At 68.0% G+C, this 56,412-nt stretch carries 52 protein-coding genes, 1 tRNA gene, 1 other RNA gene and 2 pseudogenes (2 of these 56 cut by a window edge); 35 read left to right on the top strand and 21 right to left on the bottom strand.

Annotated elements, in window-relative coordinates; genetic code table 11:
- The 3 genes from D3273_RS01320 to D3273_RS01310 form a co-directional block, all read left to right on the top strand.
- Positions 1-820, top strand: partial view of an outer membrane beta-barrel protein gene (locus D3273_RS01320; protein WP_129222779.1) — the final stretch only. The gene continues 932 nt to the left of window position 1, outside the view; only the last 820 of its 1,752 coding nucleotides appear in the window; the start codon falls outside the window, past its left edge; it ends in the stop codon at positions 818-820.
- A 244-nt stretch (positions 821-1,064) separates the two neighbouring features.
- On the top strand, positions 1,065-2,114 hold the full coding sequence (locus tag D3273_RS01315; RefSeq protein WP_129222778.1) for a ribose-phosphate pyrophosphokinase: 1,050 nt from the start codon (positions 1,065-1,067) through the stop codon (positions 2,112-2,114).
- Between the two features lie 93 nt (positions 2,115-2,207).
- Positions 2,208-3,488, top strand: a complete 1,281-nt coding sequence (locus D3273_RS01310; protein ID WP_129222777.1) for a flavin monoamine oxidase family protein — start codon at positions 2,208-2,210, stop codon at positions 3,486-3,488.
- Here D3273_RS01310 and D3273_RS01305 read toward each other — a convergent pair.
- Positions 3,458-4,105 carry a nicotinamidase gene (locus D3273_RS01305; protein ID WP_129222776.1) on the bottom strand — a complete coding sequence of 216 codons (648 nt, stop codon included), beginning with the start codon at positions 4,103-4,105 and terminating at the stop codon, positions 3,458-3,460. The genes D3273_RS01310 and D3273_RS01305 overlap by 31 nt on opposite strands.
- Before the next feature lie 242 nt (positions 4,106-4,347).
- On the opposite strand from D3273_RS01305, the gene D3273_RS01300 reads away from it, so the two are divergent.
- The 4 genes from D3273_RS01300 to D3273_RS01285 all read left to right on the top strand — a co-directional run bounded on the left by D3273_RS01300 (position 4,348) and on the right by D3273_RS01285 (position 7,341).
- Positions 4,348-5,319 carry a sulfotransferase family protein gene (locus tag D3273_RS01300; protein ID WP_129222775.1) on the top strand — a complete coding sequence of 324 codons (972 nt, stop codon included), beginning with the start codon at positions 4,348-4,350 and terminating at the stop codon, positions 5,317-5,319.
- Between the two features lie 63 nt (positions 5,320-5,382).
- On the top strand, positions 5,383-5,781 hold the full coding sequence (locus D3273_RS01295; protein WP_245500924.1) for a PRC-barrel domain-containing protein: 399 nt from the start codon (positions 5,383-5,385) through the stop codon (positions 5,779-5,781).
- 10 nt (positions 5,782-5,791) lie between these two features.
- The gene (locus tag D3273_RS01290) at positions 5,792-6,061 is read left to right on the top strand and encodes a hypothetical protein (protein ID WP_129222773.1); all 270 of its coding nucleotides are present in this window, start codon (positions 5,792-5,794) and stop codon (positions 6,059-6,061) included.
- A 116-nt stretch (positions 6,062-6,177) separates the two neighbouring features.
- Positions 6,178-7,341 carry a mandelate racemase/muconate lactonizing enzyme family protein gene (locus D3273_RS01285; protein WP_129222772.1) on the top strand — a complete coding sequence of 388 codons (1,164 nt, stop codon included), beginning with the start codon at positions 6,178-6,180 and terminating at the stop codon, positions 7,339-7,341.
- A gap of 15 nt (positions 7,342-7,356) precedes the next feature.
- Here D3273_RS01285 and D3273_RS01280 read toward each other — a convergent pair whose 3' ends face one another.
- Entirely contained in the window at positions 7,357-8,103 is a 747-nt protein-coding gene (locus tag D3273_RS01280; RefSeq protein WP_129222771.1) for a Crp/Fnr family transcriptional regulator, read from the bottom strand.
- Between the two features lie 103 nt (positions 8,104-8,206).
- Positions 8,207-9,475, bottom strand: a complete 1,269-nt coding sequence (locus tag D3273_RS01275) for a glycerate kinase type-2 family protein (RefSeq protein WP_129222770.1) — start codon at positions 9,473-9,475, stop codon at positions 8,207-8,209.
- A 70-nt stretch (positions 9,476-9,545) separates the two neighbouring features.
- Between D3273_RS01275 and D3273_RS01270 the strand changes: the two genes are divergently transcribed.
- The gene (locus D3273_RS01270; protein ID WP_129222769.1) at positions 9,546-9,728 is read left to right on the top strand and encodes a hypothetical protein; all 183 of its coding nucleotides are present in this window, start codon (positions 9,546-9,548) and stop codon (positions 9,726-9,728) included.
- A gap of 91 nt (positions 9,729-9,819) precedes the next feature.
- Here the strand turns inward: D3273_RS01270 and D3273_RS01265 are convergent, their stop codons facing one another.
- Complete coding sequence (locus tag D3273_RS01265; RefSeq protein WP_129222768.1) at positions 9,820-10,734, bottom strand: pseudouridine-5'-phosphate glycosidase; 915 nt, start codon at positions 10,732-10,734, stop codon at positions 9,820-9,822.
- Positions 10,735-10,857: 123 nt separating this feature from the next.
- Between D3273_RS01265 and D3273_RS01260 the strand changes: the two genes are divergently transcribed.
- The 10 genes from D3273_RS01260 (at position 10,858) to D3273_RS01215 (ending at position 25,067) form a co-directional block, all read left to right on the top strand.
- Positions 10,858-12,660, top strand: a complete 1,803-nt coding sequence (locus tag D3273_RS01260; RefSeq protein ID WP_245500923.1) for a long-chain-acyl-CoA synthetase — start codon at positions 10,858-10,860, stop codon at positions 12,658-12,660.
- Between the two features lie 234 nt (positions 12,661-12,894).
- Positions 12,895-14,058, top strand: a complete 1,164-nt coding sequence (locus tag D3273_RS01255; protein WP_129222766.1) for a GNAT family N-acetyltransferase — start codon at positions 12,895-12,897, stop codon at positions 14,056-14,058.
- A 289-nt stretch (positions 14,059-14,347) separates the two neighbouring features.
- Positions 14,348-14,911, top strand: a complete 564-nt coding sequence (locus tag D3273_RS01250) for a F0F1 ATP synthase subunit delta (protein ID WP_129222765.1) — start codon at positions 14,348-14,350, stop codon at positions 14,909-14,911.
- Positions 14,911-16,440 carry a F0F1 ATP synthase subunit alpha gene (gene atpA / locus D3273_RS01245; protein ID WP_129222764.1) on the top strand — a complete coding sequence of 510 codons (1,530 nt, stop codon included), beginning with the start codon at positions 14,911-14,913 and terminating at the stop codon, positions 16,438-16,440. The genes D3273_RS01250 and atpA overlap by 1 nt, the downstream gene beginning before the upstream one ends.
- A 106-nt stretch (positions 16,441-16,546) precedes the next feature.
- Positions 16,547-17,425 carry a F0F1 ATP synthase subunit gamma gene (locus D3273_RS01240; RefSeq protein WP_129222763.1) on the top strand — a complete coding sequence of 293 codons (879 nt, stop codon included), beginning with the start codon at positions 16,547-16,549 and terminating at the stop codon, positions 17,423-17,425.
- A gap of 61 nt (positions 17,426-17,486) precedes the next feature.
- Complete coding sequence (atpD, locus tag D3273_RS01235; RefSeq protein ID WP_245500921.1) at positions 17,487-18,971, top strand: F0F1 ATP synthase subunit beta; 1,485 nt, start codon at positions 17,487-17,489, stop codon at positions 18,969-18,971.
- 253 nt (positions 18,972-19,224) lie between these two features.
- Positions 19,225-19,626, top strand: coding sequence for a F0F1 ATP synthase subunit epsilon (locus D3273_RS01230; RefSeq protein ID WP_129222762.1), 402 nt, complete (start codon positions 19,225-19,227; stop codon positions 19,624-19,626).
- 129 nt (positions 19,627-19,755) lie between these two features.
- On the top strand, positions 19,756-20,730 hold the full coding sequence (locus tag D3273_RS01225; protein ID WP_129222761.1) for an L-threonylcarbamoyladenylate synthase: 975 nt from the start codon (positions 19,756-19,758) through the stop codon (positions 20,728-20,730).
- A gap of 511 nt (positions 20,731-21,241) precedes the next feature.
- Positions 21,242-22,417: a tyrosine-type recombinase/integrase gene (locus D3273_RS01220; protein WP_129222760.1), complete on the top strand. Its 1,176-nt coding sequence runs from the start codon at positions 21,242-21,244 to the stop codon at positions 22,415-22,417.
- Positions 22,418-24,191: 1,774 nt separating this feature from the next.
- Positions 24,192-25,067, top strand: coding sequence for a restriction endonuclease (locus D3273_RS01215; RefSeq protein WP_129222759.1), 876 nt, complete (start codon positions 24,192-24,194; stop codon positions 25,065-25,067).
- A gap of 152 nt (positions 25,068-25,219) precedes the next feature.
- On the opposite strand, the gene D3273_RS28985 is transcribed toward D3273_RS01215, so the two are convergent.
- Entirely contained in the window at positions 25,220-25,585 is a 366-nt protein-coding gene (locus D3273_RS28985) for a DUF2958 domain-containing protein (protein ID WP_245500920.1), read from the bottom strand.
- A gap of 66 nt (positions 25,586-25,651) precedes the next feature.
- Positions 25,652-26,263: a hypothetical protein gene (locus tag D3273_RS01205; protein WP_129222758.1), complete on the bottom strand. Its 612-nt coding sequence runs from the start codon at positions 26,261-26,263 to the stop codon at positions 25,652-25,654.
- An 871-nt stretch (positions 26,264-27,134) separates the two neighbouring features.
- On the opposite strand from D3273_RS01205, the pseudogene D3273_RS29895 reads away from it, so the two are divergent.
- A pseudogene (locus D3273_RS29895) lies at positions 27,135-28,181 on the top strand (N-6 DNA methylase); the annotation flags it as partial.
- Between the two features lie 1,142 nt (positions 28,182-29,323).
- Here D3273_RS29895 and D3273_RS29890 read toward each other — a convergent pair.
- From D3273_RS29890 to D3273_RS01190, 3 genes are all read right to left on the bottom strand, one after another.
- Positions 29,324-29,587 carry a DUF6894 family protein gene (locus tag D3273_RS29890; protein ID WP_428977746.1) on the bottom strand — a complete coding sequence of 88 codons (264 nt, stop codon included), beginning with the start codon at positions 29,585-29,587 and terminating at the stop codon, positions 29,324-29,326.
- A gap of 147 nt (positions 29,588-29,734) precedes the next feature.
- Complete coding sequence (locus D3273_RS01195; protein WP_129222756.1) at positions 29,735-30,466, bottom strand: hypothetical protein; 732 nt, start codon at positions 30,464-30,466, stop codon at positions 29,735-29,737.
- Between the two features lie 397 nt (positions 30,467-30,863).
- A complete protein-coding gene (locus D3273_RS01190) occupies positions 30,864-31,130 on the bottom strand; it encodes a helix-turn-helix domain-containing protein (protein WP_129222755.1) in 267 nt (88 codons plus the stop codon).
- Positions 31,131-31,202: 72 nt separating this feature from the next.
- On the opposite strand from D3273_RS01190, the gene D3273_RS01185 reads away from it, so the two are divergent.
- On the top strand, positions 31,203-32,198 hold the full coding sequence (locus D3273_RS01185; protein ID WP_129222754.1) for an IS1595 family transposase: 996 nt from the start codon (positions 31,203-31,205) through the stop codon (positions 32,196-32,198).
- Positions 32,199-32,394: 196 nt separating this feature from the next.
- The gene (locus tag D3273_RS01180) at positions 32,395-32,988 is read left to right on the top strand and encodes a Panacea domain-containing protein (protein ID WP_129222753.1); all 594 of its coding nucleotides are present in this window, start codon (positions 32,395-32,397) and stop codon (positions 32,986-32,988) included.
- A 427-nt stretch (positions 32,989-33,415) separates the two neighbouring features.
- Here the strand turns inward: D3273_RS01180 and D3273_RS01175 are convergent, their stop codons facing one another.
- On the bottom strand, positions 33,416-33,880 hold the full coding sequence (locus D3273_RS01175; protein WP_129222752.1) for a hypothetical protein: 465 nt from the start codon (positions 33,878-33,880) through the stop codon (positions 33,416-33,418).
- Positions 33,881-33,982: 102 nt separating this feature from the next.
- Between D3273_RS01175 and D3273_RS01170 the strand changes: the two genes are divergently transcribed.
- Together D3273_RS01170 and D3273_RS01165 are read left to right on the top strand one after the other, a co-directional pair.
- Positions 33,983-34,507, top strand: a complete 525-nt coding sequence (locus D3273_RS01170; protein WP_129222751.1) for a hypothetical protein — start codon at positions 33,983-33,985, stop codon at positions 34,505-34,507.
- Positions 34,504-35,160, top strand: a complete 657-nt coding sequence (locus D3273_RS01165) for a hypothetical protein (RefSeq protein WP_129222750.1) — start codon at positions 34,504-34,506, stop codon at positions 35,158-35,160. Before D3273_RS01170 ends, D3273_RS01165 begins: the two co-directional genes overlap by 4 nt.
- A 903-nt stretch (positions 35,161-36,063) precedes the next feature.
- Here the strand turns inward: D3273_RS01165 and D3273_RS01160 are convergent.
- Both D3273_RS01160 and D3273_RS01155 read right to left on the bottom strand, forming a co-directional pair.
- Entirely contained in the window at positions 36,064-36,612 is a 549-nt protein-coding gene (locus tag D3273_RS01160) for a recombinase family protein (RefSeq protein ID WP_129222749.1), read from the bottom strand.
- Between the two features lie 247 nt (positions 36,613-36,859).
- A complete protein-coding gene (locus D3273_RS01155) occupies positions 36,860-37,618 on the bottom strand; it encodes a hypothetical protein (RefSeq protein ID WP_129222748.1) in 759 nt (252 codons plus the stop codon).
- 429 nt (positions 37,619-38,047) lie between these two features.
- Between D3273_RS01155 and D3273_RS01150 the strand changes: the two genes are divergently transcribed.
- A complete protein-coding gene (locus tag D3273_RS01150) occupies positions 38,048-39,244 on the top strand; it encodes an HNH endonuclease (RefSeq protein ID WP_129222747.1) in 1,197 nt (398 codons plus the stop codon).
- 43 nt (positions 39,245-39,287) lie between these two features.
- On the opposite strand, the gene D3273_RS01145 is transcribed toward D3273_RS01150, so the two are convergent.
- Entirely contained in the window at positions 39,288-40,358 is a 1,071-nt protein-coding gene (locus D3273_RS01145) for an ADP-ribosylglycohydrolase family protein (RefSeq protein WP_245500919.1), read from the bottom strand.
- Positions 40,359-40,557: 199 nt separating this feature from the next.
- Between D3273_RS01145 and D3273_RS28980 the strand changes: the two are divergent.
- The 3 genes and pseudogenes from D3273_RS28980 to D3273_RS01135 form a co-directional block, all read left to right on the top strand.
- Positions 40,558-40,761: pseudogene (locus D3273_RS28980) on the top strand (IS21 family transposase); the annotation flags it as partial.
- A gap of 125 nt (positions 40,762-40,886) precedes the next feature.
- The gene (locus D3273_RS01140) at positions 40,887-42,323 is read left to right on the top strand and encodes a DUF1800 domain-containing protein (protein WP_129222746.1); all 1,437 of its coding nucleotides are present in this window, start codon (positions 40,887-40,889) and stop codon (positions 42,321-42,323) included.
- Between the two features lie 81 nt (positions 42,324-42,404).
- The gene (locus tag D3273_RS01135) at positions 42,405-43,562 is read left to right on the top strand and encodes a DUF1501 domain-containing protein (RefSeq protein WP_129223021.1); all 1,158 of its coding nucleotides are present in this window, start codon (positions 42,405-42,407) and stop codon (positions 43,560-43,562) included.
- Positions 43,563-43,897: 335 nt separating this feature from the next.
- On the opposite strand, the gene D3273_RS01130 is transcribed toward D3273_RS01135, so the two are convergent.
- The 4 genes from D3273_RS01130 to D3273_RS28035 all read right to left on the bottom strand — a co-directional run bounded on the left by D3273_RS01130 (position 43,898) and on the right by D3273_RS28035 (position 46,685).
- On the bottom strand, positions 43,898-44,122 hold the full coding sequence (locus D3273_RS01130; RefSeq protein WP_129222745.1) for a hypothetical protein: 225 nt from the start codon (positions 44,120-44,122) through the stop codon (positions 43,898-43,900).
- A gap of 309 nt (positions 44,123-44,431) precedes the next feature.
- On the bottom strand, positions 44,432-44,857 hold the full coding sequence (locus D3273_RS01125; protein WP_129222744.1) for a DUF4279 domain-containing protein: 426 nt from the start codon (positions 44,855-44,857) through the stop codon (positions 44,432-44,434).
- 490 nt (positions 44,858-45,347) lie between these two features.
- A complete protein-coding gene (locus tag D3273_RS01120; RefSeq protein ID WP_428977747.1) occupies positions 45,348-45,653 on the bottom strand; it encodes a DUF2958 domain-containing protein in 306 nt (101 codons plus the stop codon).
- 894 nt (positions 45,654-46,547) lie between these two features.
- Positions 46,548-46,685: a hypothetical protein gene (locus D3273_RS28035; protein WP_165359330.1), complete on the bottom strand. Its 138-nt coding sequence runs from the start codon at positions 46,683-46,685 to the stop codon at positions 46,548-46,550.
- Between the two features lie 200 nt (positions 46,686-46,885).
- On the opposite strand from D3273_RS28035, the gene D3273_RS01115 reads away from it, so the two are divergent.
- Both D3273_RS01115 and D3273_RS01110 read left to right on the top strand, forming a co-directional pair.
- Complete coding sequence (locus D3273_RS01115; RefSeq protein WP_129222742.1) at positions 46,886-47,152, top strand: hypothetical protein; 267 nt, start codon at positions 46,886-46,888, stop codon at positions 47,150-47,152.
- Positions 47,153-47,337: 185 nt separating this feature from the next.
- Complete coding sequence (locus D3273_RS01110) at positions 47,338-48,534, top strand: rolling circle replication-associated protein (RefSeq protein WP_129222741.1); 1,197 nt, start codon at positions 47,338-47,340, stop codon at positions 48,532-48,534.
- Between the two features lie 411 nt (positions 48,535-48,945).
- Here D3273_RS01110 and D3273_RS01105 read toward each other — a convergent pair whose 3' ends face one another.
- From D3273_RS01105 to D3273_RS01095, 3 genes are all read right to left on the bottom strand, one after another.
- A complete protein-coding gene (locus tag D3273_RS01105; RefSeq protein ID WP_129222740.1) occupies positions 48,946-50,982 on the bottom strand; it encodes a hypothetical protein in 2,037 nt (678 codons plus the stop codon).
- A gap of 196 nt (positions 50,983-51,178) precedes the next feature.
- Positions 51,179-51,394, bottom strand: a complete 216-nt coding sequence (locus D3273_RS01100) for a helix-turn-helix domain-containing protein (RefSeq protein ID WP_129222739.1) — start codon at positions 51,392-51,394, stop codon at positions 51,179-51,181.
- Positions 51,395-52,007: 613 nt separating this feature from the next.
- Positions 52,008-52,097, bottom strand: a tRNA-Ser gene (locus D3273_RS01095).
- 205 nt (positions 52,098-52,302) lie between these two features.
- Between D3273_RS01095 and D3273_RS01090 the strand changes: the two genes are divergently transcribed.
- Together D3273_RS01090 and msrA are read left to right on the top strand one after the other, a co-directional pair.
- Positions 52,303-52,617, top strand: coding sequence for a hypothetical protein (locus tag D3273_RS01090; RefSeq protein WP_129222738.1), 315 nt, complete (start codon positions 52,303-52,305; stop codon positions 52,615-52,617).
- 59 nt (positions 52,618-52,676) lie between these two features.
- Positions 52,677-53,333, top strand: coding sequence for a peptide-methionine (S)-S-oxide reductase MsrA (gene msrA, locus D3273_RS01085; protein WP_129222737.1), 657 nt, complete (start codon positions 52,677-52,679; stop codon positions 53,331-53,333).
- Positions 53,334-53,412: 79 nt separating this feature from the next.
- Here the strand turns inward: msrA and D3273_RS01080 are convergent, their stop codons facing one another.
- Positions 53,413-53,928: an RNA pyrophosphohydrolase gene (locus D3273_RS01080; protein WP_129222736.1), complete on the bottom strand. Its 516-nt coding sequence runs from the start codon at positions 53,926-53,928 to the stop codon at positions 53,413-53,415.
- Between the two features lie 199 nt (positions 53,929-54,127).
- Here D3273_RS01080 and ssrS point away from each other — a divergent pair.
- From ssrS to pstS, 4 genes are all read left to right on the top strand, one after another.
- Positions 54,128-54,280: non-coding RNA, 6S RNA (gene ssrS / locus D3273_RS01075), on the top strand.
- A gap of 27 nt (positions 54,281-54,307) precedes the next feature.
- Positions 54,308-54,889: a 5-formyltetrahydrofolate cyclo-ligase gene (locus tag D3273_RS01070; RefSeq protein ID WP_245500917.1), complete on the top strand. Its 582-nt coding sequence runs from the start codon at positions 54,308-54,310 to the stop codon at positions 54,887-54,889.
- Positions 54,890-54,892: 3 nt separating this feature from the next.
- Positions 54,893-55,738 carry a TIGR00282 family metallophosphoesterase gene (locus D3273_RS01065; RefSeq protein ID WP_129222735.1) on the top strand — a complete coding sequence of 282 codons (846 nt, stop codon included), beginning with the start codon at positions 54,893-54,895 and terminating at the stop codon, positions 55,736-55,738.
- A gap of 27 nt (positions 55,739-55,765) precedes the next feature.
- Positions 55,766-56,412, top strand: the 5' portion of a protein-coding gene (pstS, locus tag D3273_RS01060) for a phosphate ABC transporter substrate-binding protein PstS (protein ID WP_129222734.1). It continues 424 nt past the right edge of the window; 647 of the gene's 1,071 nt are visible here — the first part of the coding sequence; the start codon lies at positions 55,766-55,768; its stop codon lies off the right edge, out of view.

Below are 56,412 nucleotides of genomic sequence, written 5' to 3'. Positions count from 1 at the left end.
CGAGGTCGGCGTGCTGAGCGCCGCCGCGGCCAACAGCACGACGCGGCCGCTGATCACCACCTTCGGGGGCTCGGTCGGCGGCGCCGAAACCTTCGGCCGCCTGAACCTCGCGCTGCACGGCTCGCTGGACCGCACCGCCTACGACAACGCCGACGGCGTCGCCAACACCTACTTGCAGAACCTGGCGAGCCTGAACTTCAACGACGCCGGCCTGCGCCTGCGCGCCACCTACGAGGCGACGCCGGTGCTGCAGCCCTTCGTCGACCTGTTCGGCGACGAGCGCATCCACGACCACACGGTCGACTACACGGGCTACGCCCGCGATTCGGTGGGGTTCGTGGGGCAGGTCGGGTCGAGCTTCGAGCTCACCCGGCTGCTGACGGGCGAAGTGTCCGCCGGCTACGGGACCCGCGCCTACCAGGACCCGCGGTTGAAGGACATCGCCAGCCCGGTGTTCAACGGCGCCGTCACCTACGCGATGACGCCGCTGACGACGATCAGCTTCCGGGCCGCCACGACCTTCGAGGAAACCAACGTGGCCGGCTCGTCCGGCTCCGAATCCCGCTCGGTGACGCTGGAAGCCTCGCACGCCCTGCTGCGCAACCTGACGATCACGGGCGCGCTGTCCTACCTCAACACCGATTACGTCGGCGTGGCCATCGCCGAGAACACGCTCGCCGAAACGCTGAAGGCCGAATACCACCTGACGCGCGACCTCGTGGCCACGGCGACCTACAGCCACGAGCGGCTGAACAGCACGCTCGCGGGGTCGAGCTTCGGCCAGAACGTCGGGCTCGTGGGGTTGCGCCTGCAGCGCTGACCGTCGGGCCGCGCCGGACGGTCCGGCGTCGGAGCCGGGACGCCGCCCGCGCGGCGGCGAGCGAAGGATTCATGACGTTGCGGAGCTGCGCGTTGTTCCGGCCCGGCAACGCTGTTATGACGCAGCCGCCCCGGCGCCCCCACGGCCGCCGCGGCGGAGCGCCGCCGCCGCGGCCTCCCGTCACGAACCGCGCCCGCCGCCCCCGGGCCGGCGCGCCGTCATCCGTCGACCTCGAGGTGAACCCATGGCCGGAACCATCAAGATCCTGTCGGGGAATTCGAACGCGCCCCTGACGGAAGCGATTGCCGCCTACCTCGGCGTGCCGCTGACCCGCTGCGTGGTGAAGCGCTTCGCCGACATGGAGATCTTCGTCGAGATCCAGGAGAACGTGCGGGGCGAGGACACGTTCATCGTGCAGTCGACCGCTTACCCGACGAACGACCACCTGATGGAGCTGCTGATCATGACCGACGCGCTGCGGCGCGCCTCGGCCCGGCGCATCACCGCGGTGGTGCCCTATTTCGGCTACGCTCGCCAGGACCGGAAGGCGGGGCCGCGCACGCCCATCTCGGCCAAGCTCGTCGCCAACCTCATCACCCATGCGGGCGTCGACCGCGTGCTGACGGTCGACCTCCACGCCGACCAGATCCAGGGCTTCTTCGACATCCCGACCGACAACCTTTTCGCCGCCCCCGTGATGGTGCGCGACGTGAAGGAGCGCTTCAACTGCGCGAACGTGATGGTGGTGTCGCCTGACGTCGGGGGCGTGATCCGCGCCCGCGCCCTGGCGAAGCGCATCGACGCGCCCCTCGCCATCGTGGACAAGCGCCGCGAGCGCGCCGGCGAATCCGAGGTGATGAACATCATCGGCGACGTCCGGGGCAAGAGCTGCATCCTGCTCGACGACATCGTGGATTCGGGCGGCACGCTGTGCAACGCCGCCGACGCGCTGCTGGCGCAGGGCGCGTCCGACGTGTCGGCCTACGTCACCCACGGCGTGCTGTCCGGCGGGGCCGTGTCGCGCATCGCGTCCTCCAACCTCAAGGAACTGGTGCTGACCGACACGATCCGCGCCACCGAAGCGGTGCGGGTCGCCAAGAACATCCGCGTGATGTCGGTGGCGCCGCTGATCGGCGAAGCGATCGGCCGCATCTCGCAGGAGCAGTCGGTGTCGAGCCTGTTCGAGAACGCCACCGTGGCGGGCGTCTACGCCGTCCCGGCTCCGCCCGCCATGCAGCACCAGAAGCCGGCGATGGTGCAGGTCCTGCCGCGGGCGGCGGCGGCCGGGGCCTGAGGTTTCTCGCGGAACCCGCAGCACCGTCTCACACTTGCCGGGGTCCGGAGCCGCGACCAGATAGCCGGCACGGGGCGGAGCACGGGTGAGGGCATGCGGGACGAGGTCGATGTGGCGGTGATCGGGGGCGGGGCTGCGGGAATCGCGGCGGCCCGGCGGCTCGCGCGCCAGCCGGGGCTCTCGGTGATCTTGATCGAAGCCAAGGACCGCCTGGGCGGTCGGGCCCACACGGTGCCGCTGCGGGACGGCGGCGGCGACGTCCCCATGGACCTCGGCTGCGCCTGGCTCCACAGCGCCCTCACCAACGTGTGGACCGGCATCGCGGACGACACGCCGGGCTTCACCGTCGACCGGCGCCCGGCGCCCTGGGACGACGAGGGCCGCGACCTCGGCCTCGCCCACGACGAGCGGGAAGACTACGAGCGCGCGCTCGTCGACTTCCACGGCCGCGTCGAGCGCGCGGCCGCGGCCCGCGCCGACGGGCCCCTGTCGGACCTCGTGCCGGCTGGCAGCCGCTGGCGCGGGCTCCTCGACGCCGTGTCGACCTACGTCAGCGGTGCCGAACTCGACCGCGTGTCCGTCCAGGACTCCGCCGACTACCAGCCCGGCGAGGGGGACGACTGGCGCGTCGTCGAGGGATATGGCGCCCTCGTGGCCCACCACGGCCGCGACCTGCCGGCGGTGCTGAACACCGCCGTGCGCCGGATCGACCATTCCGGCGCGGACCGGATCCGGGTCGAGACCGACCGCGGCACGGTGAAGGCCCGCGCCGTGGTGGTGACGGCCTCGACCGACGTGCTCGCCCGCGAGGGCATCCGCTTCCATCCCGCGCTGCCCCGCAAGGCGGAAGCGGCGGCGGCCCTGCCGCTCGGCCTCGCCGACAAGCTGTTCCTGCGCGTCACGAAGCCCGAACTGTTCCCCGTCGAGGGCTACGGCCTCGGCGCGTCCGACACCGGCCGCACCGCCGCCTACCACATGCGCCCCTTCGGGCGCCCCTTCATCGAATGCTTCTACGGCGGCGAGCTGGCCCGCGACCTGGAGCGCGACGGCACCGCGGCCGCCCTCGACTTCGCCCGGGGCGAGCTGCGCGGCCTTCTCGGCGCCGAGGCCGCCGCCGCCGTGGAGCCCATCCACATGACGGCCTGGGGCCGCGAGCCCCACGTCCTCGGCTCCTACGCCTACGCGGTGCCGGGCGGGGCCGGCATGCGGGCGCGGCTGGCCGAGCCGGTCGACGGGCGCCTCTTCTTCGCCGGAGAGGCGACGCACCCCGAGCGCTTCACCACGGCCCACGGCGCCCACGACACCGGGAAAGCCGCCGCCGAAGCGGCGCTCGCCGCGGTGGCTCAGGCGAGGTCGGCGATGCCGACGAGCTGAACGCCGCCGTCCGTCATGGCGCGGCAGGCCGCGTCGAGCGTGCTGCCGCCGGGACCCGCGGGCGCCGCGATGGCGCGGCACGCGTCGGTGACGACGACGACGTCGAGGCCCAGCGCCCGCGCGTCCTGCGCCGACCAGAAGACGCAGAAGTCGAGCGCCAGCCCGCACAGGAACACGCGGCGGAAACCGCGCTCCCTGATCCAGCCGCCGAGCCCCGTCGTGCTGACCCGGTCGTTGTCGCGGAACGCCGAATAGCTGTCGATCCCGGGCCGGAACCCCTTGCGGAAGATCGCGTCGACGCGGTCGAGCGGCAGGCCCGGGTGCAGCGCCGCCCCCGGCGTGCCGATGATGGCGTGGTCGGGCCACAGCACCTGGTCGCCGTAGGGGAGCCGCACCGTCGAGAAGGGCGCGGCGCCGTGGGTCGACGCGAAGGACACGTGGCCCGGCGGATGCCAGTCCTGCGTCGCGAAGGCATGGGCGAAGACGTCGGCGGTCAGCCTCCGGGCGATCGGCACCACCTCGTCGCCGCCGGCCACCGGCAGCTCGCCGCCGGGCATGAAGGTGGGCTGCACGTCGATGAGGCCGAGCACGTCGGTCGTGGGATCGATGCGGATCATGCCGTCCTCCTGCGGGCCCAAGAAGCCGGCCCCGGCGCCAGGGTCCCGGCATAGCGCGCCAGGCCGGGGCGGAACAGCGCCGCCGGCCCGTCCTCGCACCCGTCGCGGCGGCGGGTCCGCGCCTTTGGGCCGCAGGCGAACGAGGCCTCCACGGCGCCCCGGCGCGAACACGGATGCGGTCCCGGGCCGTTGACGCGCCGCGGGGCCGGACGGACCACGCCGGGGACGGAAGGCGGCACGACATGGCGGCGATCGGGGCGCGCAGGCTGATCGCGGGCGATTTCGACGGGACCCGCGGCGGCCCGCTCGGCGTCCGCCTCGCCATCGACGGCGCCCGCACGGTGGATTGGACGCTGGCCCGCCTCCACGCCGCGCGGCCGGTCGCGCTCGTCAGCGGCTTCTGGCGCAGCGGCACCACCTGGGTGCAGGAATGCCTCGCCGAAGCGCTGTCCGCCAAGACGGTGTTCGAGCCCCTGTCGCCGCTCGACCCCCGGCGCCGCGCGATGCTGGCCGCCCTGCGCCTGCCCTACGACAGCCTGCAGGCCGCCATGCCGGGCCCACTGGCGGACGACGACCCCCTGTGGGGCTTCCTCGACCACGCCTGCACGGGGCGCCACACCAGCAACTTCACCCTGAACTGCCGCTCCTCGCTGCGGGATTCCTTCGCCACCCGCATCGTCGTCAAGGACGTGCGGATGCCCTTCAACCTCGCCGGGTTCCATCGGCGTTTCGGCATCCCGGTGCTGCACCTGCGCCGCCACCCCTGCGCCGTCGCGGCGAGCCTTCTCGCCGCCGATTGGGATTGGAGCTTCTCGCGCGTGGGGCTCGGGCACCTGCTGCCGGACATCGACGATCGCTCGGCCGTGTTGGGCGATTGCGACGGCGACGGCCTGTCCCGCATCGCCGCCTGGTGGGCCGTGACGGAGCGCCACGCCGCGGCCAGCCTCCGGGGCTGCGTTTGGGGCCACGAAGCCATCTACGAGGAGGTGGCGCGCGACCCCGCGCCGGCCTTCGCGGCGCTGTGCGGCTGGCTCGGCCTGCCGCAGCGGCGCGTGCCGCGCTTCGCCCGGGTGTCGGCCTCCACGGTCGGCGCCGCCGCGCCGCGCGACCGGTGGCGGTCGAGCCTGTCGCGGCGCGAGATCGCCCGCGTCGAAGCCATCGTCACCCGCATCCACCCGGGCTGCCTCGACGCCTGGGGCGGCCCCTCCGCCTGAGCCCGCGGCCGGGAACCCTCGCCCCCGCGGTCCCGTTGGATCGGGATGGATGGGAGGGGAGCCATGGCGAAGGACGAGACCACCCGGGTCGACGGGGCCGCGCCGGTCGCCGTCGACGAGACGGACCGGCTCATCGCGTCCGACAAGGTCGAGGGCACGGACGTGTTCGGGCGGGACGGCCAGCGGATCGGCTCCGTGTACAATTTCATGGTCGACAAGGCGACGGGCCGCGTCGCCTACGCGGTCGTGTGCTTCGGCGGCTTTTTGGGCCTGGGCGAGCGCTTCTTTCCGCTGCCCTGGGCGGCCCTGACCTACGACCAAGCGCGGGGCGGCTACGTGGTCGACGTCGACCGCGACACGCTCGACCGCGCCCCGAGCTTCGGGCCCGGCGAGGACCCCTGGCGCGACCCCGAACACCGCCGCAACGTGTTCGGCTTCTACGGCTTCAACTACGGCCTTTGAGGGACTCCCCATGACACGACTGCGCCACGCCGCCCTCGCGGCGGCTTTTCTCGGCTTCGCGGCGGCCCCCGCCTGGGCGCAGGCCACGGCGCCCGCCACGCCCGCGCCCGCCACCAACCTCGACTCCAAGCCCGGCACCTTGAGCGACAAGCTGAGCGACACGAACGGCGTCATCAAGCCGACCGGGAACGTCGACCCCGAGATGCACAAGGCCGCCCCGCAGGCGGGCACCATGCCGGTGATCAAGCCCGGCGCGGTGGCGCCCGGCACGGCGAAGTAGCTCCGGGACGATGGCGCGCCGCGCCGCCCGCGCGACGTGACGCGCCCTCGACGGCTCCATCATCGACGGCGGCCGGCCCGTGAACGCCCCGGCACGGCCAGACCCGGAGGACACCCATGCGCATCGTCGACGTCCGCGAGGTGACGAAGCCGATCTCGTCGCCGATCCGCAACGCCTACATCGACTTCACCCGGATGACGACGAGCCTCGTCGCGGTGGTGACGGACGTGGTCCGCGACGGCCGGCGCGTTGTCGGATACGGCTTCAACTCCAACGGCCGCTACGGGCAGGGCGGGCTGATCCGCGAGCGCTTCGCCCCGCGCCTCCTCGAAGCCGACCCCGCCGCGCTGCTCGACGACGCCGGGTCCAACCTCGACCCCGACCGGGCCTGGGCGGCGCTGATGGCCAACGAGAAGCCCGGCGGCCACGGCGAGCGCTCGGTGGCGGTGGGCACGCTCGACATGGCGATCTGGGACGCGGTGGCCAAGATCGAGGGACGCCCGCTGTTCCGCCTGCTCGCCGAGCGCCACGGGCGCGTCGCCGAACCGCGGGTCTTCGTCTACGCGGCCGGAGGCTACTATTACCCCGGCAAGGACACGGGCGCGCTGCGCGCCGAGATGCGCCGCTACCTCGACCGCGGCTACACCGTCGTGAAGATGAAGATCGGCGGCGCCCCCCTCGACGAGGACCGTGCTCGCATCGAAGCCGTGCTGGCCGAGATCGGCGGCGCGGCGCGCCTCGCCGTCGACGCCAACGGCCGCTTCGACCTCGACACCGCGGTGGCCTACGCCCGCATGCTGCGCGACTATCCCCTGTTCTGGTACGAGGAAGCCGGCGACCCGCTCGACTACGCCCTGCAGGCCGCGCTGGCCGACCATTATCCCGGCCCGATGGCGACCGGGGAGAACCTGTTCTCCCACCAGGACGCGCGCAACCTGCTGCGCCACGGCGGCCTGCGGCCGGATCGGGACTGGCTGCAGTTCGACTGCGCGCTGTCCTACGGCCTGTGCGAATACCGCCGGACCCTGAAGGTGCTGGACGAGATGGGATGGTCGCCGAGGCGCTGCATCCCGCACGGCGGCCACCAGATGTCGCTCAATATCGCGGCGGGGCTCGGCCTGGGCGGCAACGAAAGCTATCCCGACCTGTTCCAACCCTACGGGGGCTTCCCGGACGGTGTCGCGGTCGAAGACGGCCACATCCTCATGCCCGACCTGCCCGGCATCGGCTTCGAGGGCAAGGCCGAGCTGATCCGGGTGATGCGCGACCTCGCCGAATAGGCACGGGAGGGCGCCTCAGGGGAGGCGTGGGCGCTCGTCGGCCTGCAGGTGCAGGAACGTGGCGTCGAAGTCGCCGAGCCGCGCCAGCGCGTCCCAGTCGAGGATCTCCAGCCGCTGCCCGTCCAACGCGATGAGGCGGCGCTCGCGCAGTTCGCGCACCATGCGGTTCACATGCACCGGCGACAGGCCCAGGGCGTCCGCGATCTCCACCTGGGTGATCGGCATCGGCAGGACGAGGCCCGGCGCGAGGTCGACGGCCACCAGCCGCTTCGCCATCTCGCACAGGAAATGCGCGGTGCGGCTCAACCCGTCGCGCTGGCCGATCGACACGACGCGCTCGCGCAGGATCGCGGCGTCGACGAGCGTGTTGCGCCACAGCGCGCCGGTGATGCGCGGAAAGCGCGCGCTGACCTCGTGCACCGCGTCGTGCCGGATGAAGCCGGCCGTGAGCGGCGTCAGCGCGGCGAGGTTGTGGTCGATCACCGGCAGGTGCAGGCTTTGCAGGTCGGGGATGTCGCCCGGGACGTGGAAGTTGAGGATCTGCCGCCGCCCTTCGCCGATCAGCTTGTAGCGGAAGGCGAAGCCCGCCAGCACCAGGCAGCATTGCGACGGGCGGTCGCCCACGCGGACGATGTCCTGCCGCGCCGGGATGGAGCGGATCGACATCGGCAGGCGTTCGAGCGCGGCCCGTTCTTCGGCCGACAGGTGGGCGACGCTCGCCACCTTGCGGACGAGGAGACCTGCGTTCCCGACCTCGCCCATGCCCCACCCCGCCCCGCGATCCCGTGTCGACCCGCCACCATAGGCGGGGTCTCGACCGCCGAACAGGGCGGGGTCGCGCGCGGCTGGGGACGCGGGCGCATGCTCAGCGCACCAGGATGGCGCGGAAGTCGTTGACGTTGGTGCCGGTCGGCCCCGTGTCGAACAGCGCGCCGACCCCCGCGAAGGCGGAATAGCTGTCGTTGGCCATGAGGAGCGCCCGCGGGTCGAGCCCGGCGGCGCGGATCGCCGCCGCCGTGCCGCCGTCCGCGAAGGCGCCGGCGTTGGTTTCCGAGCCGTCGATGCCGTCCGTGTCGGCCGCGAGCGCGGACACGCCGGGTACGCCGTCGATCGCCAGGGCGAGAGACAGGAGGAACTCCGCGTTGCGGCCGCCGCGGCCCCGTCCCCGCAGCGTCACGGTGGTTTCTCCGCCGGACAGGATCACGACCGGCTTGGCGAAGGGACGCCCGCGCGCCGCCACCTCCCGGGCCAGCGCGGCATGCACGAGGCCGACGTCGCGGGCTTCGCCCTCGATGGCGTCGGACAGCACGGCGGCCGCCACGCCGCGCCGCGCCGCTTCCGCCGCTGCGGCGTCGAGCGAAAGCCCCGCGGAGGCGACGATGACGTGCGTGTGGCCGGCGAAGCGCGGGTCGCCGGGCAGGGGGGCGTCCGCCGCCCCGGAGGCGAGATGCGCCAGCACGCGGTGCGGCAGGTCGATCCTGTAGTCGGCGACGGCGCGCAGGGCTTCGGCGCGGGTGGCGCCGTCCGGCACCGTCGGGCCGGACGCGACGAGGTGGGGCGCGTCTCCCGGGATGTCGGACAGGATCAGGCTCGCCACCGGCGCGCGCGACGCCGCCGCGAGCCGGCCGCCCTTGATGGCGGACGCGTGCTTGCGCACCGCGTTCATGGCCCCGATGGGCGCGCCGGAGCGCAGCAGCGCTTCGTTGAGCGCCATCTCGTCGCCGAGGTCGAGGCCCGGCGGCGGGGCCGGCAGCAGCGCGGAGCCGCCGCCCGACACCAGGGCGATCACGAGGTCGTTCGGCCCCGCCGCGGCGACGAGCTCGACCATCCGGCGCGTCGCCGCGAGCCCGGCGGCGTCGGGCACCGGGTGGGCGGCTTCCAGCACCTCGATCCGGTCGCAGGGGCAGCCGCAACCGTAGCGGGTGACGATCGCGCCCGACAGCGGCCCGTCCCAAGCCCCTTCCAGCGCCCGCGCCATCTGGGCGGAGGCCTTGCCGGCCCCGACCACGATCGTGCGGCCGCGAGGGCGCGGCGGCAGGTGCCGCGGCACCGCGACAGCCGGATGGGCAGCCGCCACGGCGGCGCGGAACAGCTCCGACAGGAAGACCCGCGCGCCGCCGTCGTCTTCGATCATGCCTTGCCTCCCGGGATCGGCCATGTCAGCAGAATGCCGACCGTTTGACGCCGAATGTGGAGCCGCCGGCATGGCCCGTAAACCGAATTACGATTTCGAACGCCGCGAAAGGGAAAAAGCCAAGGCCGCGAAGGCCGAGGAGCGGGCGAAGCTGAAGGCCGAGAAGAAGAACGCGCCCGGCGAGGGCGAGGTCGACGCCGGATCGGCCGAAGCGGCCCCCGAAGGCCCGGACGCGTCCGCCAACAAGATCTGAGCGAGGGCGGGACACGCGCGGGGCGGCGCCGGGCCCGGGCGGCCGGCCTCCCCTGCGGCCCGCCTCCGCGGGAGCGGGCGTCCCCGCCGCTTCACCCGGCCGATGCGGCCGCGATCTCGGCGGCCAGCCGCGCGTTGCCGAGGATCAGCGCCACGTTGGTCCGGAGGCTGCGCCCGCCCGTCAGTTCCAGCATGCGGGACAGGACGAAGGGCGTCACGGCCTTGCCGCCGATGCCGCGCCGCACCGCATCCGCCACCGCCTCGTCGATGTGCGCGGCGATCTCGCCCCCCGGGATCTCGTCCGCCGCCGCCACGGGGTTGGCCACCAGCACGCCGCCGCCGAGGCCGAGCCGCCGCTGCGCCGCCGCCAGGGCGGCGATCTCGGCGGCGGAGTCGAGCCGCAGCGGCGCCGGGAGCCCGCTGTCGCGGCTCCAGAAGGCCGGGAACCGGTCGGTGCGGTAGCCCACGACCGGCACGCCGCGCGTTTCGAGGTATTCCAGCGTCCGCGGCAGGTCCAGCAGCGCCTTGGCGCCGGCGCAGACCACCGTCACGGGGGTGCGTCCGAGCTCGTCGAGGTCGGCCGACACGTCGAGCGTGCTTTCCATCCCGCGGTGGACGCCGCCGATGCCGCCCGTGGCGAACACGCGGATCCCGGCGAGATGCGCGCAGATCATCGTCGCCGCTACCGTGGTCGAGCCGTCCCGGCCCGTCGCCACCGCGAAGGCGAGGTCGGCGCGGCTGAGTTTCAGGGCGCCCGTGCCGCGGCCCAGCGCTTCCGCTTCCGCGTCCGACAGGCCCACCCGGATGCGGCCCCCCAGCACTGCGATGGTGGCCGGCATGGCCCCTCCGGCCCGCACGGCGGCCTCGACGGCGCGCGCCGTCGACACGTTGTCGGGGTAGGGCATGCCGTGGGTGATGATGGTGGATTCCAGCGCCACGACGGGCGCGCCGCGGTCGAGCGCGTGTTTCACCTCGTCCGACAGGTCGAGGGGCAGGTCCTGGGTCATGGCGGTCTCCGAAGCGTCCGCCGCTTAACCACGGGCGCGCCGATGTGCCAAGCCGCACCCGCGGCGCCTTGCGCGGGGCCGGGGCCGGCGCTTAGCTGTGCGGGACCACGGAGGGACCCGCCCTTGAACCTCGCCCAGCGCGCGTCGAGCGAATGGGCCTTCGCCCGCGGCCTTCTCCGGGTGCTGCGCCGCACCACGCCCGTCGCGCGCCACCCGCGCCACACGGTCGGCGACCTCGCCGACGAGCTCGCGGCCCGCTTCGGCGACCGGGTGGCGCTCGAATCGGAAACCGAAAGCGTCACCTACCGGGCCTGGAACGCCCGCGCGGACCGTTACGCGCGCTGGGCCCTCGCCCGCGGGCTCGGCCGCGGCGACACGGTGGCGCTGATGATGCCGAACCGGGTCGAATACCTGTCCGTGTGGGTCGGCATCGCCAAGGCGGGGGCCGCCACGGCGCTCATCAACACCAACCAGAGTGGCGCGGCGCTCGCCCATTCGCTGAACCTCGTCGGCGCGTCCGTGGCCATCGTGGACGCGAGCCTGATGCCGCAGTTCGAAACGGCCCGCGCCCTGCTCGACCACCCGGTCGACGTGCTGGCCTACGGCGCCTGCGGGTCCCACCCCCGCCTCGACCTCCTCCTCGACGCGCTGCCGGACGCGCCGCTGCTGGCGGCCGAGCGCCCGGCGCTGACGATCGACGACCCCTGCATCCTGGTCTACACGTCGGGCACGACCGGCCTGCCCAAGGCGGCGAACCTCAACCATTGCCGCGTGCAGCTCGCCATGCAGGCCTTCGCGGGGGTGACGGGCGCGGGGCCGGGCGACCGGATCTACGATTGCCTGCCGATGTACCACTCCAACGGCGGCGTGCTGGCGCCCGGGCTGGCCATGCTGGCCGGCGGCACCTGCGTCATCCGGGAGCGCTTCTCGGCGCGCGATTTCTGGGCCGATGCGGCGCGCAGCCGCTGCACCATGATGGTCTACATCGGCGAATTGTGCCGCTACCTGCTGCAAACGCCGCCCGGCCCGGCGGACCGCGCCCACCGCGTGCGGCTTTGCGTCGGCAACGGGCTGCGCCCCGACGTGTGGCGGCCCTTCCGCGACCGGTTCGGCGTGCCGCACATCCGCGAGTTCTACGCCTCGACCGAGGGCAACTGTTCCATCTTCAACCTCGATTCCCGGCCCGGGGCCGTGGGGCGCGTGCCGGCCTGGATCGCGTCGCGCTTCCCCATCAAGGTGCTGCAGGTCGACCTCGCCACCGAGGCGCCGCTCCGCGGCCCCGACGGGCTTTGCCGCGAATGCGCGCCGGACGAGGTCGGCGAAGTGGTGGGCGAGATCCTGTCCGACCCGAAGAAGCCCGGAAACCGCTTCGAAGGCTACACCGATCGGGACGCGACGGCCCGCAAGGTGCTCCACGACGTGATGAAGCCGGGCGACCGCTGGTTCCGCACCGGCGACCTCATGCGGCGCGACGCGCTCGGCTACTTCTTCTTCGTCGACCGCGTCGGCGACACGTTCCGCTGGAAGGGGGAGAACGTGTCGACGCTGGAGGTCGCCGAAGCCCTGACGGGCTACCCCGGCATCGCCGAGGCCAACGTGTACGGCGTGGCGGTGCCGGGCGCGGACGGCCGCGCCGGCATGGCGGCGCTGGCGGCGGAAGAGGGCGCCGAGATCGACCTCGCGGGCCTGAAAGCCTTCCTCGCCCGCCGGCTCCCCGCCTATGCGGTGCCGGTGTTCCTGCGGGTGCAGGCGGGGCTGGAGGTCACGGGCACGTTCAAGCAGCGCAAGCCGACCCTCGTGGCCGAGGGGTTCGACCCCGCCCGCGTCGCCGGTCCCCTCTTCGTGTCGGGGGCCGGCGAGGGGGCCTACCGGCCGCTCGACGGCGCCACCGCCGCGGCGATCGCGTCGGGCGCGCTGCGGCTTTGACGCCGGCGGCCCGATACCCCGGCCGTCGGCCCGGCCCGGCCCGGGCGCGGGTTAAGCCTTCCTACACGCGCCGCGTGGTGACGTGGCGTCGTCGCACCGCGGGGTGACCCGCGCGGACCGGTCCGGATCGTGGACGCGCACGGATCCGTCGCGGGACGGGGCGGACCTGGAGGCTGTGCCGGACATGTCGCTGCTCCACCCCCGGGCCGCCCCGCCCGAACCCGCGCGGCCGTGGTGACGGCGCGCGAGGCGGGTTTCGCCGTCGACCGGCTCGACGCCGCGGACGCCGTCGCGCATCGCGACGCCTGGGCCGACCTCGTCGGGCGGGCGCTGGAGCCCAACGTCTTCCTCGATCCCGACTTCGCCCTGCCGGCCGCCCAGCACCTCGCGGGCCGCCGGAAGCCCGGCTTCGTGCTGGTGTGGGCGGTGGAAGCGGGCGAGCGGCGCGACCTCGTCGCCGTGTGCCCCGTGGTGGGGCGCCGGGGCCCGTTGAAAGGGCTGGCGTCCGCCTGGATTCACAACCTATCGACGCTCGGCTTCCCCCTGCTCGACGGATCCCGCGCCGCCGCGGCGCTGCGGGCCCTGCTGGCCTGGGCGGGGGAAGCCCTGCCGGGCGCGTGCGGGCTCGTGGTCCCGTCGCTGCCGATGGACGGCCCCACCGCCGCCGCCCTGCGCGATGTCGCGGCGGACGGGGGTCTCGACCTCGTGCAGCTCCGGACCTGGGAGCGCGCGGCGCTCCGGCGCGGCGGGCGGGCGGGCCCCGCCGCTCTGTCGCCGAAGGCCGCCAAGGAGATCCGTCGCCAGCGGCGCCGCTTGGCCGAGCGCGGCGCGCTGAGCTACACCGGCGCCGAAGCCCCCGACGCCGTGCGGGCCGGGATCGAGCAGTTCCTGTCGCTCGAAGCGGGCGGCTGGAAGGGCGCGGCCGGCACCGCGCTGCTGTCCCGGCCGGGCACCACCGCCTTTCTCCGCGCCGCCACGCGCATGCTCGCCCGGCGGGGGCTGTGCCGCGTCGACAGCCTGACGCTCGACGGCGCGCCGGTCGCCATGGCGGTGACCCTGTCGGCCGGCGACGTCGGATTCCTGTGGAAGATCGCGTATCGGGAGGACGTCGCGCGGTTCTCGCCGGGCGTGCAGCTCGTGTTGGAACTCACCGAGGCCTGGTGCCGGCGGGGCGGGGCGGGGACGATGGATTCCTGCGCGGTGCCGGACCACCCGATGATCGATCGGCTGTGGAAGGACCGCATCCGGCTGTGCGACGTCGCCGTGGCCCTCCGGCCCGGCCGCGCGGGCGCGTTCCGCCGGGCGGTCGGCATCGAGCGCGCGGCGCGGCGGCTGCGGGCGGAAGCGAAGCGCCTCCTGTCGGGCTGGCGCGCACGCCGGGCCGCGTCGCGCAGGTGACGCCGGCGGTCGAACGGGTCGACGGCCGGCGCGCGCGAACCGGCCCCGCCCCGTGCCGGCACCCCGCCATGACGCTGCCGCTTTTCTGTTCACCGCCCTGCCGCACTCCCGGCTTTTCCAGGGCGCCGCGTGCTTGCACGGCGGAAATCGCCATGTTAGTCCCCGCCCTGCAACGACCGGACAGGTTGTGATTGCAACAGCGGCAATCCGTGGTCAGCCACGGTGCCGGGGCGGACGCATGCGGCGGCCCCGGGACGCGCTGGACCGTCTTCGTCGAGGGTGAAACACCGTGGCCGATGCCGAAAACATCGTATCCGGGATGGCTGGCCGTTACGCCTCCGCCCTGTTCTCGCTGGCCAAGGATTCGCGTTCCATCGACAAGGTCGCCGGCGAGCTGAAGGGCTTCGACGCGCTCGTCCAGGGCAGCCCGGACCTGCAGCTCCTGGTCCGCTCTCCCGCGTTCACCGCCGAAGACCAGTCGCGGGCGCTGAAGGCCGTGCTGGACCGCGCCGGCATCTCCGGGCTCACCGCCAACTTCCTCCTGCTCGTGGCGTCCAAGCGGCGGCTCTTCGCCGTCCGCACGATGATCCGCGACTTCCTCGCGCTCGACGACGCCGACCGCGGCGTGTCGCGCGCCCAGGTGACCGTCGCCGAGCCGCTGACCGACGGCCAGCTGTCCGCGCTGAAGCAGTCCCTCGTCGAGGCCACCGGCGGCAAGTCCGTCGAAGTCGACATGAAGGTCGACCCCGAGATCATCGGCGGCATCGTCGTGCGGCTCGGCAGCCGCATGGTCGACGCCTCGATCAAGACCAAACTCAACTCTATCCGCACACGCATGAAAGAGGTCGGCTGATGGACATCCGCGCTGCTGAGATTTCCGACATCCTCAAGCGGGAGATCCAGAACTTCGGCACCGAAGCCGAGGTCACCGAGGTCGGCCAGGTCCTGTCCGTCGGCGACGGCATCGCCCGCATCTACGGCCTCGACAACGTCCAGGCCGGCGAGATGGTCGAGTTCGAGTCGGGCGTGCGCGGCATGGCGCTGAACCTCGAGGCCGACAACGTCGGCATCGTGATCTTCGGCTCCGACCGCGAAATCGGCGAAGGCCAGACGGTGAAGCGCACCGGCGCCATCGTGGACGTGCCGGTGGGCAAGGAGCTGCTCGGCCGCGTCGTCGACGCGCTCGGCAACCCGATCGACGGCAAGGGCCCCATCGCCACCACCCGCCGCGCCCGCGTCGACGTGAAGGCCCCCGGCATCATCCCCCGCAAGTCGGTCAACGAGCCGATGTCGACCGGCCTCAAGGCCGTGGACGCGCTGATCCCGATCGGCCGCGGCCAGCGCGAGCTCATCATCGGCGACCGCCAGACCGGCAAGACCGCCGTGGCGCTCGACGCGATCCTGAACCAGAAGTCGGTCAACGCCGGCACCGACGAGGGCCAGAAGCTCTACTGCGTCTACGTCGCCGTGGGCCAGAAGCGCTCCACCGTGGCCCAGCTCGTGAAGGTGCTCGAGGAGCAGGGTGCGATGGATTATTCCATCGTGGTCGCCGCCACCGCGTCCGATCCGGCGCCGATGCAGTTCCTGGCACCCTTCGCGGGCTGCGCCATGGGCGAGTTCTTCCGCGACAACGGCATGCACGCCCTGATCGTCTACGACGACCTGTCGAAGCAGGCCGTGGCCTACCGCCAGATGTCGCTGCTGCTGCGCCGTCCCCCCGGCCGCGAGGCCTACCCGGGCGACGTGTTCTACCTGCATTCCCGCCTGCTGGAGCGCGCCGCCAAGCTGAACGACAGCCAGGGCAACGGCTCGCTGACCGCCCTGCCGGTGGTCGAGACCCAGGCCAACGACGTGTCGGCCTACATCCCCACCAACGTGATCTCCATCACGGACGGCCAGATCTTCCTCGAGACCGACCTGTTCTACCAGGGCATCCGCCCGGCCGTGAACGTCGGCCTGTCGGTGTCGCGCGTCGGCTCTGCCGCCCAGACCAAGGCGATGAAGAAGGTCGCCGGCAAGATCAAGGGCGAGCTCGCGCAGTACCGCGAGATGGCGGCCTTCGCGCAGTTCGGCTCCGACCTCGACGCCACGACCCAGAAGCTGCTGAACCGCGGCTCCCGCCTGACCGAGCTCCTGAAGCAGCCGCAGTTCTCGCCGCTGAAGATGGAAGAGCAGGTCTGCGTGATCTACGCCGGCGTGAACGGCTACCTCGACTCGCTGCCCGTCGCCCGCATCCGCGGCTACGAGGACGGGCTCCTGGCGCTGCTGCGCTCCAGCCACATGCCGCTGCTCGACGCGATCCGCACCTCCAAGGATCTGTCGGACGATTCGGCCGGCAAGCTGAAGTCCGTCGTCGAGGGCTACACCAAGTCCTTCGCCTGATCCTCGGTCCTTCGCGGGACCCCGGGTCCTTCGCCGGACCCATCGAGCCTATCGCCCCGGGCCAGGCCGGCCCGGGGCGCCTCCTTCTCCGACAAGAGCCCTCGATATGCCGTCCTTGAAGGACCTGCGGAACCGGATCTCCTCGGTCAAGTCGACCCAGAAGATCACCAAGGCCATGCAGATGGTCGCGGCCGCCAAGCTGCGCCGCGCCCAGATGGCCGCCGAAGCCGCCCGTCCCTTCGCGGAGCGCATGGAGAAGGTGCTGGCCAACCTCGCCCGCGGCGTCGGCGACGGCGCGCAGGCCCCGAAGCTGCTGGCCGGCAACGGCCAGGACCGCACGCACCTGCTCGTCGTGTGCACGGCCGAGCGCGGGCTGTGCGGCGCCTTCAACGGATCCATCGTCCGCCTCGCCCGCGAACATGCCAACCGTCTGGCCCGCGAAGGCAAGACCGTGAAGATGCTGCTCGTCGGCAAGAAGGGCTACGAGCAGCTTCGCCGCCAGTTCGAAGCCCAGATCGTCGAGGTGATCGAGCTGCGCAACGTGAAGTCGGTCGGCTTCGGCGATGCCGACCCGATCGGCAAGAAGATCATCGCCATGTTCGAGGCGGGCGAGTTCGACGTCTGCACGCTGTTCTTCTCCCGCTTCCGCTCCGTCATCTCGCAGATCCCGACGGCGCTGCGCCTGATCCCGGCCGAACTCCCCGCGACCGCGGATGCGACCGGCACCGGCGCCGCCTACGATTACGAGCCCGGCGAGGACGAGATCCTGGCGGCGCTGCTGCCGCGCAACATCTCCATCCAGGTGTTCCGCGCCCTCCTGGAGAACGCCGCGTCCGAGCAGGGCTCGCGCATGAGCGCCATGGACAACGCCACCCGCAACGCCGGCGAGATGATCAAGAAGCAGACGCAGATCTACAATCGCTCCCGCCAGGCGATGATCACCAAGGAACTGATCGAGATCATCTCGGGCGCCGAAGCGCTGTAAAGCGCCGCCTTCCCGCCCCATCTCCCTATCGACGCGCCCGCCACACAGCCGAGGAACCACCATGGACGACTTCACCCACAACCCCGGCAACAACAGCCTGAACGACGCGGGCGGGAAGCGCTCGCCCGGGCAGATCACCCAGGTCATCGGCCCCGTGGTCGACGTGAAGTTCGAAGGGCACCTGCCCGAGATCCTGAACGCGCTGGAAACCGACAACAACGGCAACCGCCTCGTGCTCGAAGTGGCGCAGCATCTCGGCGAGAACGCCGTGCGCTGCATCGCCATGGACGTGTCCGAGGGCCTGACCCGCGGCCAGGCCGTGACCGACACCGGCAAGCCCATCATGGTGCCGGTGGGCGAGGGCACCCTCGGCCGCATCATGAACGTCATCGGCGAGCCGGTCGACGAACTCGGGCCCATCGCTTCCGCCGACACCCGCGCCATCCACCAGCCGGCCCCGACCTACGCCGAGCAGGCCACGGACGCCCAGATCCTCGAAACCGGCATCAAGGTCGTCGACCTGCTCGCGCCATACGCCAAGGGCGGCAAGATCGGCCTGTTCGGCGGCGCCGGCGTGGGCAAGACCGTGCTGATCATGGAGCTGATCAACAACGTCGCGAAGGCGCACGGCGGCTACTCGGTCTTCGCCGGCGTGGGCGAGCGCACCCGCGAAGGCAACGACCTGTATCACGAGATGATCGAGTCCAAGGTCAACATGGATCCGCACGAGCACGGCGGCTCCGCCGCGGGCTCGAAATGCGCCCTCGTCTACGGCCAGATGAACGAGCCCCCGGGTGCCCGCGCCCGCGTGGCCCTGACCGGCCTCACCGTCGCGGAGGATTTCCGCGACAAGGGGCAGGACGTGCTGTTCTTCGTCGACAACATCTTCCGCTTCACCCAGGCGGGCTCGGAAGTGTCGGCGCTGCTCGGCCGCATCCCGTCGGCGGTGGGCTACCAGCCGACTCTGGCCACCGACATGGGCGCCCTCCAGGAGCGCATCACCACCACCAACAAGGGCTCGATCACCTCGGTCCAGGCCATCTACGTGCCGGCCGACGATCTGACCGACCCGGCTCCGGCCACCTCCTTCGCCCATCTCGACGCCACGACCGTGCTGTCGCGCTCGATCGCCGAGAAGGGGATCTACCCGGCGGTGGACCCGCTCGACTCGACCTCGCGCATGCTGTCGCCGCTCGTCGTCGGCGAGGAGCATTACGGCATCGCCCGCCAGGTGCAGCAGGTGCTGCAGCGCTACAAGGCGCTCCAGGACATCATCGCCATCCTGGGCATGGACGAGCTGTCGGAGGAGGACAAGATCGCGGTCGCCCGCGCCCGCAAGATCGAGCGTTTCCTCAGCCAGCCCTTCCACGTGGCCGAGATCTTCACCGGCTCGCCCGGCAAGCTCGTGTCGCTCGCCGACACCATCAAGGGCTTCAAGGGCCTGGTCGAAGGCAAGTACGATCACCTCCCCGAGGCGGCCTTCTACATGGTGGGCAACATCGAGGAAGCGATCGAAAAGGCCGGCAAGCTCGCCAAGGCGGCTTGAGGCGTTTCGAACTCGTCTTCCTGGTAATCTCGGCGGCGGGGGCCTGTGTGGTTTCCGCCGTCTTCGGATGGCTCGAACTCGCGCTGGCCGCTTTCGACTGCTTCTACGCGGAACCGATCGGCGGTGCGAAGCGGTCCCATATGCCATAGGACCCATTCTGGGTCGGCTTCTGGGATGCGCTCGGGCTGCTCGGCATCCCATGGATGCTGACGCTCACCTTCTTCGCAGCAGATAATCATCGGCGAGCTCAGTGATGGCTTCTTTCCCCTTTGAACTCGTGTCGCCCGAGCGCCTGCTCTTCACGGGCGAGGTCGAGTCGGTCGTGGTGCCGGGGTCGGAAGGCGAGCTGACGGTCATGAAGGACCACGCTCCGCTGATGACGACCCTCAAGCCCGGCATCGTCACGGTGAACGAGGCGGGCGGCCGGGCGCAGCGGCTCTTCGTGCGCGGCGGCTTCGCCGACGTGGCGCCGACGGGCCTGACGATCCTGGCCGAAAGCTCCGTGCCGGTCGAGCAGCTCGACGGCGCCAAGCTCGACGCCGAGATCAGGGCCGCCCAGGGCGACGTCGACGCCTCCTCCACCGACGAGGGCCGTCGGCTCGCCACCGAGAAGCTGAACCAGCTCCAGGAGCTGCGCGGCGCCCTCGTGGCCTGAACCCCGGCTCGACGCCGCCTTCGAGGCCGCGCATCCCGTGAGGGATGGGCGGCCTTCGTCGTTTGGACCCGCGCCGATGGGCGCACGCCTGCCCGGACATCGGCGGCGGATCCGGTCTATCCTGGCCGCATGACCGACCCTTCCAAGACCACACTCCGCCTCGCGGCCGACCCGGCCGGCATCGGGCGTGCCGCCGAACTGCTGCGCCGCGGCGGCCTCGTGGCCTTCCCGACCGAGACCGTCTACGGGCTCGGCGCCGACGCGGCATCGGCGGAAGCCGTGGCGGGCGTGTATGCCGCCAAGGGGCGACCGCGCTTCAACCCGCTGATCGCCCATGTGGCGGACCTCGACGCCGCGCGGCGGCAGGGCAGCTTCGGCGCCGACGCCCTGGCGCTGGCCCGCGCCTTCTGGCCGGGTCCGCTGACGCTGGTGGTCCCGGCCGCCCCCGGCTGCACGCTGTCCGACCTCGCCCGCGCCGGGCTCGACAGCGTGGCGCTGCGCGTGCCGGCCCATCCCGTGGCCCTGGCGCTCATCGCGGCGGCCGGCCGGCCCGTGGCGGCGCCGTCGGCCAACCGCTCCGGGCGCATCAGCCCGACGGCGGCCGATCACGTCCATGCGGACCTCGACGGCCGCATCGACGCCGTGCTCGACGGCGGCGCGACGGCGGTCGGCGTGGAGTCCACGATCCTGTCCTGCCTGGGTGAACCCACGCTGCTCCGCCCCGGCGGCACGACGCGCGGGGCGATCGAGGCCGTGCTGGGCCGCAGCCTCGCGGATGCGGCGCCGGGCGGCCCGGCGATCGCGCCCGGCATGCTGCTGTCCCATTACGCTCCCCGCGCGGTCGTGCGCCTCGACGCCGAAGCCCTGCGGCCCGGCGAGGCCGGGCTCGACTTCGGCGGCCGCTTCGCGGGGCAGGGCGGGGCCGTGCTCGACCTGTCGCCCCGGCGCGACCTCGCCGAAGCCGCCGCCAACCTGTTCGGCTTCCTGCGCCGGCTCGACGAGGACCTCGGCGGCACCGGCGCCATCGCGGTGGCGCCGATCCCACCGTCCGGGCTCGGCGAAGCCATCCGGGATCGCCTGGCACGGGCCGCGGCGCAGCGGTGATGCCGGGGGCGCCGCCGCGTCGCATGGTGCCCCTCAACGGCCGTCGCTCCCCGACGGCATCGAGACTCCGTCTGCGATCAGGGGGAGCGCATCCGTTCGCGGTTACACGGGTTCGCCGCGGGTCCGGCGCCGCCGGCCTCGACGCAGGCCGGGCCTCCACGCTGGGCCCACACGGGAAGCGGGACGGTTCGGAGGAGGGCCGCCGCGAAGGCTTCGGCGGCGACGACAAACTCGGAGCCTGCTCGGCGCAGCGAGCCGACGCGACACCGCCGGCGTTCCGCACCGTCGATCAGGCGAACGACCACCGGATGCTACGAGGAAAGACGTTGAAAAGGGAGCGAGGTGAGTTGGCGGAGAGAGCGTCTGTCGAACCGGCTGTCGCTGAGTTTCGCTGACGTCCGGAAATCCTCTGAAACAACAGGGAAGTAGCCCCTTGTCGTGTCGCCGACGTTCGCCGATATCCGCCTCGGACCGCTCCCGAGACTAGGGAAGCGACTAGGGAACGGTGACGATGGCCCTTCGACGAAACCTCCTCTCGGCCCGCTCGGTCATGAACGTCAAGGAGCCAGGCCGACACGCCGATGGGGGCAACCTGTACCTTAACGTGACCAAGTCGGGCGCGAGGTCGTGGGTCTTCCTCTACAAATTGGCGGGACGGCAGCGCGAGATGGGCCTGGGTTCCGCCCTGGACGTCAACTTGGCGAAAGCCCGAGTTCTCGCCGAGGCGGCGCGCGGTGAGCTCCGGGAAGGGCGAGACCCCCTCGCGGCTCGGGCCAAGGTGGCTGCGGTCCCGACCTTCGGTGAGGTCGCCGACGCCTACGTCGAGGCCAAGCGTCCCGAGTGGACCAACCCGAAGCACGCCGATCAATGGGCGATGACGTTGACGAAGCATGCCGCCGCGATTCGCCCGAAGCGGGTCGATCAGGTGGAGACGGGGGACATTCTTGGGTTGCTCGAAACGATCTGGCTTGAAACTCCCGAGACGGCTTCACGGCTGCGCGGGAGGATCGAGAAGGTCCTCGATGCCGCGAAGGCCAAGGGACACCGCGCCGGGGAGAACCCGGCACGCTGGCGAGGTCACCTCGATCAACTCCTCCCCAAGGCCTCGAAGCTGTCTCGCGGTCACCATGCGGCGATGTCGATCGATGATTTGCCTGCGTTCCTGGGGCGGATTCGATTGCGGGAAGGACTCTCCGCTCGGGCGCTGGAGTTCACGATCCTTAACGCGACGAGGACGACCGAGACGCTCACCGTCGAGTGGTCCGAGGTCGACTTCGACAAGGCTCTGTGGGTGATCCCGAAGGAGAAGACGAAGACCAAGAAGGAGCATCGAGTCCCCCTTTCGTCCGGGGCCCTCGCCGTCCTTGAGCCGCTCCGCCAAGCGGCCTCGGGGAACTACGTCTTCCCGGGCATGAAGCCGGGGAGGCCGCTATCGAACATGTCGATGGACAAAATTCTCCGGCTGGAGGAGCAGGACATCACCGTCCATGGCTTCCGGTCGACGTTCAAGGATTGGGCGACCGAGCGCACGAAATACCCGAACGAGATGAGCGAGGTCGCCCTGGCCCACGGCATCACCAACAAGGTGGAGGCTGCCTATCGTCGGGGTGACATGATGGAGAAGAGGCGCGGCATGATGGAAGCCTGGGCTCGCTTCTGCCGAGGTGAGGTAACAGCCTGCTCATGATCGCCGCCGCGATCAAGAGTTTTGGATTTCCAACAAGCATTTAAGGGCTGATATCGAGTAGATATGTCCAACGCCGGGTCCATGAAAAGGCCGAATGGTCCGGAGTAGGTCTTCGTTGTTGCCCATCGGGTCGACATCGGCATACGATACACGGGTCCGGGTGGGTTAACACCGCGCACCCGGAGAGCGCTCTTCCGGCCTTCGCCACGTCCTCGTTGGGATGAACGTGGCGGCTCGGGCGTCGGGGAGACCGATCCCGCTCGGCACCTCACGCGCGAACGCCTGGAGGGGCTTCGCGCGGGGCGGGCCACCGCCGGAAGAGCGCTCCCCCAATAGACGATTTAGCCTCGACCTCGGACGATTGTGGCGGACGATGCCGAAAATGAGGGCGGGGGCTCTCCTTCTGGACATAGCCGCTTTCGGGCGATCGGAGCCGGTGGGCGCCGCGACGGAAAATGCCTAGCCGGGCTTCCTTATTTTTCGTCGCGGCGCCGGATTTCCTCGCGCCCTCTACGGCCGAGGGCCGACCTCCATGAACGGGCTGGTGACGTCACCGTCCCGGGCTCCGTCGCTGCCCTGTCCGAGGCCGAGCTGGTGCTCCGTCACTCTTGGGGCACGAACCCTTGGGGGTCACTTACCCGTAGCCTAAGGGCGGGATCGTGGGACTCAAGTCCATCTCTGACCGACCAGTCGGTGGTGGCCTCGACGAAGCCGAGGAGGTCGCCACTCAGGCATTGTGAGGGGCCTTCCGATCCCTATGGTGGCCGCGATGGCCGTCCGGAGGAGGAAGCCGTCCATGAAGCCCCTGGATGGCCTGGGGCCCGTGGGATGTGTGTCCACCATCGGCCTCGCCAGACCTGACGATGTCCGAGGTCTGTCCCGTCAATGAAAGGTGGTGACCTGGAATTGTAGCCGCAGGTGCCGCGCCGGTTGTCCTCATCCAGGTAGGCAGGGTGGGGGCTGGTCCCTCGACGATGTCGGCGGGATCGGATGGGCCGTGGTCGACCTTCACGCTCGGGACGAATGGCTGTGGCGGGGCGTCGGCCGGGATCGTGGTCGGACACAGATGGGTCGGGCTTGATGCCCTCGAACGCCCTGGACAAAGTCCATGGCGTGTTCGAGCGTGTGGCGGCCGGTGGGACGTCGATTGCTGACCCACACAGGCTGCACGAGTCGGGCCCGTCGGGTCGGGTCCTCGGCAAGTCGCTGGACTTCAAAGCCGGGCGACGGCCGACCCGTGTGCGGACCGCACAGGCCAAGGAAGGCACGAAATGGAAGGCCCGAGAGGCTGAAATGGAAATGGAAGTCAGAAAAGCATCATGTCGCAATGACTTGGATGTCGAAGCCGCTGCTGCTGCTCGCCCCGCCTGGGCCATCCGGTCATACCTCGACGAACGGACTCGGGGCGGCGTCGGCCGTCGCGGTAAGCGGTCAGAGTCAGATGGGCTGGCTCTGGATCGGCAGGCCGGGGCTTCTCTCGGCTACCGGCGGGGCGTTTGGCTCATCGCCGGGCCGTCATAGGCAGGTGTCTCGGGGTCTGGTGGGGGAGGGCCGGCGGGGCGGGCCCGGCGGCGGAGCCGGTGGTCCGGGCGGCTATGGCTCCCCGGCGGCGGCGGGGGCGGATAGCGCTCGCGCGGTCCCCCCTTACCCCCCGCGGCTTTGAAAACGTCTTTACGACGTCGCCGAGGCTACGGTCAGGGTTGCCGAGCAACACGGAAACCAGGAAAGTCGGGAGGGCGCCGGTGCCGGCCGCACTTTCCTTCGGAGGTCACCCATGCCGGTCGATGTCGGTCAGGTACCGCGCGTCCCTGACCTCTTCGTCCCCGTTCTCAGGGCCCTTGATGGGCTGGGCGGCTCCGCCTCGAATGATGAAATCAATGACCGCGTTGCGGAGGTGCTCGCCCTGCCGGCCGAGGTGCGGGCTTACGTCCACAAGGACGGCCCGCTCCCGAAAGTTGACTACCGGTGCGCTTGGGCGCGGAGCTGGTTGAAAAACGCTGGCCTCGTCGAGAACAGCGGGCGCGGGGTCTGGGCCCTCACCGGCGAGGGACGGACAGCGCTCGCGGGCGGTGACGAGCCCGGGCTTGTGAAGCGAGTGCGTCAGGCAAGTTACGCGCTCCGGAAGGGCGCCTCTCTCGTTGAGGACGCACCTCCGGGGCCCGATGAGTCCTCGCCCTCGAACCACGAAACGGTAGGATGGCGAGAATGCCTCCTCATGGCGCTGGGCGACATACATCCCGCTGCCTTCGAACGCCTTTGTCAGCGCCTCCTCCGCGAGGCGGGCTTCACGCGCGTCGAGGTCACCGGCAAGACAGGAGATGGCGGCATCGACGGCACCGGCGTGCTCCGAATGAATTTACTCTCCTTCCAGGTCATCTTCCAGTGCAAGCGGTGGAAGGGCTCTGTGGGGGCTTCGACAGTTCGGGACTTCCGTGGAGCGATGGTTGGGCGCGCCGACAAGGGGCTGATCCTGACCACCGGGGCGTTCACGGCTGATGCGCGGCGTGAAGCCACCCGCGATGGGGCGCCGGCCATCGATCTCGTCGACGGTGACGCGCTCTGCGACCTCCTCAAGGCGCACGGGATCGGGGTCAAGGTCCGGATGGTCGAGGAGGTCACCATCGACGAAGCGGCCCTGGCGAGCTTCTGACGGATGGTTTATGCAACGACGGGCCGGCGACTACCGGGATCATCTCTAAGGTGCTAGTCGACCTCCGCGCCGAGAAGGAGGTGCAGATCGTAAGCGCCGACGGACGGCCGCAGCCGCGGACCAACACGGTCGACTGGACCGACCTGATCGACCTATCCGAGTTCGGGAAACCTCAGGCCCAAATCACATAGCCCGAAAGCCCGGTCTGGCTCGCCGGCCTCTAACTCGGTCAAAAGCCACGTCGCATCGGTGTCGGGCTTGAACAGCTTCACGACGGGCGATGGGTCGATGTCGGCGCCGGCCGTGGTCCAACGCCCGTTCGCGACGAACGCTGTGCGCTGGTCGGGTGTGAGAAGGTCGTTCAACGGCGGAGAGCTGAGCGCCATCGAAGGCATAGCGAGATCGGGCACGCAAGGGATGTCTGCTGCGGCGTCCGGGGTAGCGCCGTCGGGGTCAGCTTCTGGACGAAAGGGCGGTCTACCGAGGTGGGCATCCACGAAGCGTGGCTGGGCGTTCATGCTTAGTCACGGGCCATCGATGACATTGGGCAGCTGAGGGCCCGGGACTACCCGTCCGCTCACCGCTCAAACTGCTTGGCGAGGGACGACATCATTCCGCAACGTGAACTCATCGCCGTTGTTGTCGTGGACCCGGTAGCCATGCCGGAACAAGTCGTCGCAGGCGGGCCCGAACGGTTTGCCCTCGATCACTTCTCGCCGTCTCTTCCTCGAGTTCCATCCCCTGTAAATGGCGTAAGCCAAGCCAACCGCCGAGAACGCCGACATGACCGGGTGCTTGAACTTGAAGCTCCTGATGAACTCGAGCAACTTGTGGAAGTCACGGCCGTGAAGGATTTTCGACAGCTCTTCGCTTCGCTCGAAATAGTCCGTGAACACGGTCTGCACGGCCGCAGGCAAGCCCACGAGCGCGTCGAGGAAGATCCCGTTCCCGTGTTCGAGCAGGTAGTCGAAGGTTTCCTTTACTCCGGGCACGACGATGCCCTTGCAACGGATCGCGTCGACGCTGCCTTTCTTAACTCCCTGCAAAGCCTCCTCGAGTTCCTCCTCGGTCGAGGCCACGACGACGCTGGGCGAGCGAGACGCTACCTGGTAGGCTTCGGGCTTCAAACTAGGTGGAGGCTCCCCAGCCGAGCCGGACTGCGCTCCGAGCGGCGGACACGTGCTATCGATGTACATCGTCTCGTCTCCTCCGATCGACGAACAAACTTCAGTCTCAGTTCAGGTATTGACGAAAAGTAGGCGGTCCCATGTTCGTTTCTGGGCGCGTTCGGATCGGCATGGCGGCCGGGGTCGCGCGTCTTTCAACTATTGAGCGGCGTGCCCCCGCGCATCGAGCTGACCCGACGTCGACGTGCACCGGACGGAGGGCGAAGAGCTCGTGACGGAATGGTGCGGTCAGCCCTCGCTACCTCCCCGACGATGCGGTCGGCCGTGACGACCGGGGCCACTCGCATCATGTGGACATCCAAACGTCTCCGTAGGCCGGTGGATCGGTCCCGCCCATGCGTCGTGGTATAGTTGGGACGGCAAGGGTCGAGGAGTGATCGGTGATGGAGACGCAAGGCCGTGAACGCCCCGTCGTTGGCGGCCCTATCGACGCGGTCCCCTCTCCTCGTTCGGCCCAAAGGGTCATAAGACGCGTGGTTCCCGGATCGCGTCGGGGTGGCCCGTGAGCAACGCGGTCGAGCGCGCGCTCGTCCGCACCGGCTTCGTCGTGCCGGGTGGAGGCGATGTCGAGGGGCTTTTCCGCGACGTCGGCGAGGGCGGTCCCTCATTTGAACCTGCGTTCGCGCGGCGTTCGGGGCTTGCGGCCGACGCGGTGTACTCCTCAGGCGACGGGCCCAAGCTGATCGTCAAGGGCTCGGGGGTCGTCGACGCGGAGGTCGAGTTCGACGCTTGGCATGAGAGGGCCTGGAATCTCGGTTTGGCGCCCCTGCTCTGGATCGTGACCCCGGTGGATGTCCGCGTGTACGACGCATTCAGCGGCGTCGGCGACGGTGGGGTGCGGGGCCCGCTCCGCCGCTTCCTTCTGGACGTCGATGAGCAGATGGCTGAGCTCGAAGCGTTCTGCGGCCGGTTCTCGCTCGACACGGGAGCGTTCTGGGCGTCCGGACTGGCGAGGGGCATCGACCGATCCCGCAAGGTCGACCGCGTCCTCTTGGACGAGATCCGCGCGCTCGAGCAGGCGCTCCTCCCATCCGACGCGGACGGAGCCGGCCGTGCGGTCGCCGCCGTCGAACGGGCGCGCTGCCAGGAACTGGTCACGTGCACCCTCTTCGCGAGCTACCTCTTCGACCGCGGCATCGCACAGCCCATGCTCCCCGTCGGCATCACAGCCGATCTGGTGGACGCGTTCACGGACCAAGCCTCGGCGCTGCAACTGTTCGATTGGTTGACCGCCACCTTTAACGGCGACGTGTTCCCCCCTGGAACCGGCGATCGGATCGACGACGCCCAGGTCGGCCTACTCCGTGACTTCGTGCAGGGGACAGGCATCTCGGAGCGCGACAAGGGACAGTTGCGCCTGTTCCGCTTCCGGTTCGACACGGTCCCGATCGATCTAATCAGCTCGGTGTACGAAACGTTCGCCCGCCGTGCCGTCGGCGACTCCGCCAAGCGTCTGGGACTGCACTACACGCCGGTGGAGTTAGTCCACATGGCCCTCGACCCCGTCTTCGAGAGACTCCCGACCAAGTCGCGCGTCCTCGATCCGACGTGTGGCTCGGGCCTTTTCCTCGTGGAGGCGCTCCGTCGGTTGGTCTGGACGAGGTGCCGCGACGGCATCCGTCCGCGGAGAATCGTCCGACAAATACTTTATGGGCAGGTCTACGGCATCGACGTCAACTCGGCCGCGCTCCGGATAGCCGCGTTCAGCCTATATCTGGCGGCGCTGGAACTCGAGACCGAGGCGGAGCCCGGTGAAGGCACGAGGTTCGATCGACTCATCGGCCGCACCCTTTTCGAATGCGACTTCCTTTCCGCGCCCGGGCTGGATCTCGCGAGGAGCCTGCACCCGCACGTCATTGTCGGCAATCCACCCTGGACGCATGGCGCCTTGGGGACACGGGATGACGAGCCTCACACGGACGAGGACGAGTGGGACGAACGCGGGAATGTCGGGTTGGAGAACCGCATGGGGGCGGTCGAGGAGGGACGCGACGGCCCGACGACGGAGGAGTTCGCGAGCCGGGCACCCGACCAGCGCTTCTTCGCCGCAGCCGTCGGTCTGTCCGAGGGTCGTGGTCGCATTGCCATGTACCTGAAGACGACGGCGTTCCTGTCCAGCGCGGCAAACGCCACACGCTTCCGTGACGGCGTGTTACGACGGATCAACCGCCTTGCCTTACTGGACCTGTCGTCATTCCGGCATGCGGGACTGTTCTCCAAGGCCCAGGCGCCCGGCCTGCTCGTTTGTGGCAACTGCCCGGCCCTGCCGACGGGCGGGACGATCCTCGTCGGTTCGTTGGCCTGGGACCCGGATTTCGCGCGGAGCGGGGCCATCACGATCTCCTCCGCGGAGATGAGGACGATTCCCAAGGTCTCGGTCATCGGAAACCCATCGCTGATGAAGGCGTCGATGCTGGGCACGCCGCGGGACGCGCGCCTTATCGAGCGACTGACAACCCAATTCCCGACTTTCGGCCAAGTCGTCGGCCCACATACCACGAGTTACGGCCAGGGCTTTCAAATGAAGAGCAAGGGAGAGGTACCGCCCAAGCTGCTCGGGGATTGGATGGGTAGCCTCCCGGCGCTCATGCCGAAGGACTACTCCGCCATCACCTTGGACGGCTGCAAGATGGATTCCCTTCCAGAACGCGGGATCCATGCGCTCCATAGGGAGCGTCGGCCCCGCTTGTACCAGGGCCCACTCGTGGTCTTCCCGAAGTCCGCGCACGCCAAGGCGCTCCAGAAGGGGCGCACCTCCGCAGCCTTGCACACGGGGGATCTCGCATTCTCCCATGGCTTCTACGGCTTCTCGTTCGCGGGTCGCGACCGACGCTGGGCGGTCGTGGTGTGCGCGCTCCTCAATTCGGCGGTCCCGGGTTTCCAGCTACTCTTCGGTGCCGGGCCCCTCGGTTTTGAGAGGCCATCCGTGAACCTTACCGATCTGCTGGGCATCCGGTTCCCCATCATCGACATGTCGGACGAGCTCGCGGAACGGGCTACGGCCGCAATGGCGACCGCACGATCGGACGATTGTGCGGTCTTATGTAGCTGCCTCACCAACGTGGAAAATCAGGGACTTAGCTTCCCCCTCAACCCGCGCGCCGCGGGCGCCTCAATTTCCAGGATGATGACGGTGCTCAGGAGCATCCCGGTATCGTCGCTCACCTCGATCCGGAACGTTGTGCCTGACCATACCTCGATCGGGTGGTCCTTCACCGTCGCGGCGGCGTAGCGGATCGCTTCAAGGCGGGCGGCATTGAGATCAGGCAGCTCGGTTCCCTCACGGTCGGGATCGAAATCACCATCGGTACGGTGGAAGAAGAAGCGGGGCATGGCGGATCTCCAGCGCTGGCCTGCGGCAACCTGACGGATCAAGGGTCGGTTCTGCTCCGACGGGATGATGGGGTGAGGTCATGCCGCCCGCACGGGGCGTACGGAAGGGCGTGGGGCTGCTGGCGGCATAGAAACGGAAAGGCCGCCTTAGTGGGCGGCCTCGTCGTTCTTCGGCTTGGGCAAGAGGCCCTTCATCGCCTCTAACGCTCTGACGAGGTTGTCGACGGCTTCGGCATCAGTGAGTATCGCAGATACCTCGACACTGCCGCCCGTGAACGACACCTTCATAGGGCCATCCAGATTTGGAGGCCGGCGCTGCGCGGGCGCCTGCTCAATCGCTGGCACACTCTCCTCCTCTTCTTCCTCTTCCTCTTCACCCGTTTCAGGGCGAGAAGACGCATTGGAAGGATACGAGGCGGTGGCGTTCTGAGCAAGCGCCATAGTTTCACGAAAAGACTGCACGACGCCGCCGAGGGACCCTTGCGTAAATCCTCGGCGAATAAGGTACGCTCGAATGCTCTCGTCGCTGGGAAGGCTGCCCTTATAGTGGTCCAGCAACTCGGCAAAAAGCGCGGGTGCCCTGGCCGCTGCGTCCAGGGCTTCTGCCTTTTCCGCAAGAGTATGGGGGTGGAAAATCGCAACAGCTCGATCGGAAACCTTGTATTCCTCACCTTTCCCGAGCCGCTCCAATAAGCCGAATTTCCGAGCTGCGGAGAGGGCTCCGAGTGACGCTCCATTTGAGCTGCCATATCCCATCCACTTCATAACGACATCACGTGCCGTCGAGTGCTGACGCTCACGATCGTGAACCTTCTTTACTCGCTCAAGGGCTTCGGCAAGGCTGATGGACGGGTAATTTGGGCTACGGATGTGAGCCATCGGAATCGCCCTCCGATGGCGATAACCGCAAATTAGCACAACGAAGACGCGCTCTCAAGATGACGTTCTTCTTTTATCGTTTTTCGCGTTGACTTCGCGTCTGGTCATGTGGCAGAAAGCGGCATCGGCAGGTTGCCGGGAAAGGTTGGGTATGACGACAACAGCCGCTCATGTCGCGATCACGCTCACGGACGCGGTAGGGGCTAATTGAGAAAGGCCGCTCACCTGGCTAGAGGTGGCGGCCTTGATGTGAGCACCAAGGATGCATCACGAGATGAGCTGTGACGGGCGACCGCCACGGCTTTTGTACCAGGGCTAGAGCCGGTGCTGGCCGGGGGCTTTCCATCCGTCCTGCCGAGGGTCCGACCCCCTCCTAGTCCACCTCTGTTTCTACCAGCTACGGCGAATCACGTCCAGCGCCGGGCTTCGGTCCGGTGACGCCCAATGTCGTTTCGCCTTCAACGAACGCGATCCCTTGCCCTTCAAGGGCAGCTCGCATTGCCCCTAGATTATTCGAGATCGGAACCCGTCGCCCCTTCTCGAAATCCCGAACCGTCGAAAGGGAGACGTTCGCGGCGGCGGCAAGCTCCGCTTGGCCCCAATCCAACCATCCACGCGCAGCGCGGCTCTGTTCCGGTGTCAGGATCGGGGGCGTCGTCGTCATGTGAGCGTGGTACGGAAATCCGCCGCCCACGTCAACGTTTTGAGTTGACGCCAACGGTTTCGATGCTTATCACTGAGGTCAACGGAAAACGTTGGACCTCTCGCCGTGCCTCAGCACTTCCTCCTCTCCAAAGCCGCAAGGAGCCTGAGCCTCGCTCGGGTTGCCCGGCTTTCGGATGAGGAAGCGCATGACGCTTTCCGGCTGATCCGCTGGACGGAGACGAAGGGCGAGGCCGTGTGCCCCCGCTGCGCTTGCGCCGCCACCTACGTCTACCGCGCTCGCAAGCTGTGGAAGTGCAAGGCGTGCTCCCACCAGTTCTCCGTCACGTCCGGCACCATCTTCGCCAGCCGCAAGATGCCCATCCGTGACATCCTGCTCGCCATCGCGATCTTCGCCAACGGCGCCAAGGGCCATAGCGCCTTGCAGCTCTCCCGCGATCTGGATTGCCAATACAAAACGGCTTTCGTCCTGGCCCACAAGATCCGCGAGGCCATCACGGCCGACTGTGACGAGCGCACCCTTGCAGGCGATGTGGAGGTGGATGGCGCCTATTTCGGCGGCTACGTGAAGCCCGCCAATGAGAAGGCGAACCGCGTCGACCGCCGCAAGGCCGAGCATCAGACCGGCAAGCGCAAGGTGGTTGTCGTCATGCGCGAGCGGGGCGGCGAGACGCTGCCTTTCGTGTTCCGCTCCGAGGCCGCCGCCGTGTCAACGATCGGCGCCAAGGTGGCGGCCGGCTCGACCCTCTATGCCGACGAAGCGGCGTCCTGGGATCGCCTGCACGACCGCTTCCTGACGAAGCGCATCAACCACCAAGAGGCCTATTCGACCGCAGAGGCCTGCACCAACGGCGCGGAGTCGTTCTTCTCCCGCATCCGCCGCTCCGAGATCGGCATCCACCACCACATCGCCGGCCCCTACCTCGAAGCCTACAGCCAGGAGATGGCGTGGCGCGAGGATCACCGCCGGGTGTCCAACGGTGAGCAGTACCTCGCCATGACCGAGGCGGCGCTGCGCCACCCGGTCAGCCGCGTGTGGAAGGGGTACTGGCAACGGGCGGCGATCTGAGCCGCTTCGCTCAATTTTAGGTGTGGCGAATTGCAGCGGCGGTTCTCTTTTCGTCCTATGTCGCTCGAAAATTTCTTGACAACGAAAAAAACATGTTCGACAAGTTAGCTTATGAAATGTTCTGTTTGTATAAATCTTCCGTAGCAGTGATCGGTTTGAGGGCGCATCCCACCGGCAAGGGCGGGAGGCCGTCATAATGCGTCAGTCTGTCCCTGCCGGAAGCAACGGTCCTAAACTGAAGTTTAAGCCAAAGCTCGACAAGATTGTTGAGTTATTGCTCTATCTTGCTCACAAGCACCCGAACTCAGATCAGTATCAAGCTGTAAAATTTATGTATCTTGCTGATCGAGAGCACTTCAACAAGTTCGGGAGGCCAATTACGTTCGAAACGTACTATGCGCTCGATTATGGTCCAGTTGCGACTAATGCTCTTGATCTCATCAAAGGTAAATTTTACGCACTAAAGGCGGCTGGCATATCGGGTCTGCCCATTGAGCTTGAGCGTAGGGACAACATAATTATCCTCTCGCATCCATTGAGAGCGGTAGACTATGATATTTTCTCTAGAAGCGACATCCATGTCTTCGATGACATTCTGAAAAGGTATGGAGATAAGAGCTTTGATGACCTGTATCGCATCACTCATAAGCATTTTGCTTATGACTATGCGTGGAAGAATAGGAAACAGGGCAATCGCGCGCTCATGTACTATGAAGACATGCTGGATGAGAACCCAAAAAAGTCTATCATAATTAATGAGCTTGAGCTAATAGCAGAGAACATGAAATGAGATTGGGAGAAGTTTTTTATTGGGAGACAGATAAAGCTAAAGGTCACGACCTCCGACACAAATACCATGTTTTCATCTGCGACGCTGATTGGCAGGAAGATCATACCTTTCTGTTCATCAGCTCTGATGACAACGGGGGTGACTATAAGATCGATAACCCACCCTATACATTTCTCACGAAAACACATAGCTTTGTTAGTTGCAATAGCATCGTTGCTTACCGTGATGACGAGCTTGGAAGTATCGGCAATTGTATAGGTTGTCTTTCCAGAGCGCATCTCCTCGAATTGCACAACGCGATTTCCAACAGTTTCACGATGGAAGGCAGGAACATTAAGCGGATCTGCAACGCGATACGTCAAGGATGTCCATAGAAGGCGATGTCCTCTTCTCACGCTGGCCCCACACCACTGTCGATCACCGGCCTTCACCGCCCCGCCAGCCGCCACAGCATGTTCCCGTGCGAGTCCTTCGCCGCCGTCACGCGCCCCTCGCTTTTGAGCACGCGGAGAGCCTTGGACACCCGCCTCGTGTGATCCGCCATGAGCTTGCGGTCCCGCGCGTCCTGGCCTGAAACGGAGAGCAGCGCCTCGGCAACCTGACGCGACGTGAGCGGGCCATCCGCTTCCCGCAGCTCGTCGATGCAGCCGCGCGTCAGCTCGCCTCGGCCGAAGATGACCTCGCGCTTCTGACGCGGCATGGCGGCGTCGAGATCACCCGTATAGCCCAGCGTGCCGAGGACACGGTCCATCGCGGCGACGTCGTTTTTGATCTCCGCCAGCCGATCGCGGATGCGCTCCGCTTCGCCGAACAAGTCGGCGCGCTTGGTGAGCAGGCCGGAGATGGTGTGCTCGAAGGTGTCGGTGCGAGCGGGGCGGATGGTATCGGACATCCCGCTATGGTATCAAACCTAAGCGATCTCAGGCAGATAGCCCTTGGTGAGTTTGCTACCTAAGACCGCGATTGTGCGGCCCTCGACGCTTTCGCGGCCAAGATGTACCGCCTCAGCGCCGACGAGCGCGACCTCGTCAAGGACGCCGTGTCCCGGGGCGCCTCGACCTTCCTCGACACGCGGGCATCGCGCGCCCAGGACATCGCGGCCGCCTCCGAGGCGGAAGTTGAGGTGTACGCACGCGCGGTGTGCGGGACGGTGAACGCGGTGCTCCGCGTCTCCGGCCGACGCCACCTCGTCGCCTGCGTCGCCGCAATGCCGGACGCCGGAGGGGGACCGCTCGACAGATTCGCCTCCGTCCGTTTCGCCATGCGCCCCGGTCGCGCACCCAGGAACGCGGTCGTCGATTGGGACCGTGCCAGGGCGGATGATTCGGTCGCGCGCTTACGGACGCTGCTGATGCGTTCACCCACGCCCTACTTACGCGAACGAAGGCACGTCCGGCTGTACGGTGAGGGCGACGTTACTGTGATCAAGCCGGTGCAGCGCAGGTATTGGAACGTGGCATCGGGGCTGATGGACGGGGACGCCATCCTCGCCGACCACTGGCTGCGGCGCTCCCAGTGACCTTCCGCCTCGCGGACGATGGACGACGTGGCGCCCCGAGCCTGGGCATCGCCGAGGAGGAACTGGCCGCGGTCGTACGGCTCATTGTCGTTGCGGCGAGGAGGACGCGCATTAAGGACCTTCCCGGGGACCCCGAGGCTTTGGAGAATCGCCTGTCAGTGTTCCTGCACCAAAACCTCATCGACTTGCAGCGGCGGGCCCGGATCGAATCGCTGGAGTTCTTTCTTGAGGCGTCGATCAACCTTCCGGAGTACAAGCGTGGCAAGGTGGCCGGCCGCATCGACCTGAAGGTCAAGTTCCCACATCAGTGGGGTAGGTACGAGTCGTACTTCGGCGTGGAGTGCAAACGATTGGCGCCCGGACAGAACGCGCTCTCCCGGTATTACATGACCGCTGGTATCGGTAAGTTCATCGACGGCACCTACAGTCGAGGGCACCCAGCCGGCATGCTCGTCGCCTACGTACTGGGACCGACGCTCGAAGATTGCTCCCGGGAAGTGGCCGAACGGGTCGCGGCGGGCCACCCGAGAGCCGGAAAGTTGGTGGACTGGGCGCCTCCGGTACACGACGCCGTCGTGCTCGAGGGAGGGATGCCGAGAAGGGTCGGCGACGACATGAGGCTACTGCACACCTTCGTCCGCATGTACGGGTAACGGCGGCTCCGGGCCGCCATACCCGGCGGGGCGACGAGCCACCCGGCGATCCCACCACGCCCCGTGGGGCTGTCTGCGGACCTCCAGGTGTGCTTTGCCGTGGGACACCGGGAGACGGAGGCTATCCCATGCCCCGCGGGCTACCACGGGGTGGTCCTGACCCTGTCCGGATGCCTCGCAACGGACGGCGAAGGCCCGCCGCCGCGACCTGAGGGCACCTGGACGAAAACCGATCGGCTGCTGCAGGTTCGATATAGCGGTCCGAAGGCTGCTCCGGGCCTCCTGGAGCGGCTATGTCGTCCTTAGGCCGTCAGTTGCGCCTCGCGCGCTTTGAAGGCGCCCACGAGCGCCCCGACGGCGATGAAATGTCGCTCCGCCGGTCGAGGCGGTCCACGGCCGCGTCGTGTGCCACGAGCGCACTGTAGGGGCCCATGAAGGCCCGGGCCGCGGGCGTTGCCTTTCGATCGACGTCGGCCAGATAGGGCCGAAGCTCGTCCAAGACGGCGCGGACGGAAGCCGCCCGGCGATGAAACTCTTCCAGCCGATCCCCTCCGGCACGACCAAGACCGGGGAGCTTCACGGGAGGGTCGCGTTCTTCACGGCCAACGGCAGATTTTCCGCCGCGTTGGTCGACGGGACGCGTCGCGCGCGAAGCCCGGCCCGTCCGGAGGGGGGCGGCGGAGCTTCCGAGCGGCTCCGGCGGGACCGCATGTGCCATCTCCGAGGTCGAGGACGGCGGGGCGGACATGCCGAGGAGGCCCGAAATGGAAGTGCCCCGAGCCCGAAATGGAAATGGAAGTCAGAAAGGCGGGAGATCACAACGGCTTGCGATGAAGGGCCGGTGCTGCTCGCCCCGACGAACGGGCTCGGCGCGTCGTCGGCCGGGATCGTGGTCTGTCAGACTCAGATGAACTGGCTCTGGATCGGCGGGCCGGAGCTTATCTCGGCAACCGGCGGCGCGGGCGGTTCATCGGCGGGGGGTGATAGGTATTTCTCTTGGGGTCTGGTGGAGAGGTCTGGCGGGGTGGGCTCGGCCGCAAGCGCCTCGCGGGTGCGGGTCGAGATGAGGGCGCGCTCCTTCTCGGCGAGCGCCGCATACAGATGGAGCATGAATGGATCCGCGTCAGGCCCTAGCTCGGCGACGAGGAAGGGGATCTTCTCGGCCATGAGACCGGAGATGAAGGCCACGTCGCGGGACAGACGATCGAGCTTGGCGACGGCCACGGGGCACTTCCGCACCTTCGCGGCGGCGAGGGCAGCGGCGAGCACCGGGCGCCGGTCGAGCGCGTCAGACCCCTTGCCCGTCTCCACCTCCACGAACTCGGCCGCGATCGTGAACCCCTCGGCCTCGGCGAACGGGGCTAGCGTCGTCCGCTGGGCGTCCAAGCCGAGGTCGGACTTGCCCTGGCCCGCCGTCGACACCCGAAGGTAGGTGATGAGCGGTTTCGGCATGGCGACCCTTCCCTGTCACGTAAACGTCGACGTCCGTCGAGGTTCGTGTGACGTGGGGCCGGGGCCGGTCGGCCGCAACCAGATCCGTCCGTTTCGACCGTGGAGAACCGCTGAAGCCCGTGGAGGTCCGCCGAGCCCGGCCGACGAGGACGGGCCCGTCATATCGGATGGGGTGACCTCGGCGGTTCCCCGAAACCACCGCCGACAGATCCACCGCCGGTCCGGCTGCGGAAACCGTCGCCGTCGCTCAGCTCCCGAGCCGGCCGGCGAAGGTTCCCGAAGGGTTGCCCTCATACGAGATGAAGTCGCTGTCCGTGTTCTGGACGTCCACGAGGAAACCGTTGACCTCGGACGCGAGGAGGAGCCGGTACGCCTCGAACTGGACCGCGCACATGGAGTAGAGCGGCTTGCCGTTGCGAATGTGCGATTTCGAGAAGGTCGGGTTCAACCGCCTCACGACGAACCACTTCGGGGTTTGGAACCACCGCCCGATCGAGATCCCGACAGCGCCGCGAACGTCGGAGTTCGTGCCGGCGTAACCGTTCGGGGCAGATAGGACGAGGCCGCCCAAGGAATTGACGTAACTCGTCACCTTCTTGCCGAGTTCGCCCGTGAAGGCGGGAGCCTGTCCCTGCGTGGGGAGGGCGAGCTGCTGAAGGATCTGGATCGGCGCCATGACGTCGGCGTCGGGGTTGGTGGCGACGAACATGAGGTTGAGCGTGAAGGCGATCCGCTCGGACCCCACCCATTGGCTCACGGTCTGGTTGAGGTTGCGGAAGATGAACTGGCCGACGTTCACCCTCTTGTTGGCGATGAGCGTCGCCATCTGGGCGTACTGGTTCGCCCCGCCGATGCTTTCGTTCAAGGCCTCGAACTGATTGCCGAGGGTGTAGGCGAAATCATCCGTGACGAAGCCGTACACGAGCGGACCGCCGTCGATGTCCAGCGCGACCCGGTTGTCGACGTCGCGCGTGGCGCGGTCGAAGTCGAACAGGACCTTGGACACGGGCATCAGCTCCGGTTGTTCGAGGCGCCGCCCATCGCCAAAGCGGCGAGGTGGTCGAACGGCTCCGGCGCGGTGCTCGGAGCGATCTGCAACGGCATCGCGGTCGCCTACCTGGGCGCGGACTGTTCCTGACCATCGGCGCCGTTGATGATGCCGATTGGGAAATCCAAGCTGTTCACCAGAGGAGGGGCATCCTCGACAGCACCCCGGCGAGGCAGGGACTTCGACGCAATCCGGGTCTCTGGAATGCGGCAAGGGGTTGAGGCAACCTCAAGCTCGACCCAGCGCGAGACGCGGTGTAGCTCATGTCGTCCGGCTACCACCGAGTGAGAAAGCCGACGCCCGTCCGAAGTCGCTCCGCCCCCCCTTCCGCCCGGACGTGCCGACCTCTCACCCTGTGCGTGACCACGCTGAACTGAGAGGCAGGCCTTGGCGAAGTGCATCCTGTGTCAAACTGCCGAGGTGGGCCACGGCACGAAACCCGAGCACGTCCTCAACGACGCGCTCGGCGGGCGCCGGAAGACGCGCTGGGCCATCTGCTCGGCCTGCAACGGGAAGCTCGGCTCGACTGTGGACAAGGCTGTCGCCGAGCAGGTTAAGCCGATCCGAAACATGTTCTCCATGGCGTCCGGGAACGGGGAACCTGCGCCGACAATCCGTGTCACCTCGGGGGACATGACGTTCGACGTCTTGGGGGACGGTCGGCTGCGGCTGGTGACATCCAAGCCGTTCAACGACACGCTGGCGCCGGACGGCACCTTCTCGCTCCAGATAACGGGGCGATCCGAGGACGATATCGCGCGCTCGTTCGCACACGCCGCGGCCAAGCGCGGGATGACCGTCGAAGAACTAATTTCCAAGATTGCGAAGGTCACGGGCGTCGTCCAGGATCTCCCACCGGGCAGCGTCGGGCACCAGATCTCGTTCGGCGGTCTGGATTGCAGCCGCATGATGATGAAGTCCGCTCTGGTGCTCTGGTGCACCGCGGTCGGAAACGATGAACTGCACAAGGGCTGCTACGACGACGCACGCCACTTCGCCCTGAACGGGGACTACAAAGGTGAGGTGGCCCTGACGACCATGGACGATAGATACGTCGAAGGCCATGCGGCGTTGGCGGAAGCGTTCGGCCCCCTGTTCAACTACATCGCCGTCGCGAGCGACACCAACGGGCGGGTGAAAGCTTACTTCGGTCTCTACAACCTGTACGCACTTTGCCTGACGCTCGCGCCGTCGGGTGGCATCGCGGAGCAAAAGGCGGTGCTCGTCTCCAATCCGCTCGATCCCGGTCGGTGGTCCGACGACATCGGACCCAACATGTCGATCGACGCGGCTTGGATGGACGCCCCACACTGGTCCGAGGACCACTCCGGCTACCTCGACAAGCTCAACAAAATGGGTGCCTTCCACCAACAGTTCTCGCGTGAGCGCATGATAAAGATTGAGGTTGAGGATCGATGGCGTGAACTGCGTCCGGATGGACTCGAAGTCGGCTCACCCGAAGGACATAGCTTCATCGGCGAGCTCTCGCACGCTATCTCGCACAACGTCCTCGGACTACCACGATCTAAGCCCTTCACGATCGATAATCTCATGCAGATCGTGCGCCGGAAGGGCGAAAACTGATGAAGAGCACGGAAGCCGCCGGTCTCGCGATGAAGACCGGGGGTCACGCCACGTGAAGGTAAATTTCGGAGCTGGACCGGACGAGGCTCAAGGCCAAAGCCCCGATCCTGTGGCGTTGCGCGAGCGGCTCCAGCCACCTCGCCGGGATGGCTTCGGCGCCGAACTTGGCCCCGGCGATGGCGCCCGTCACGCAGGCCGTCGTGTCGGCGTCCCCGCCCAGGTTTGCGGCCAAGGTCACGGCACGTTCGAAATCCGGAGAGTTGGCACACGCCCACAGAGACGCCTCCAACGTGTGGACGACGAAGCCTGTCGATTTCACGTTTCGTCGCTCAAGCCCACCCCACAGAGCCGTCTTGGCCCTGAGGATGTCCGGATGGCCTTCGAACTGTGGCATGGCGAGCTTCAGCGGATCCGACTCCCCACGGAGGATGAGCCGGAGGAGCTGCACGAGGTACGAGCACGAGTCTAGACAGACGTCGGAGCCGTGCGTGAGCCTAGACTGGTCGCGAGCGATCCGGACGGCCTCGGCCTCTGGAGCGTCGAGCGTGAAAATCGCCACCGGGGCGAGCCGCATGATCGAGCCGTTCCCAGATGAATGCTCGTCCGTCGATCCGGAGTAGGCGTTTCCGGTCCGCTCGAAGCGCTCCAGAGCTTGCCGGGTCGTCACGCCTATGTCGACGCACGTCCCCGGCACGCTCGAATACTGGCCCTCCCGGTAGTATGCGAGGAACCGCTGGGCGGCGTCGAGCGGGTCCCACTTTCGGCATACCAAGAGGCTTTTCGACAGAGCGTTGGCGAGTGCCGTGTCGTCGGTCCAGCACCCGACGGGGAGGTCGAACGGGCCGCCGCCGGTCATCTCTCGGCGTGCAAGGGGCGGCGAGATACGGGGGCCAAACTCCAACGAGCTTCCAATCGCGTCGCCGACGGCGAGGCCGAGCAACATACCCCGCGCCCGCTCGATGATGCCGGGCTTGTCAGGGACAGGCTCCGGCTCCGGGCGGTCGGCGCGGGCCTCGACGGCCCTGAGCTTCTCGCCGAGCGTGGACGAAGGGTCCGCCCTGCGCCGTGCGCGACGTCCCTCACGGTCACCTCTTCCCTGATTGTCCTCGCTCATGTGCTCTCCCACCATGCCAGCCATCGATGGCCCCGGGGAGCTTCCGCGGGGAGGCCGCGACTTCAGACAGATGTGAGGATTTCTTCGGCCGTACCGCCGCCTCCGGTTCTTTTTGGGTGTACCCATACCGAACCGGCGCGAGGCACCCCGTCCTGGCCGGTTCTCTTGGGGTACACCTATAACGGATAGACGCGCTGGCCTCGACGAGATCTTCACCACCCTGGTGACCCCTACGCTGCAGGCTTTTCCCCCCGGGCTGCGTCCGATCGCGATATTCGAGGAGGCGGTGCGCCGCCACCCCGAATTCGGGTCCGGCGTCCGCCACACGCTGGAACGCCGCATCCGGACCTGGCGCGCCATGAACGGGCTGGAGCAGGACGTCATCTTCCGTCAGACCCATGAAGGGTGTGCTGACGTCCCAGACCCATTGGACGGGCCGACAGATGACCCACCCTGCCACCATTTGTTCATCGAACCGCTAAGATCCGGTCGCTAACATCCCGCTAAGTCCGACCAGCGGGACGTGCCATGCCGACCGAAGCCGCGTCGATCGAAGCCGTGACGGCCCTGAACCGCTTCGGCCTCGGCGCGAGGCCCGGCGACCTCGCCCGCGTGGCGGCCGACCCGCGCGGGGCGCTCCGGGCCGAGCTGAAGCCCGAACGCGCCATCGTGGGGCCCGATGCCGCCGGGAGCCTCGCCGGCACGGCCGCGAACCTCGAGGCCGCCTTCGCCGCCGAAGAGGCCCGCAAAGCCCTGCGCGAGGCGGCGGCGGCGGGGGCATTCCCCCTCCTCTTGCCCTCCGCCATGACGGGAGGCTCGCCCGGACGGGCGCCACCCCAGCCCGAGGCCGCCATCTACCGGGCGGAGGCGCTGGCGCGGTTCCGCATGGCACAGGCCGCCGAGGTCGGCTTCGTCGAGCGGCTCGTGGGGTTCTGGTCGAATCACTTCTGCGTCTCGGCCGCCAAGGGTCTGATGTTGCGCGCCAGCGCGGGCTCCTTCGAGCGCGAGGCGATCCGCCCCTTCGTGCTCGGCCGCTTCGCCGACCTGCTCCTGGCGGTCGAACGTCACCCCGCCATGCTGTCCTACCTCGACAATGCCCGCTCGGTGGGCCCGGCCTCGCGGGCCGGCGGCAACGGCAGGCACGGCCTCAACGAGAACCTCGCGCGCGAGATCCTGGAACTGCACACGCTTGGCGTCGACGGGGGCTACGGCCAGGACGATGTGACAGCGCTCGCCCGCGTCATCACCGGATGGACCGTAGCGGGTCGGGACGGACGGCACGGCGAACCCGGCGCTTTCGCCTTTGACGCCGCCACGCACGAGCCCGGGGACCAGACCGTGGTGGGCCGCACCTATCCGGGCGGGGGCTTCGGCCAGGGCGAGGCCGCGCTGAACGACATCGCCCGCCACCCGGCAACCGCGCGCCACATCGCCGTGAAGCTCGTGCGCCACTTCATCGCCGACGATCCCCCGCCGGCCGCGGTGGACCGGATTGCGACGCTGTTCCGCGCGCGCGACGGGGACCTCCGCGCCGTGGCGCTCGCCCTCGTCGACCTGCCGGAGGCCTGGTCGGCGCCGCCCACCAAGATGCGCAGCCCCAACGACCTCCTCGTCGCGGCCATGCGCCTGCTCGGCGCGGCGCCCGCCAACCCCGGGCCGATGCTGGGCGGGCTGCGCCTGCTAGGACAGCCACTCTGGGAACCGCCGGGGCCGAACGGCTTCCCGGACACGGCCGCGGCCTGGGCCTCGCCCGAGTCCATGAAGCTGCGGCTCGACCTCGCCGCCCAGGTGGCGCACGGCGCGCGGGGCGCCGGGGCCGACGGCACCGCCGACCCGCTCGCCCTGCTGGAAACTGCGGCCGGCGACGCCCTGTCGCCCGAAACCCGCGATGCCGTCGCGCGCGCCGAGTCGCGCCAGCAGGGCTTCGCCATCGCGCTTATGTCGCCCGAATTCCAGAGGAGGTGACCCTTGTCGCTCTGCGAAACTCCGAGCCCCACCCGCCGCGCCCTGCTGGGCGGCGGTGCCGGCTGCTTCGCCTGGGCCTTCATGCCCCGCTTCGCCCGGGCCGCCGGCGCGCGCGACATGCGCCTCGTCACGATCGTGCTGCGCGGCGCCCTCGACGGGCTCTCGACTGTGGCGCCGCTCGGCGACCCCGCCTATGCCGGGCTGCACGGCGCGCTGGCGCTGCAGCGTGATGGCGACCACCCCGCCCTGCCGCTCGACGGATTCTTCGCCCTCAACCCCGCCATGCCGGCCTTCGCGCGGCTGTTCCGGGCCGGGCAGGCCGCGGTGGTCCATGCCACCGCGACCGGCTACCGCGAGCGCTCGCATTTTGACGGGCAGGACGTGCTGGAAAGCGGCCAGCCGGTGCCGGGCCTCACCGCCTCAGGCTGGCTCAACCGGGCCATGGCGGCGCTGCCCGCGGGCGAGCGGGTCGGGACGACGGGCCTCGCCGTCGGCGCCGTGGCGCCGCTCGTGATCCGCGGACCGGCGCCGGTGCTCGGCTGGGCGCCGCAGGCCGGCCCCGCAACGGCGGGCGCGGACCTTGCTGGCCGCGTGCTCGACCTCTACGCCCGGCGCGACCCGGCGCTGGGCATGGCGCTGGCCCAGGGGCTCGCGACGGAACGGTTGGCCGCGACCGAGACGGGGACGCCCGGCGGCATGGGGCGAGGCGGCGACATGGGGTCGCCGCAGGGCATGCGGCAGGCCGCCGAGGGCGCGGCGCGCCTGCTCGCGGCCGCCGACGGGCCCCGCATCGCGGCCCTGGCCTTCGACGGCTGGGACACCCACGCGAACGAGGGCGGGGCGACGGGACGGCTGGCCCAGCTGCTCGGCGGGCTCGACGGCGCGGTGGCGGCTCTGGAAGCGGGGCTCGGCGAGCATTGGCGCGACACGACGGTCGTGGTGGCGACGGAGTTCGGCCGCACCGTCCACATCAACGGCACGGTAGGTACCGACCACGGCACCGGCACAGTGGCGCTTCTGGCTGGCGGCGCGCTGAAGGGCGGCCTCGTCCTCGCCGATTGGCCCGGCCTCGCCCCCGCTCAGCTCCACGAGGGCCGCGACCTGAAGCCCACGACCGACCTACGGGCGATCTTCAAGGGCGTTCTCGCCGTCCAGTGGGGCCTGTCGGAGGAGGTGCTCGCCCGCAGCGTGTTCCCGGGCTCAGAGGGCGTGCGGCCGATGGCGCGGCTCTTCGCTTGATGTCCTCGACGAGCGCAGCCTTCTCGCTCGCGGTGAAGCGGCGTCGGCGCCCCCTGCCGGTGCAGACGTCGAAGCGCTGCGGCCTCTCAGACACGAGCACAAGCCCAGGCATAGACATGGATCGAAGCCTCCTTGGGCCTCGATCTTCGAACGCCACGCAAGGCCTCGAAAAGTGAGGGCGGAGCGACGCTTACAATCAATTCGACACAAGGGACGATGCCTTGATATCTATTTCAAAGCAGAGGATCACAGCTCGTAACTTAGTCTAGCCCTGGCGACCAAATCATCGCCAGGGTCGAAGGGTTTACCCTACGTGCAGCGGCCGAGCCGTTATGTCATCGCTCGAAAAAAAACCAGTCGGGATGAGCCCGACGCCAATCAGCTTGCCGATCGGCATTCTGCTGCAGCATCATTCCGAACTTGACACAGGCTTTCTTATCACCGTGGTCACAGAGATCATGGAAGCCAATCATCTGCGCCTCACGCCCGTCCTGAGCAAAAGTCGGAACCGATCCAGCGGAAATCAGAATCAACACGGTACCAACGAGGATATTCTTCATTGTGTCATTCCCGTCTCCAGCGCCGCGCGGTACGGTGCGGCATGACAGACATTAGCTGGGGGTTTTCGGCTGAATGAGGGCTGGCTCATTTTTTCATCGTAGGTTCACGACCTCTGTCCCTGTACGGCCCAAATCTGCTCGTCTAATCCCTGCCCTAAGCTTCTGTCGCGTCAGTTCGCCTGGGTATGTCCGGAAGAGACCAATGGAGGTGGACTCTGATGGGCTACCTGGACCGGTTCGCTATGAGTACACCTCAAACGAACCGATGCGGGCCGTCATTGGAAACACAGCGTGCCAGTCTACGCTTTCCTATCCAGCAATATGCACCTCAGATCCATACAGATCGAAATCGAATGTAAGCCCTCTTGAACTACCTGCCTGCAAACTTTCTAGAGAAAGTGAAACTCCCTCGTTGTAAGTTGCGAGCTGGATCCCAAAGAACACATCCGCTTTGAACTGATAAGAAAGCATTCGCCACACTTCGAGATCGTCTGTAAGGTGCCGAAATAATTCGATCACATGGCGATCGAGATCGCCTGGACGGAGCCGGGCAGTTTTTAAGCGCCACGATCCTGTGGGTGCTCGTACTTCGGAACCGTTTTCCGCCAGTCTGACCGGGTCACCTTTGCGCGAAGAGAGCGTGGGGTGCCCCCCAAGCATCTCAGATAGACGATCTGGGATCAGCTCATCTCCGAAGAATCGCAACGTGGCGACCGACTCGAAAAGCTCACCCATCTTCTATCCCACAGCGAAGGAGCGTCAACAACTGCTCCCTGTGTATCTGATGCCGGCGCTTGGCGGCAGCTTCTTCCGTTTCGGTTCGCTTGGGGTAAGCCCATAGCGAACCGCTCCAGCAGTCTATTATGAGCCTGATGACCCCACCAACCAAAACAGACTTTCCTAAATAGACCATCCAAAACGAACCGGCCCGAAGCGGCACGAGCTCGGTCAGATGGAACGACGGTGCCTCGGTTGGGAAGGTCGCATGTGTTCGAGCGGCGGGCTTGATGGGCGGGGTCGCCCGGGCTGGCGAAGCGGCACTCCCGCGCTCCCCGGATGACGAACGACCTCCGACTCACCCCGAAGCCATGATGACAAAGCCCATCGGGCGTGGATGCATTGATAGGGTGTGGAAGCCCATGCGGAGCTGCGTGGGCGGCATCGCCGGGGCGGGGTGTTACCCGCCCACCTCGTCCCGCAACGGGCGCCGTCAGGGGGGACGAGATCACGTCTCGATGCGGCGCCGGTCGTGGGCGACGTCGGCATAGGCCGAAAGCTGGCGGTCGGCGATGAAGTGCTGGTCCCGCTCGACGGCGAGGCCCAACGGGCCGCGGATGGCGCGCAATTCCGACAGGGCGACATACCCGAGTTCAGGAAGTCCCAGGCCCAAGTCAGAGAGACCGAAGGCGCGGTCGGGCTCGCCCGGGTCGAGTTCGGCCAACAACCACGTCGCGTTCGCGTTCGGCGTGAACAGCTCGACCAAGGGATAAGGATTGACGTCCTCGCCGGCCGAGCGTGAGGCGAGGTCAATTATGAAGGGGAGGCTCCCGCGGCGCTCGGGATGGCGCCGTCAGGGTGTAATTCATCGCGGATCGCGGATGTTCAGGACGGTAAGTCATCTGACATAACAACATCTCACTTGCTAGGGGCGAGCCTGCGATTCCTTAGGCTCGTATCGTATTTTAGAGCAGGGGACTGAAGGTTGATAAATTTTGTTATTGAGAACATCGACAATAGAAATATCTCGAACGATCCTTACGAGAGGGTTCGATATAAAATTCTCATTCAGACGGTTAAACTCAGCTTCGCAGAAAATATAGTTACTTGTATGACTATTGAATATAGATGAAATTTCAGAATATTTAATTATTCGATATAGATATGGCGATATATACAATGCCTCGCAATAAGAGTGACCGGGGAGATTGATGAACATGCCAGCGATGTCCCAGTCATCGTCGCTCGCTCCGACGATATCTTCGTACGATAGCGTCGCTAAAAGATCTCTTTCACCCTCTGCGTAAATATCTCTTGATTTGTGAGCGAGAAAGGCGATTCGAGTCGCCTGGAAAATGCATGCAGCCGGACCAGAGTTAGACAAGACTTGCATCCGTTGTGGGAGGCTTGAGCCCCCGTTGAGAGGCCTCTCAGGTAGCTCATGTTTTCAGGTTCGGGGAAACCTTGATGCGAATTTCGTGAGCGTTTGGGCCGATCTCCCAAGTTTCATTCTATAGTCGTGGCGCTTCTGACGCAAATCAACTCGGGGTTCAAAGTCCAGCTTATCCGCATGAGTGATTTCCCGAGCAGATGCCTGAGTTGAGTCGTGCCGGGGTGGAGGCAGGCGTTTTTGGAACGTCGAATCGGGCGATACGATCTCCAAAGCGGCTTGATGGTCAAATATGAAAACCACCGCTTTCGAACTCCGTCAGATCTCCACGTCGGCGAGGCCGACCACATCGGCGAGAAGTCGACGGAGATTGAACCACGGTAACACGGCGGACTCGGGAGGCCCTGCTTCGCCCGCCGCGATGAACACGGCCAGCTTGAGCGCGATGTCGTCCAACCCCGAGCCGGGGCCGACAGCAGATGGGCAGCCGAGCCCCGCACCAGCCGACTTATGCGCATCTCCCGCGCTTGGCGGACGATGGAGACCCGCCGCTTCGACCCGAGACCCCGCCGCCGTCCTGCCCCAGCCTCGCCCTTCGGTATCGAAGCGGCGGCGAGGGCCGCCTCCGCCCGGTCGAGGGCGACGAGCGCCTCACTGTGGACCATGAGCGCAGCGTCGACCGCGACGAAGGCGCGGGCAACGGGCAACACCCCTCGAACCGCGTCGGGCAAGAGGGGTCGAAGCTCGTCGAGGACGCGGCGCGATGGGAGCAGGCCGCCGATGATGTCGTCCAAGCCGTTCACCCCGACACGTTCCAGACGGTGGTGCTTTGCGGCGGGGATGATGCGGTGTCGGTCATGAAGCGGATCTCCCGCGGCGCTCGGGACGGCGCCGTCGAGGGTAGCTTCCGGGCGGGCCGGTAAACTTCAGAGCCGGGCATCATCACCCGCAAGAGTCGTAATATCCGAGCAAATACCTCTACCTGTGCGTGTTCAAAATTTATTTTCTGAAAGCCGTGAAGTTCTCCGGCCCTCTGTGAAGCTCCCATCACGAGGCATTGAACCGGGCAGCAGATCGCAGCCCGGGTGCCTTCAGGTAGGAGGTCCCCATGAACAGATTCCAGGAAATGGCCGAGGCCGGCGCGAGGGCCGAGCCGGAGCCCGTCGCCACGAACCCCTTCAGGACGCTTGGCAAGAAGCTCGACGACGAAGCCTACGAACGCGCTCGCGTGGCCTTTTACGCCTCGATGGACCCGGAGCCCGTGAAGAACAGGCGTGGCGCGAAGCCTGGGAGGCTGCGCGTCTCGATGCACGAGAAGCTCGGCGACGCCCACTGGTCCCATACCGTCGACGGCCGGGAGGTGGCCGAGATCGAGAACATCAACGCCACCTTCCGGAGGCTTAGCAACCTGGACTTCGAGGTCGACGAGGATGAGCCGCAGGAGCTGAACTACCTCACGATCAATCAGGTGCAGCGCGCGTACAAAGCGATGATGCTCCTGCACTGTATGGGCTTGAATTTCAACATTTGGTATACCTGCAACTGGACCTCGGTCAAGCTCACCACCGATGAACAGGTCGCCGAAGCGGTCGAGTGGCAGATCGTCCTCCTCCGCAAGTGGCTGGAGTACAGGGGGGCGGAGTTCCACTACATCTGGGTCGTCGAAAGGGGCGAGGGACGGGGGCTGCACATGCACGTCCTGCTGCACCTTCCGAAGGAGGTCCCCCTCAAGAAATTCGAACGGCAGGTGTCGCAGACGATCTTCACCATTACCGGCATGTATCCCCGCTGTCCCGCCGCCAAGCCGTCTAAGCGGCCGAAGCGGGCTAAGCGGTCGATGTCGGCCAAGCCCATTGATCCGTCCGTTAACCCCTTCGCCGACGTGCCCATCGAGGTGGACGACACCAGGACGGTCAAGATCGAGCGGCTCACGAGCGTCGGCGAGCAGTGGCATCTCTGGCGCTACATCATGAAGGGGATCCACCCCGAGGAGGAGATGCACATCCGCGGGAGCCGGCGCCGGAGCCGCGCGTGGATCCCGCTCGCGCGGTACCTCGGGCTGGAGGAGAACTCGCACCAGGGCCAGTATCTGGGCCAGCGGTTCGGGCGGTCCCAGACGCTCGGGCCGGAAGCGTGGCGCTGGTTCAAGGTGATGTACGGGATGCCGCCCAACCCCTTCTGGACCGCCGAGAAGCCGGGCGAACTCTACGGGCGGCAGTTCCTCGACTTCGCGAAGGCGCTGGGAAACCCGCAGCCGAAGCCGAAGAAGGATTCGGTGAAGTTGCTCAGGTTCCTCGAAATCTGAGCGTCTCGACCGTCCGCGCCCCCACGCGCCGACATCGACGACACCGGCGCCCGACCTCCCGTGGCCGACGGTGTCGCGGGGGGCCGGCTCCGCCCCTGCGGATAAGCCCCGTCGAGAATACGCCTCGGCGCCGCGTCGGCACGCCCCGAACCTTTCCCCACCCCTGCCGGTGGTCATACTGGATGGCATCCGGGCGGGCCTCGCCGTCCCGGCTCGGACGCCGAAAACGGAGGAACCCCCGCGCAGAAAACGGAGGAACTCCTGCGCAGAAGCGGAGGAGGGACTCCCGTAACCCTCTGCTAAATAGACACAATCCCAAGGCCAAAAACCACTGAAGACGGGGCTGGGCTCGGGAGGCGCCCGGTGCCACGGCTCGAAGGCGGCCGAGGAATGGCGGCACAGCGCGAGCGATCACCACGGGATAGACTGGACATCTGGAGCGCCGAAGAACGCGCCGGCCGCGATGAAGGCCGACCGGTCGTACAACGGTGCGCGGGGTCGGCACAGGGCCGACGGCGGGGTCGTGGGCGATGGCGGCGGGGACCGGGATCCGAGCCTCGACGCGATCCGGGCTGCACCGGCCATGACGTTCCGCGCCACGGAGCGCCCGAGGACGGCGAGCGACGCGATCACGGCCCTGTGGGACGGAGAGGTAGGTCCTGGCTCTGCCGGGACGTCGGGGGACACGATCACGGCCGGGATGGCGCCAGCATCGATCGCCGCCGGAACTGCCAGGGTGACGGCCTCGATCAATTCCATGGCATCAGCCTCGACCGGGACCTCGACGATCGCCGCGGCCGGCTCGCGAGGGATCGGCACGGGCTCAGCCGGCGCGGCCAGCCGGGTCTCGACCTCGACAACGTCCATCTCGCTGTGCTCCGTCTCGTCACGATGAACAGGGCCGGCCGACCCAGGTGTTAGAAAGGTAGCGGGCTCGATGGGCTCGGGCTCGACGGCGGCGGTGACGAGAACCTGTGCCGGTGCAGGCGTGGCGGGGACATCGACCGGCACGATCTCGGCATGGACATCGGACGGGGCGGACCGCTGAGCCCGGAGCAGCGAGCGAGGGTTCTTGGCCGGCTCGGAGCCGCTCCGGCGCATGATGACCCGGTCGTTGTCCCTGAGCTGCGTCAAGGCCTGGACGTCGATTCGGTGCGCCTCGACCCGGTCGGGGTCGAGCAGGAACGGCGAGAATTTAATCCGGGGGCCGGTGATGAACCCGCTCTTCTTGTACCAGATAGTGGAGTCGGAGTGATAATCTTGGGGGTTCGCCATCTTGACGAAATAGCCGAAGGCCGACTTGAACTTCGAGCCGGTCCAGTGCTCCCAAGGGTGGATCCGCGCGAACTTGGCGTTCGGGCACCACCTCTTGACCTTCGGGTTGGTCGCCTTGCGCTTCTCCTCCATCAGCTTGACCATGCGCCGCCGCTCGTCCTCCGGGGCGTAAAAGACGAGGTGCACGTGTTCCTTGAGGTTGGTCCAAGGGTCGGACTCGCGGACCCACCCCCACACGGGCGGCCACCACGAAAACGGCATGCCGCGGGCTATGCAGCGGCCCCGGGCGTAGGCGAGGAGGTTGCCCACGATCTTCAGACAGAAAGCGATCCGCTCCTCGACACTGAGGTCGTCCAGGTGCCCGGGGTTCAAATCGGCCTTCATGTTAAACGGGCAACCCAACGCTTCCGCCATGAAAAAGCAAAGCTCCGCCTCGGCCCTCTCGTCCCGGGATATAGTCAGTTTCCGTTCTCTCTTCGGCTTGGATTTGGCTTTGGTCCTCGCCAAGGCCTTGATCCTGGCCTTTGCCCGCGCTGTGGCCTTGGCCTTAGACTTAGAGTCGGCCTTGGGCCTGGTCTTCGGGATGAGCCCAGTCTCAAATATAAAGTTGGGATTGGGCTTGGAGGATGTGCGTGCTCGCTGGAGCTTCTGTTGGGGCTGCGGAGGGGTCTCGCTCTTAACAACAATACGGGAGACTGAAATCACCCCCTCGGACGGCGAGCCTGCCGCATCCGAAATTCCAACGATTTCAACATCACTCACCGCCGAAGTCGGTAGCACTTCGCCCGTTGTGTCTTTTCGATCACAGTCGACGTTTTCAGGGCCGATTTCAGCCTCGCCGAGGGGTCGAAAATGCTCAGCTTCGGCTCCTTCCAGCGGCGCTTGGATGGCCTTCCCGAAGGGCTCGATCCGGTCGATTCCGCCACCGAGATCGTGGACCACGACGACACGGACGCCCTGGCGGAAGCCGGCCTCGGACAGCGTGAGGGCGCGAGCGGACACCGCCCCGCGCTCGGCGAGTTCGGCGAGTTCGTCACGGATCTGGTCGACGGTCTGGATCGGCTTCGGGATCGGGCCGGGGCCGTGATCGAGGAGGCGACGCCAGAACTCAACTTCGGCCGGATCGCGCGACTCCGGCTCGTCGGGCCGAATGGGTGCCTTGAAGTAGAACAAGTCGGGCTCGTAGTCATGGCGACGAGCGGGCGCGAGCGGGCTTCTTCGGCGGAGCCGATAGATCTTCGAGCTTGCGAAGACGAAGGTGAGGCGTTACTTGAAGCGTTGCCACACGCCTTCAAGATACGGCCCCGGCCGGCACGCGCCCACCTTCACCGAGGTGGGCGTCGTTGTAGGTGGGGTAGGCTGGTGGACCTCAGGTCCCTTCCGGCTCCCACCGGGGGAGGGCATCCATCCACGCCAAGAGGTCGGACCGGAGGATGATGATTCGCCGCCCGATCCTGCGGGCGGGCACCGAGCCGCTCCTGAGCAGCTCATACATCCTGGTCTTGCCAATCCCTGCGACGTGGCAAGCCTCGTCCACGGACAAACCCACTCGGCCCGTGGTGTCCTGTTCGTTGTCGTTGCGCATCGCTCTCACTCGCTGAGAGCCGTTGACGTTCGCTCGGCTCCTACCTGAGTCCGGGGGACCGCGTGTTCGACACTTGCCGAGAGCCGAAGTAGGGATTTTTAATCAACCGCGGAGAGCGCGTCGGGTTTGTTTCGCGGCGTACTTCGCCTGAGCGATGTGGTCCCTCGAACCCAAGAAAAATATCGGTCGGAATGTCCACGCATTTTCGATGTGGAATGAGCTTCCGGATCGCGGTCTGGAAGGCGTGTGCGGAGCGCCGGGTGGCCGTGCAACGACCGGCGATGCCGAAGGGCGCTCACCCGCATCGTCGAGCACCTGTTGGAGCTGTGAGGCCCCTGGATGGAGTGCGCTCGAACGGGTGATACGGACCGTGCGGCGCTGGAGGCCTCGGCTCACCGCTTGCACGGCCCATCCGCGGGCGTCACGGGCCGCGCCTCTTCCCCGTCGCGCTGTTCCGATCTCACGCGTCGGCTCATGGCCCACACGGCCTTCGATGCCGCCGACGTTCGCTGACTGTCGTCAGAAACCGGCATCAGAGCTAGGGAATGGTCTAGGGAAGCGCTCAGACCGGTGTCGAAAAGCGCAACAAAAACAGAGACTTAGTAGAAATCGCTGGCGGAGAGAGCGGGATTCGAACCCGCGATACGGTTTCCCGTATACACACTTTCCAGGCGTGCGCCTTCAACCACTCGGCCACCTCTCCAGCCGACGCGCGAGCGCCGGGCCGATGCGAGATCGGCGGACCCCCGGTTGGCGGGGCCGAGAGCGGTCTATCACCCGAATCGCCGCGAAGGCAACAGCCCGGGCGCGCTTTCGCGACGGCGTTCCCGCCTGCCGTAGCTCCCCCGGGCGCCGCGGTGTAGTGCTCGGGGGCGGGTCGCGCTGGCCCGGCTGCAGGATGGCGGTCCATGCTCCGGTTCATCTTTCGCGCCCTGGGCTTCGTGCTGCTCGCCGCCGCCTTCGCGGTGCTGGTGGTGGACGGCAGCCGCTCCATCGCGGGCGGGCGTCCCCTGTTCACCTCGCTGGGCGACGGCGCGGCCGCGATCGGCGGGGTGCGCTACGGCGCGGCACTCGCGGTCGCCGCCGGGTGGCCCGGGCCGGCGCAGCGCATCGTCGCGGGGCTGCTGGCCGTGCCGGGCGCCCTCGCGGCGGGCGCGCTCGGCCTGGGGCTGCTCCACGCCGGCCGGCCGGCAGACGGCGCCTTTTCGGAGCGCCGAACCTGAATTTTCCGGGCCCGGATCTCCATATCGGGGGCATCGCAGCCTTTCGGAGACCATTCCCCATGCTGTTTCGCAAGACGTCCACGCTGCCCACGGCCGCCGAAGCCCTGCCGGGGCGCTCCACCCCCCTCCCCACGCAGGACCGGCACCTCGTCCTCGACACGCCGCTGAAGGGCCCCCATCCGGCCGGAACCGAGGTCGCCTATTTCGGCATGGGATGCTTCTGGGGCGCCGAGCGGCTGTTCTGGCGCCTGGGCGACGGCATCGTCACGACGGCGGTGGGCTACCAGGGCGGCGAAACGCCCAACCCCACCTACGAGGAAACCTGCACCGGCCGGACGGGGCACGCCGAGGTCGTGATGGTGGCCTTCGATCCCAAGGCGGTGAGCTACGCGTCGCTGTTGAAGCTGTTCTGGGAGGAGCACGACCCCACCCAAGGCATGCGCCAGGGCAACGACGTGGGCACCACCTACCGCTCGACGATCTACACCACGAGCCCCGCCCAGCTCGCCGAAGCTGAAGCCTCCAAGGCCGGCTACGACAGGGCCTTGAAGGCGTCCGGCAAGGGCCCGATCACGACGGAGATCCGCCCGGCGCCGGAGTTCTTCTACGCCGAAACCTATCACCAGCAGTACCTGCAGCGGAACCCGCGGGGCTATTGCAACCTCGCCGGCACGGGCGTGTCCTGCCCGGTGGGCCTCGGCGTCGCCGCGGAGTGAGGCTGGAACGGCGACCCGCCGGTGGCGGGCCGCCGGCGCCGGGACGGGAGGCGGGCTCCGAAAGGCCCGCTCCCTCCCGTCAGCCGGTGAGCGGCTCGTGGGCGCCGAGCGGGCCGAAGCTTTCCACCACGCTCTCGTACACCTGGCGCTTGAACGGGATGATGAGTTCGGGCAGCCGCTCGATCCGCTCCCAGCGCCACGCGTCGAACTCGGGCTTCAATCCGTGCTCGGGCCGGTCGATGTTGATCTCGCGCTCGTCGCCTTCGAACCGGAACGCGAACCATTTCTGCTTCTGGCCGCGGTAGCGTCCCTTCCAGCTGCGGCGCGTCAGGTCCGCGGGCAGGTCGTAGGTCAGCCAATGCGGCGCTTCCGCCATGAAGGACACCGACGACACGCCGGTCTCCTCGCGCAGCTCGCGCAGCGCCGCGGCGCGGGGCATCTCGCCCGAATCGATGCCGCCCTGCGGCATCTGCCACTCGTAGCCTTGGGCGGCGGGGTCGATGGCCCGCTTCGAACGGCGCCGGCCGATGAACACGAGCCCGTCCGGGTTGAACAGGGCGATGCCGACGCAGGGCCGGTAGGAGGCATGGGACATGGGGGTGACGTCCGAGGGTCGGAGTTTCTCTTCGCTGCCCCCAATTTCGCCGATTTCCGCGGAAGCAGAAGAGAAAACTTGGGCTTCGCCGCCTCGCCGCCTGTGGACGTGCGACACTTTCGCGACGCCGGGGCCCCGCCGGCCCGCGAGCGCCACGGCGGGGCTGGATTTTTCGCGGGCGGGGGCCTACATCGGTCGGGCGGAGCTGCGGGGTGCGTGAGGAAAGTATTCCCGGGGCCTTATCGATTCCAACGGGAGCTGTCCCTGTTCTCGACCGTGGTCTTGAGCACACGGCGCCCACCTACGTTGTAGGTTCCCGGGATCGATGTCCCACGGCCACTGCGGCCCCGCACTCATCCCATGCCGTCGCGAGGCGGGCATGACGATGATCCTCGACAAGGCTTCGATCCGCGCCGCCTCCCTGTCGCGCAGGGCGTCCGTCGCCCCCGAGGTGCGGGCCGCCTTCGCGGCGCGCCTCGCCGAAACCGGGCTCGACATCGCCCGGCGGCGAACCCCGTCGCCCGTCGTTTCCGCCTTCCTGCCGATCCGCGGCGAGCCCGACGTCCTGCCGCTCCTCGACGCCCTGTCGGCGGCGGGCCTCCGCATCTCGCTCCCCGCCACGCCGCCGCGCGGCGCGGCTCTCCCGTTCCGCGCGTGGCAGCCGGGCGACGCGCTCGTGCCCGGCCGGTTCGGCACCGCCGAGCCCGAGCCGACGGCGGCGGTCCTCGACCCCGACCTGCTGTTCGTGCCGCTCGCCGCCTTCGACCGGCGCGGCTTCCGCCTCGGCTACGGGGCGGGCTATTACGACGGCGCGCTGCGCCGGTTGCGGGCCGCGAAGCCGGTCCTCGCCGTGGGGGTGGCCTTCGCGGTCCAGGAAGTCGCGGCCGTGCCGACCGAGCCCCACGACGAGCGGCTCGACGCCGTTCTGACCGAGCGCGGCCTCACCATCTTCGGAGACTGACCCTTGCGCATCCTCTTCGTCGGCGACGTGATGGGCCGCTCCGGCCGCGCCGCAATCGCGGCCGAGCTGCCGAACCTGCGCGCCCGCTGGCGGCTCGACCTCGTGGTGGTCAACGGCGAGAACGCCGCCGGCGGCAAGGGCATCACGGAGAAGATCTGCGACGAGATCCTCGACGCCGGCGCCGACGCCGTGACGCTCGGCAACCACGCCTTCGACCAGCGCGAGGCCCTGGTCTTCATCGACCGCCAGCCGCGCCTCGTCCGCCCGCTGAACTTCCCGCCCGGCACCCCGGGCCGCGGCGCCGCGCTGGTCGACCTCCACGACGGCCGCCGCGCCCTGGTGCTCAACGTCATGGGCCGCGTCTTCATGGACCCGCTCGACGACCCCTTCGCCGGGCTGGAGCGCGAGATCGAGGCCTGCCCGCTGGGCGTGGCCTGCGACGCCGTGGTGGTCGACGTCCACGCCGAGGCGACGAGCGAGAAGGTGGCCATCGGCCACGTGCTCGACGGCCGCGCCTCGCTGGTCGTCGGCACCCATACCCACATCCCGACCGCCGACCACCGCGTTCTGCCCAACGGCACCGCCTACCTGACCGACGCCGGCATGACGGGCGACTACGACAGCGTCATCGGCGTCGCCAAGGAGGAGCCCATCCGCCGCTTCATCCAGCGCACGCCGGGCAGCCGCTACGAGCCCGCCGACGGCCCCGCCACGCTCTGCGGCGTCGCGGTCGAGACGGACGACCGAACGGGGCTCGCCGTCAGGATCGCGCCCGTGCGGGTCGGCGGGCTGCTGTCGCGGGCGGTGCCGGACTTCTGGGAAGGGGAGGAGGGTGCCATCTGGCGTTGATCGGGGGATCGTTGTAGCCTCCGGCCCGTGGTCCCGCCCCGCCTCCTCGCCGTCACGCTAGCCGCCGCCGGGCTCCTCGGCGCCGGCCCTGCCGCCGCCGTGAGCGCGACGGGCGCGGGCGCCACCTTCCCGCAGCCCGCCTACGCCCGCTGGGCGGCCCTCTATGCGGCCGAAACGGGCGACGCCATCACCTATGACGGGATCGGCTCCGGCGCGGGCGTGACGGCGATCGAGGGGAACGGCGTGACCTTCGGGGCGAGCGACAAGCCCCTCGGGGAGGCCGAGCTGACATCCCACGGGCTCGTGCAGTTTCCCACGCTGGTGGGCGGCGTGGTGCCGGTGATCGACCTGCCCGGCGTGGGGCCGGGTGACCTCGTGCTCGACGGCCAGACCCTCGCCGACCTGTGCCTCAGGAGCATCGATTTCTGGGACGATCCGGCGATCGCGAAATTGAACCCGCACCTGCTGCTGCCCCATCTGCCCGTCCGGCCGATCCGGCGGTCGGACGGATCGGGGACCACCGCGGCCTTCGCCGCCTACTTGGCCGGCGTTTCCAAGCGGGACCAGGGCTGGTTCGCCGAACATCCGAATGACCTTCCCCCGAACGGCACGGCGGTGGAGGGCAGCAAGGGGATGGCGGACGCCGTGGCGGCGACCCCGGGCGCCATCGGCTA

The organism is Lichenibacterium minor (assembly GCF_004137685.1).
GTDB classification, from domain to species: Bacteria; Pseudomonadota; Alphaproteobacteria; order Rhizobiales; family Beijerinckiaceae; genus Lichenihabitans; species Lichenihabitans minor.
This window is presented reverse-complemented; position numbering and strand designations above follow the sequence as displayed.

What these genes read in the sequence shown, in the direction of transcription:
- D3273_RS01315 (WP_129222778.1), top strand. Translation starts at nt 1,065, where the DNA reads ATGGCCGGAACCATCAAGATCCTGTCGGGGAATTCGAACGCGCCCCTG.
- D3273_RS01310 (WP_129222777.1), top strand. Translation starts at nt 2,208, where the DNA reads ATGCGGGACGAGGTCGATGTGGCGGTGATCGGGGGCGGGGCTGCGGGA.
- D3273_RS01305 (WP_129222776.1), bottom strand. Translation starts at nt 4,105, where the DNA reads ATGATCCGCATCGATCCCACGACCGACGTGCTCGGCCTCATCGACGTG.
- D3273_RS01300 (WP_129222775.1), top strand. Translation starts at nt 4,348, where the DNA reads ATGGCGGCGATCGGGGCGCGCAGGCTGATCGCGGGCGATTTCGACGGG.
- D3273_RS01295 (WP_245500924.1), top strand. Translation starts at nt 5,383, where the DNA reads ATGGCGAAGGACGAGACCACCCGGGTCGACGGGGCCGCGCCGGTCGCC.
- D3273_RS01290 (WP_129222773.1), top strand. Translation starts at nt 5,792, where the DNA reads ATGACACGACTGCGCCACGCCGCCCTCGCGGCGGCTTTTCTCGGCTTC.
- D3273_RS01285 (WP_129222772.1), top strand. Translation starts at nt 6,178, where the DNA reads ATGCGCATCGTCGACGTCCGCGAGGTGACGAAGCCGATCTCGTCGCCG.
- D3273_RS01280 (WP_129222771.1), bottom strand. Translation starts at nt 8,103, where the DNA reads ATGGGCGAGGTCGGGAACGCAGGTCTCCTCGTCCGCAAGGTGGCGAGC.
- D3273_RS01275 (WP_129222770.1), bottom strand. Translation starts at nt 9,475, where the DNA reads ATGATCGAAGACGACGGCGGCGCGCGGGTCTTCCTGTCGGAGCTGTTC.
- D3273_RS01270 (WP_129222769.1), top strand. Translation starts at nt 9,546, where the DNA reads ATGGCCCGTAAACCGAATTACGATTTCGAACGCCGCGAAAGGGAAAAA.
- D3273_RS01265 (WP_129222768.1), bottom strand. Translation starts at nt 10,734, where the DNA reads ATGACCCAGGACCTGCCCCTCGACCTGTCGGACGAGGTGAAACACGCG.
- atpA (WP_129222764.1), top strand. Translation starts at nt 14,911, where the DNA reads ATGGACATCCGCGCTGCTGAGATTTCCGACATCCTCAAGCGGGAGATC.
- D3273_RS01240 (WP_129222763.1), top strand. Translation starts at nt 16,547, where the DNA reads ATGCCGTCCTTGAAGGACCTGCGGAACCGGATCTCCTCGGTCAAGTCG.
- atpD (WP_245500921.1), top strand. Translation starts at nt 17,487, where the DNA reads ATGGACGACTTCACCCACAACCCCGGCAACAACAGCCTGAACGACGCG.
- D3273_RS01230 (WP_129222762.1), top strand. Translation starts at nt 19,225, where the DNA reads ATGGCTTCTTTCCCCTTTGAACTCGTGTCGCCCGAGCGCCTGCTCTTC.
- D3273_RS01225 (WP_129222761.1), top strand. Translation starts at nt 19,756, where the DNA reads ATGACCGACCCTTCCAAGACCACACTCCGCCTCGCGGCCGACCCGGCC.
- D3273_RS01220 (WP_129222760.1), top strand. Translation starts at nt 21,242, where the DNA reads ATGGCCCTTCGACGAAACCTCCTCTCGGCCCGCTCGGTCATGAACGTC.
- D3273_RS01215 (WP_129222759.1), top strand. Translation starts at nt 24,192, where the DNA reads ATGCCGGTCGATGTCGGTCAGGTACCGCGCGTCCCTGACCTCTTCGTC.
- D3273_RS28985 (WP_245500920.1), bottom strand. Translation starts at nt 25,585, where the DNA reads ATGAACGCCCAGCCACGCTTCGTGGATGCCCACCTCGGTAGACCGCCC.
- D3273_RS01205 (WP_129222758.1), bottom strand. Translation starts at nt 26,263, where the DNA reads ATGTACATCGATAGCACGTGTCCGCCGCTCGGAGCGCAGTCCGGCTCG.
- D3273_RS29890 (WP_428977746.1), bottom strand. Translation starts at nt 29,587, where the DNA reads ATGCCCCGCTTCTTCTTCCACCGTACCGATGGTGATTTCGATCCCGAC.
- D3273_RS01195 (WP_129222756.1), bottom strand. Translation starts at nt 30,466, where the DNA reads ATGGCTCACATCCGTAGCCCAAATTACCCGTCCATCAGCCTTGCCGAA.
- D3273_RS01190 (WP_129222755.1), bottom strand. Translation starts at nt 31,130, where the DNA reads ATGACGACGACGCCCCCGATCCTGACACCGGAACAGAGCCGCGCTGCG.
- D3273_RS01180 (WP_129222753.1), top strand. Translation starts at nt 32,395, where the DNA reads ATGCGTCAGTCTGTCCCTGCCGGAAGCAACGGTCCTAAACTGAAGTTT.
- D3273_RS01175 (WP_129222752.1), bottom strand. Translation starts at nt 33,880, where the DNA reads ATGTCCGATACCATCCGCCCCGCTCGCACCGACACCTTCGAGCACACC.
- D3273_RS01170 (WP_129222751.1), top strand. Translation starts at nt 33,983, where the DNA reads ATGTACCGCCTCAGCGCCGACGAGCGCGACCTCGTCAAGGACGCCGTG.
- D3273_RS01160 (WP_129222749.1), bottom strand. Translation starts at nt 36,612, where the DNA reads ATGCCGAAACCGCTCATCACCTACCTTCGGGTGTCGACGGCGGGCCAG.
- D3273_RS01145 (WP_245500919.1), bottom strand. Translation starts at nt 40,358, where the DNA reads ATGAGCGAGGACAATCAGGGAAGAGGTGACCGTGAGGGACGTCGCGCA.
- D3273_RS01140 (WP_129222746.1), top strand. Translation starts at nt 40,887, where the DNA reads ATGCCGACCGAAGCCGCGTCGATCGAAGCCGTGACGGCCCTGAACCGC.
- D3273_RS01135 (WP_129223021.1), top strand. Translation starts at nt 42,405, where the DNA reads ATGCCCCGCTTCGCCCGGGCCGCCGGCGCGCGCGACATGCGCCTCGTC.
- D3273_RS01130 (WP_129222745.1), bottom strand. Translation starts at nt 44,122, where the DNA reads ATGAAGAATATCCTCGTTGGTACCGTGTTGATTCTGATTTCCGCTGGA.
- D3273_RS01125 (WP_129222744.1), bottom strand. Translation starts at nt 44,857, where the DNA reads ATGGGTGAGCTTTTCGAGTCGGTCGCCACGTTGCGATTCTTCGGAGAT.
- D3273_RS01110 (WP_129222741.1), top strand. Translation starts at nt 47,338, where the DNA reads ATGAACAGATTCCAGGAAATGGCCGAGGCCGGCGCGAGGGCCGAGCCG.
- D3273_RS01100 (WP_129222739.1), bottom strand. Translation starts at nt 51,394, where the DNA reads ATGCGCAACGACAACGAACAGGACACCACGGGCCGAGTGGGTTTGTCC.
- D3273_RS01090 (WP_129222738.1), top strand. Translation starts at nt 52,303, where the DNA reads ATGCTCCGGTTCATCTTTCGCGCCCTGGGCTTCGTGCTGCTCGCCGCC.
- msrA (WP_129222737.1), top strand. Translation starts at nt 52,677, where the DNA reads ATGCTGTTTCGCAAGACGTCCACGCTGCCCACGGCCGCCGAAGCCCTG.
- D3273_RS01080 (WP_129222736.1), bottom strand. Translation starts at nt 53,928, where the DNA reads ATGTCCCATGCCTCCTACCGGCCCTGCGTCGGCATCGCCCTGTTCAAC.
- D3273_RS01070 (WP_245500917.1), top strand. Translation starts at nt 54,308, where the DNA reads ATGACGATGATCCTCGACAAGGCTTCGATCCGCGCCGCCTCCCTGTCG.